General features: G+C 61.8%; 43 protein-coding genes (1 of these 43 only partly in view). 3 read left to right on the top strand and 40 right to left on the bottom strand.

The window, feature by feature from the left end; genetic code table 11:
• Positions 1 to 169: 169 nt before the first annotated feature.
• Positions 170 to 763 (top strand): HNH endonuclease, encoded by a 594-nt coding sequence (locus BLR80_RS12710; RefSeq protein ID WP_143012114.1) that lies wholly within the window; start codon positions 170 to 172, stop codon positions 761 to 763.
• A gap of 209 nt (positions 764 to 972) precedes the next feature.
• On the opposite strand, the gene BLR80_RS08190 is transcribed toward BLR80_RS12710, so the two are convergent.
• The 11 genes from BLR80_RS08190 to BLR80_RS08140 form a co-directional block, all read right to left on the bottom strand.
• A complete protein-coding gene (locus BLR80_RS08190) occupies positions 973 to 1,821 on the bottom strand; it encodes a hypothetical protein (RefSeq protein ID WP_092078479.1) in 849 nt (282 codons plus the stop codon).
• Between the two features lie 188 nt (positions 1,822 to 2,009).
• On the bottom strand, positions 2,010 to 2,891 hold the full coding sequence (locus tag BLR80_RS08185) for a GNAT family N-acetyltransferase (RefSeq protein WP_092078476.1): 882 nt from the start codon (positions 2,889 to 2,891) through the stop codon (positions 2,010 to 2,012).
• A complete protein-coding gene (nifV, locus tag BLR80_RS08180; protein ID WP_092078472.1) occupies positions 2,888 to 4,036 on the bottom strand; it encodes a homocitrate synthase in 1,149 nt (382 codons plus the stop codon). Before nifV ends, BLR80_RS08185 begins: the two co-directional genes overlap by 4 nt.
• 303 nt (positions 4,037 to 4,339) lie before the next feature.
• Positions 4,340 to 5,017, bottom strand: a complete 678-nt coding sequence (locus BLR80_RS08175) for a type 1 glutamine amidotransferase (RefSeq protein ID WP_092078469.1) — start codon at positions 5,015 to 5,017, stop codon at positions 4,340 to 4,342.
• 26 nt (positions 5,018 to 5,043) lie between these two features.
• The gene (locus BLR80_RS08170; protein WP_092078466.1) at positions 5,044 to 5,910 is read right to left on the bottom strand and encodes a radical SAM protein; all 867 of its coding nucleotides are present in this window, start codon (positions 5,908 to 5,910) and stop codon (positions 5,044 to 5,046) included.
• Positions 5,911 to 6,030: 120 nt separating this feature from the next.
• A complete protein-coding gene (gene fdxB / locus BLR80_RS08165) occupies positions 6,031 to 6,300 on the bottom strand; it encodes a ferredoxin III, nif-specific (RefSeq protein WP_092078465.1) in 270 nt (89 codons plus the stop codon).
• A gap of 93 nt (positions 6,301 to 6,393) precedes the next feature.
• Positions 6,394 to 6,774 (bottom strand): nitrogen fixation protein NifX, encoded by a 381-nt coding sequence (nifX, locus tag BLR80_RS08160; protein ID WP_092078505.1) that lies wholly within the window; start codon positions 6,772 to 6,774, stop codon positions 6,394 to 6,396.
• 163 nt (positions 6,775 to 6,937) lie between these two features.
• On the bottom strand, positions 6,938 to 8,401 hold the full coding sequence (gene nifK, locus BLR80_RS08155; protein ID WP_092078463.1) for a nitrogenase molybdenum-iron protein subunit beta: 1,464 nt from the start codon (positions 8,399 to 8,401) through the stop codon (positions 6,938 to 6,940).
• 77 nt (positions 8,402 to 8,478) lie between these two features.
• Positions 8,479 to 9,918: a nitrogenase molybdenum-iron protein alpha chain gene (gene nifD, locus BLR80_RS08150; RefSeq protein ID WP_092078461.1), complete on the bottom strand. Its 1,440-nt coding sequence runs from the start codon at positions 9,916 to 9,918 to the stop codon at positions 8,479 to 8,481.
• Positions 9,919 to 9,933: 15 nt separating this feature from the next.
• Positions 9,934 to 10,797, bottom strand: a complete 864-nt coding sequence (gene nifH / locus BLR80_RS08145) for a nitrogenase iron protein (RefSeq protein ID WP_092078502.1) — start codon at positions 10,795 to 10,797, stop codon at positions 9,934 to 9,936.
• Positions 10,798 to 11,324: 527 nt separating this feature from the next.
• The gene (locus BLR80_RS08140; RefSeq protein ID WP_092078458.1) at positions 11,325 to 11,837 is read right to left on the bottom strand and encodes a BCAM0308 family protein; all 513 of its coding nucleotides are present in this window, start codon (positions 11,835 to 11,837) and stop codon (positions 11,325 to 11,327) included.
• 211 nt (positions 11,838 to 12,048) lie between these two features.
• Here BLR80_RS08140 and BLR80_RS08135 point away from each other — a divergent pair, with 211 nt between their 5' ends.
• Positions 12,049 to 13,839 (top strand): choice-of-anchor I family protein, encoded by a 1,791-nt coding sequence (locus tag BLR80_RS08135; RefSeq protein ID WP_092078455.1) that lies wholly within the window; start codon positions 12,049 to 12,051, stop codon positions 13,837 to 13,839.
• An 87-nt stretch (positions 13,840 to 13,926) separates the two neighbouring features.
• On the opposite strand, the gene BLR80_RS08130 is transcribed toward BLR80_RS08135, so the two are convergent.
• The 13 genes from BLR80_RS08130 to BLR80_RS08070 all read right to left on the bottom strand — a co-directional run bounded on the left by BLR80_RS08130 (position 13,927) and on the right by BLR80_RS08070 (position 24,666).
• Positions 13,927 to 14,415: a GNAT family N-acetyltransferase gene (locus BLR80_RS08130; protein ID WP_092078451.1), complete on the bottom strand. Its 489-nt coding sequence runs from the start codon at positions 14,413 to 14,415 to the stop codon at positions 13,927 to 13,929.
• Positions 14,416 to 14,501: 86 nt separating this feature from the next.
• Positions 14,502 to 14,873, bottom strand: a complete 372-nt coding sequence (locus tag BLR80_RS08125) for an MliC family protein (protein ID WP_092078448.1) — start codon at positions 14,871 to 14,873, stop codon at positions 14,502 to 14,504.
• On the bottom strand, positions 14,870 to 15,337 hold the full coding sequence (locus BLR80_RS08120; protein WP_092078445.1) for a bacteriohemerythrin: 468 nt from the start codon (positions 15,335 to 15,337) through the stop codon (positions 14,870 to 14,872). Before BLR80_RS08120 ends, BLR80_RS08125 begins: the two co-directional genes overlap by 4 nt.
• 139 nt (positions 15,338 to 15,476) lie before the next feature.
• Positions 15,477 to 16,985, bottom strand: coding sequence for a helicase HerA-like domain-containing protein (locus tag BLR80_RS08115; RefSeq protein WP_092078442.1), 1,509 nt, complete (start codon positions 16,983 to 16,985; stop codon positions 15,477 to 15,479).
• A gap of 178 nt (positions 16,986 to 17,163) precedes the next feature.
• Entirely contained in the window at positions 17,164 to 17,523 is a 360-nt protein-coding gene (locus tag BLR80_RS08110; protein WP_245691421.1) for a hypothetical protein, read from the bottom strand.
• Positions 17,520 to 17,765, bottom strand: coding sequence for a hypothetical protein (locus BLR80_RS08105; protein WP_092078438.1), 246 nt, complete (start codon positions 17,763 to 17,765; stop codon positions 17,520 to 17,522). The genes BLR80_RS08110 and BLR80_RS08105 overlap by 4 nt, the downstream gene beginning before the upstream one ends.
• A 20-nt stretch (positions 17,766 to 17,785) precedes the next feature.
• Positions 17,786 to 18,694, bottom strand: a complete 909-nt coding sequence (gene draG / locus BLR80_RS08100; RefSeq protein ID WP_092078435.1) for an ADP-ribosyl-[dinitrogen reductase] hydrolase — start codon at positions 18,692 to 18,694, stop codon at positions 17,786 to 17,788.
• 137 nt (positions 18,695 to 18,831) lie between these two features.
• Entirely contained in the window at positions 18,832 to 19,560 is a 729-nt protein-coding gene (locus tag BLR80_RS08095; protein ID WP_143012113.1) for a TorF family putative porin, read from the bottom strand.
• Positions 19,561 to 19,699: 139 nt separating this feature from the next.
• Complete coding sequence (amt, locus tag BLR80_RS08090) at positions 19,700 to 21,013, bottom strand: ammonium transporter (RefSeq protein ID WP_092078430.1); 1,314 nt, start codon at positions 21,011 to 21,013, stop codon at positions 19,700 to 19,702.
• A 35-nt stretch (positions 21,014 to 21,048) separates the two neighbouring features.
• On the bottom strand, positions 21,049 to 21,387 hold the full coding sequence (locus BLR80_RS08085) for a P-II family nitrogen regulator (RefSeq protein WP_092078427.1): 339 nt from the start codon (positions 21,385 to 21,387) through the stop codon (positions 21,049 to 21,051).
• A gap of 287 nt (positions 21,388 to 21,674) precedes the next feature.
• Positions 21,675 to 23,255 carry an ATP-binding protein gene (locus BLR80_RS08080; protein ID WP_092078424.1) on the bottom strand — a complete coding sequence of 527 codons (1,581 nt, stop codon included), beginning with the start codon at positions 23,253 to 23,255 and terminating at the stop codon, positions 21,675 to 21,677.
• 51 nt (positions 23,256 to 23,306) lie between these two features.
• A complete protein-coding gene (locus tag BLR80_RS08075; protein WP_245691419.1) occupies positions 23,307 to 24,098 on the bottom strand; it encodes an NAD(+)--dinitrogen-reductase ADP-D-ribosyltransferase in 792 nt (263 codons plus the stop codon).
• 4 nt (positions 24,099 to 24,102) lie between these two features.
• A complete protein-coding gene (locus BLR80_RS08070; RefSeq protein ID WP_092078421.1) occupies positions 24,103 to 24,666 on the bottom strand; it encodes an ANTAR domain-containing response regulator in 564 nt (187 codons plus the stop codon).
• Positions 24,667 to 24,895: 229 nt separating this feature from the next.
• Between BLR80_RS08070 and BLR80_RS08065 the strand changes: the two genes are divergently transcribed.
• Positions 24,896 to 25,642, top strand: a complete 747-nt coding sequence (locus BLR80_RS08065) for a cytochrome c biogenesis CcdA family protein (protein WP_092078418.1) — start codon at positions 24,896 to 24,898, stop codon at positions 25,640 to 25,642.
• 88 nt (positions 25,643 to 25,730) lie between these two features.
• On the opposite strand, the gene BLR80_RS08060 is transcribed toward BLR80_RS08065, so the two are convergent.
• From BLR80_RS08060 to nusA, 16 genes are all read right to left on the bottom strand, one after another.
• Positions 25,731 to 26,930, bottom strand: coding sequence for an FprA family A-type flavoprotein (locus BLR80_RS08060; protein ID WP_092078415.1), 1,200 nt, complete (start codon positions 26,928 to 26,930; stop codon positions 25,731 to 25,733).
• Between the two features lie 4 nt (positions 26,931 to 26,934).
• The gene (locus BLR80_RS08055) at positions 26,935 to 27,993 is read right to left on the bottom strand and encodes a hypothetical protein (RefSeq protein ID WP_092078412.1); all 1,059 of its coding nucleotides are present in this window, start codon (positions 27,991 to 27,993) and stop codon (positions 26,935 to 26,937) included.
• Positions 27,990 to 29,744: a c-type cytochrome gene (locus BLR80_RS08050; RefSeq protein WP_092078409.1), complete on the bottom strand. Its 1,755-nt coding sequence runs from the start codon at positions 29,742 to 29,744 to the stop codon at positions 27,990 to 27,992. Before BLR80_RS08050 ends, BLR80_RS08055 begins: the two co-directional genes overlap by 4 nt.
• Before the next feature lie 117 nt (positions 29,745 to 29,861).
• Positions 29,862 to 30,245: a hypothetical protein gene (locus BLR80_RS08045; protein ID WP_092078406.1), complete on the bottom strand. Its 384-nt coding sequence runs from the start codon at positions 30,243 to 30,245 to the stop codon at positions 29,862 to 29,864.
• Positions 30,246 to 30,309: 64 nt separating this feature from the next.
• The gene (locus BLR80_RS08040) at positions 30,310 to 30,927 is read right to left on the bottom strand and encodes an L-threonylcarbamoyladenylate synthase (protein WP_092078403.1); all 618 of its coding nucleotides are present in this window, start codon (positions 30,925 to 30,927) and stop codon (positions 30,310 to 30,312) included.
• Positions 30,924 to 31,196, bottom strand: a complete 273-nt coding sequence (locus tag BLR80_RS08035; protein WP_092078401.1) for a YbeD family protein — start codon at positions 31,194 to 31,196, stop codon at positions 30,924 to 30,926. Before BLR80_RS08035 ends, BLR80_RS08040 begins: the two co-directional genes overlap by 4 nt.
• Before the next feature lie 28 nt (positions 31,197 to 31,224).
• Positions 31,225 to 31,692, bottom strand: a complete 468-nt coding sequence (gene dut / locus BLR80_RS08030; protein WP_092078398.1) for a dUTP diphosphatase — start codon at positions 31,690 to 31,692, stop codon at positions 31,225 to 31,227.
• 102 nt (positions 31,693 to 31,794) lie between these two features.
• Positions 31,795 to 33,072 carry a M16 family metallopeptidase gene (locus BLR80_RS08025; protein WP_092078395.1) on the bottom strand — a complete coding sequence of 426 codons (1,278 nt, stop codon included), beginning with the start codon at positions 33,070 to 33,072 and terminating at the stop codon, positions 31,795 to 31,797.
• Positions 33,073 to 33,246: 174 nt separating this feature from the next.
• Entirely contained in the window at positions 33,247 to 35,352 is a 2,106-nt protein-coding gene (pnp, locus tag BLR80_RS08020; RefSeq protein ID WP_092078392.1) for a polyribonucleotide nucleotidyltransferase, read from the bottom strand.
• A 191-nt stretch (positions 35,353 to 35,543) separates the two neighbouring features.
• Entirely contained in the window at positions 35,544 to 35,810 is a 267-nt protein-coding gene (rpsO, locus tag BLR80_RS08015) for a 30S ribosomal protein S15 (RefSeq protein ID WP_092078390.1), read from the bottom strand.
• A 246-nt stretch (positions 35,811 to 36,056) separates the two neighbouring features.
• On the bottom strand, positions 36,057 to 36,977 hold the full coding sequence (gene truB / locus BLR80_RS08010; protein ID WP_092078387.1) for a tRNA pseudouridine(55) synthase TruB: 921 nt from the start codon (positions 36,975 to 36,977) through the stop codon (positions 36,057 to 36,059).
• On the bottom strand, positions 36,974 to 37,942 hold the full coding sequence (locus tag BLR80_RS08005) for a DHH family phosphoesterase (RefSeq protein ID WP_092078384.1): 969 nt from the start codon (positions 37,940 to 37,942) through the stop codon (positions 36,974 to 36,976). The genes truB and BLR80_RS08005 overlap by 4 nt, the downstream gene beginning before the upstream one ends.
• Positions 37,926 to 38,285, bottom strand: a complete 360-nt coding sequence (rbfA, locus tag BLR80_RS08000; RefSeq protein ID WP_092078381.1) for a 30S ribosome-binding factor RbfA — start codon at positions 38,283 to 38,285, stop codon at positions 37,926 to 37,928. The genes BLR80_RS08005 and rbfA overlap by 17 nt, the downstream gene beginning before the upstream one ends.
• Complete coding sequence (infB, locus tag BLR80_RS07995; RefSeq protein ID WP_092078379.1) at positions 38,282 to 41,083, bottom strand: translation initiation factor IF-2; 2,802 nt, start codon at positions 41,081 to 41,083, stop codon at positions 38,282 to 38,284. Before infB ends, rbfA begins: the two co-directional genes overlap by 4 nt.
• Complete coding sequence (locus tag BLR80_RS07990) at positions 41,083 to 41,694, bottom strand: YlxR family protein (RefSeq protein ID WP_092078376.1); 612 nt, start codon at positions 41,692 to 41,694, stop codon at positions 41,083 to 41,085. The genes infB and BLR80_RS07990 overlap by 1 nt, the downstream gene beginning before the upstream one ends.
• Before the next feature lie 6 nt (positions 41,695 to 41,700).
• On the bottom strand, positions 41,701 to 42,110 hold the final stretch of the coding sequence (nusA, locus tag BLR80_RS07985) for a transcription termination factor NusA (protein WP_092078373.1). Its footprint extends 766 nt past the window's final position; 410 of the gene's 1,176 nt are visible here — the last part of the coding sequence; the start codon falls outside the window, past its right edge; the stop codon is at positions 41,701 to 41,703.

The raw sequence follows: 42,110 nt of genomic DNA, 5'->3' as shown, positions 1-42,110 counted from the left end.
CGTTTGCTTGCTTGAGAGAACTCAACGCCGACAACCTCCCAGGGAGGGGCAATTCCGAGCGCAACGGCAAAAAGTGCTTCAGGATTCATAGTGAAAAGCAAAACCTCCGGGCAGTGGTGAGAGTAACGCTCTCATACCATTACCCACACGGAATAGCGAGGAGCCGAAAATGAGTATTGATCGAACAGAAACAATTAAAATGGCGTGTGCCATGTTAGATCAAGGAAAAACCGTATCGGCTGCGGATATGATTCGACAGAATTATCCCTTTACTCCTATCAAGAAAAATGGGCGGAAATACACGCCGCGTCAAATGACGAGGGTGTTTCTGCGTGATGGCTTTATTGATCGATATCGTGGAACCAGGCTAGTCCATCCGCCAGCGCTCAGATTATTATCGCATTACTTGCCAGAGTGCTTCCCATATCATAAGAATGGAAAGATGAATGAAGCGCACATAGCCTATTGGGAGCTATTTCCAACTATCGACCATCTTGTGCCAGTAGCACGTGGTGGAATAGATTCTGAGGAAAACTGGGTGTGCTGTTCGATGCTTACCAATAGCATCAAATCCAATTGGTTGCTGGAAGAGTTGCAGTGGGATCTGAAGAGTCCAGGGAACCCGAACGTTTGGGACGGAATGCTTTCGTGGTTTCTACGGCACGTTGACGAACACAAGGAGTTACTTGCTATTGGCTATATCAAAACGTGGTTCCATGCTGGAATGGAAATTTCGCTTAATCGGGCAGCCAGGGGTTTTTAACCTCCAGCCCCCACACCACCCGGTATGCGGGTCGCTACCAGGCGGTTCGTTGAAGTCATCATAAAGTGATCAGACCACGGTTTTGATTTTGCGTCGCCACTGGTTATCATGAGTGAATAAACAAACAACGGGCGGCAGGTTTTCCTGCCGCCCGTTGTTTGTTGGCACCCTCAGCCGGTTTACGGCTGATCCGTTTTTTCTGCCCGGCGTTATTTCTGCTGACCGCCAAACATTTTCAATATCGCCTGCATTTCCTCGGCGCTGGGCATGTCGTCGTCACCCGCGTCATCCGCGTCGTTATCCATCGCCTGCGCGGCGGCGGCCGGTGCCATCAGTTGCACCGTCGGCTGCTGACCGCTGACCAACATCTGCACCACCATGCGGGCGTTGTCGCGCATCAGGGCGTCGCCTTCGGTCGTGCGGGTCACCGGAATGCCGGCCGGCACGCGAAATTTGTCTTCCGGCACGCTGCCGGTATCAATACGGGTGGCTTCGATGCGGGTGTTCATGCCCATCATGCTGACCACCGTTTTCAGCGTTACGTCGCTGTCGGCGATGCTGTAGTTTTCGGTGCCCATCACCCGCACAACATCGCAGGGATAGCCCAGCAGGGTGGCGGCCTTGCGCTGCACCTCGCCGCCCAGGCTGTTGAGGGTACTGCGGCCGAATTTTTCGGCGTTGGCCAGGGCTTTTTTCTGCTCGGCGGCGGAAAGGCGGCCGAATTCCTCGATCATGTAGACCTCGGGGTTAACGCTCTGGCTGGCGGTGCGCGCCTTCAGATCGACGCTGTACACCCATTCCGGCGTTTTGATTTCAAGGGTTTCCTGCTCCGGCTGATTCATGCCGAACATGCGGGTGGCGCTTTTCTTGTACTGGCTGGTATACCTGCCCTGATCCTTGATGTAGAGCGTCTGGCTGCCGGTTTCGCTGCCGCTGATGCTGTAGTGGATGGTGGCCTGTTTGAACGGCAGCTTCCGTTCCCAGGGATGGGGGCCGGCCAGCAACACGGCGGGCAGGACAAGAGAAAGAATCAGACACAAAACGGCGATGCGGCGCATGACAAGTCTCCTTTGAAGCGATGAAATCGGCCAGAACAACCCGGCGCCGCTGCCGGCCCCACAGGGGCGCTCAGCCGGCGGCAGGCGAGTGCGCAAGCTAACCCAGTTCGGCCAGTCTTTCAAGGATTTTAATGCGTTGAGACTTTATTCCGCGCGGCGGCGGATGCTGCTGCCCGCCCCTTGCGACCTCAGCCACAGCTGCCCAGACTGGCCAGGGCAATCAATCCGGCCGCCGGCAGACCGGCAACGTTCTGGCCCATCAGGATGTTGACGCCCTGTGTCAGCTGGCCACAGCGGGCCAGTTCGGCGCACAGCGGCGGCGCCGGCTGCACCAGATCGGCCAGCAGCAGGGCCGAGGCGGGCAGCCGCTGGCGGGCAGCTGTCAGCAGCGGTTCCAGCTGCTGCGGCGCGCTGGTGGGCGCGCCACTGTTGAGCCAGGGACCAAGCAGCCAGACGCCGGCGGCCACCGGCTGCAGCAAAGCCAGTTGCGCGGGAGCCGGCGGATCGGCCGGCTGCTGCACCAACAGCCCCGTTGGCGCCAGCGCCGCCAGCAATTTCTGGCGGTCTTCCCCCCAGACCTGGCGATCGGCGGCCAGCAACGGCGTCAGCGACTGGCTGTCATTCGCCGCCAGCGCGGGCAGCGCGTCGGTCGACTGCTGCGCCAACCCCCGGCCCTGCCAGCGCAACATGCCCGCCACGGGCTCGAACCCCAAGCGCTGATAAAGGGGCTGGCCCTGGTGCGAGGCGGTCAGCCACAGGCGCCGGATGCCGGCCTGCCGTGCCAGCCGCACCGCCTGACGGAACAGTCGGCCGCCGCAGCCCTGGCCGCGCCAGGCGGGGGCAACCAGCAGATTGCCGATCCAGCCGCTGTGTTCATGCAGCAGCAGCGTCACCAGTCCGACCGGCTGGTCGCCACGTCGCAGTACCAGCGCCCGCCCGCCCGCCAGGCGGCAGTACAGCGCCGGTTCGCCGGTCGGCACCTGCCAGCCTTCCTGCTTGGCCAACTGACAGAACCAGGCCCAGTCACCCGCCGTCGGCCAGTCAATCCGCTCAACCCCGTGCCGCTTCATGAGGCCAGCAACTGCAGCAACTCGGCATCTTCCAGACTGCGTTTACGCTGCTGCGCCAGCCGCCGCACCTGCTGCAGCAGCCGGCCGATTTCCGCCGCCGGCAGCTCAATGCCCAGCTGCGCCAGACGGGCGGCCAGGCCATGACCGCCGGAATGCTTGCCCAGCACCAGATGGCGCACCAGGCCGACCTCGGCCGGGTCGAAACCTTCATAATTCTGCGGCGCCTTGAGCACGCCATCGGCATGCAGGCCCGATTCGTGGGCGAACACCCGCTCGCCCACCACCGCTTTCCATTCCGGCACCGGCCGGCAGCTGGCCTGACCGACAAAGCGCGACAGTTCGACAAAGCGGCGCGTATCGATGGCCGGTTGCGCCAGGCCGCAGTGTTTCAGCGCCATGACCACCTCTTCCAGCGCCGCGTTGCCGGCCCGCTCGCCCAGACCATTGACCGTGGTGCTGACAAAACAGGCGCCGGCCCGCACGCCGGCGATGGCGTTGGCCGTGGCCATGCCCAGGTCGTTATGGGTGTGCACCTCCAGCGGCAGGTCAACCTGCTGGTGCAGACAGCGCACCCGCTCATACAGCTGGAACGGATCGAGAATCCCCAGGGTATCGCAGAAACGGAAGCGGTCGGCGCCCAGGCTGCGGGCCAGCATCATCAGCTCGCAGAGAAACTCGGGATCGGCCCGGCTGGAATCCTCGCCGCCAATGGACACGTACAGGCCGTGCTGCTTGGCGAAGCCCAGCGCCCGTTTGAGCTGCTCGCGCACCCAGGCGCGGCTTTTGCCCAGTTTTTGCTGGATGTGGATATCCGACACCGACAGCGACAGGTCCACCGCCTGCAGACCACAGGCCAGCGAGGCCTGAATGTCGCTGATAACGGCGCGGTTCCAGCTGAGCAGGCGCGCCCGCAGGCCCAGATCGACCAGGGCGCGGATATCGCGCTGTTCCTCCGGCCCCATGGCCGGAATGCCGCATTCGATCTCCGGCACGCCGATTTCGTCCAGCAGGCGGGCAATGTGTTTTTTTTCGGCGAGCGAAAACACCACGCCGGCGGTCTGCTCGCCATCGCGCAGGGTGGTATCGCTGATGACAAGGGGCGGCGCCGGCGGATGCTCTGCTGCGGCAGGTGCGGGAATGTTCATCGGATGGCCCTCCAAACGAAAAAACCCGCGCCGAAACAGGATTCGGGCGGGCGTCGTTGCCAGGATGCGGCGCGGGGGCAAAGCCGCCACGCGCTTTAGATGATCCGCGGCGCTGCGGATCGCTTGTCAATCAAGGACTGGAGCAGAAAAAGGCTAAAGCAGAAAACGTGCCAGTACCGGAGCAGATACCACCGGGCCGCCAGATCAGGGCTGCAACGCTGGCAGCAAGCCCGCGCCGCCACCCCCGTGCCAGCGCGCTAGAGCCAGAGCGGGGCGCCGCGCCCCGAGGCGGTTGCCTGTTTTTCAGGCAGCCTGTTCGACCCGCTGCTGGCCAAAGCCGCGCAGCAACGGAGCAAAGCACAGGCCGTGGCGGGCCGACTGGCGGGCAAAATCGCGCGCCAGCGATGCTGCCGCCAGCGGGTCGGCGGCCAGCTGGTGGCACCACAGGCGGACAATGGCCGGTGTCACCTCGGGATGAAACTGCAGCGCCCAGCTGTTGCCGTAGCGGAAAGCCTGCACCGGACAGGTGGCGCTGCTGGCCAGCCAGCTGGCCCCGGTCGGCAGATCGAAGCTGTCATGGTGCCAGCAAAAGGCGTTGAACTCGGCCGGCAGCAGGGAAAACAGGGCATCCTGCGCCGCCGCCGGGCGACAGGACAACGGCTGCAGGCCGCATTCGCCATAGCGCTGCCGCACCACCGGCGCGCCCAGCACCTGGGCCAGCAACTGACCACCAAGACAGATGCCCAACAGCGGCAGGCCCTGCCGCAGGCCGGCGGCCAGCAGCTGCCGCACCGCTTTGAGATGGGGAAAGGCGCCATCGTCCATACAGCTCATGGCGCCACCCAGCACCACGCAGCCCCGCAGTGCCGCCAGCGGTGGCAGGGGCTCACCGGCATGGGCCTGCACCACAACGGCCGTCGGCAAGGCGCTGAGCAGCCGGCCGGCCGGCACCCGCGGATCATTCTGCACCACCAGCAGCATCAGCCCCCTCCCCTTACGCGCCGGCTTCAGGCCGAACGGCGCGCCGCCAGCAGATTGAGATCCAGATCCTGGCCGATCAGGCCGGCGGCATCGGCGCGGCACTGCTTGCAATGGCGCGCCTGCGACAGAATCAGCTCGGCCTGATTGCGGATCAGCGCCATTTCTCCCTCCGAGGGCGGCTGACACCCGGCAAACCGGCCCAGCGGAATCAGCGGCAGAATGTTCATCATGGCCACGCCCAGTTTGCGGCCGCGCACCGCCAAATCAAGGGTTTCATGATCGTTGATGCCCGGCATGTAGACATGGTTGATCTTCACCAGCAGACCGGCCTGCACCGCCATTTCGATGCCGACCAGCTGGCGGTCGATCAGATAGCCGGCGGCGGCCGGGCCGGCCAGTTTCTTGCCGCGATAGAAAATCCAGTCATACACCTGGGCGCCGACCGCGGCCGTCAGGGCATTCATGGTCACCGTCAGGCTGTGCAGTCCCAGCGCCTGCAGACGCGGCAGGGCTTCCGGCAACAACAGGCCATTGGTTGACAGGCACAGGGTCATTGCCGGATAGGCGGCCCGCACCAGTTCAAGGGTGACAAAGGTGTTGTCGTTGGCCAGCGGATCGCCGGGGCCGGCAATGCCGACCACCTTGAGCTTGTCACCAATGGTCGGGTGCGCCCGCAGCAGCCGGACGCGCTCCAGGGCCTCGACGGGCTTGAGTATCCGGCTGGTGACACCGGGCCGGCTTTCGTTGACGCAGTCGAAGCGGCGTTCACAGAAGCCGCACTTGATGTTGCAGCCGGGCGCCACCGGCAGATGAATGCGGGCGGCCGAGCGGTGGTCGCCGCCAAAACAGGGATGTTCGGAGCGGATTTTCATTTTCGGGCAGGCGTCGCTCATGCTGAAGTCTCCTTCTGAACTGCTGGGGACGCGGCAGGGGGCCGCGCGCTCACATCCTGCACGCCGTTGTGCCCGGAAAAGGCTGCCGCCGAAACGCCGGCGGCAGCGCGACCGTGCCGCTCAGACCTCCAGCGGCGCGAAACTGAAACAGCCCTTGGGGCAGGTGGTGCCACAGGCGCCACAGCCGACACAGTTGTCGGGATTGACCAGACTCATCACCATGCGTTCGGTATCGGTTTCCTCGTCGTAGAAATCCTCCGGCCCCAGTACCCCACGGGCACAGGCCTTGAAGCAGCGGCCGCAGCCAATGCATTTTTCCGGGTCGATGGCGATGGCGAAGGCCGGTATCCAGTCGGCGCCACCACGGGTTTTTCCTGTCAGACAGGCCATGGGCAATCTCCTTGAAAGCGCCTGAAGCCAGCCTCATCACATCTGCCGGGCCAGGCGGTTGCGGTGGTGAAATGAGCGGTTGAGAAACGGCCGTCACACCACGGCCGGCCGCTCGGCCTTGAGCATGGCCTTGCGCAGCCAGGGCGGCGGATTGTCCCGCAGAACCTGTTGCAGTTTCTCAACAATGCTTTCGATCTTTTCGTTATCCTTCGATTTTATCGGATGGATACGCTTGGCAACCAGCCGCGCCGCCGCCGGCCCGCCAATCTGCGCCACATAGACCAGGGCGCAGTCCTGCAGGGCGGCACAGCGCGACTCGATGCGGTCGGCCTCGTCGGCCGGGGTCTGCTGCAGCTGAATCAGACCACTGAACGCCGCCGTGGCGGTGGAAATGTCCCAGACACAAAATCGTTCCGCCTGGCCGAAATGTTCATCGACACACTGATTATCGCTACTGGCGAATGCGACCTTCATAAACAGTCCTTTCATCGTGGGGTTGCCGACCAGCATCAAGCGTCTTGCGCGCGGCATGGCGAATCTCCCGTGACATGCAGGCGGCCCGTTCCATCAAGAACCAGGGCGACTTGATCGTTCAGGCCCACCTGCATGCCCCGTGAGAAGGGCAAACGACCGACGCTCAACGCATCATCTCGAACCACTGGTCCTCGCAGGTCTCGTCCTGAATGTCGAGGAAACGGTTGGCCAGCTGGGTCAGCAGGTTGAGGGTGCCGGTGTAGCCGATCAGCGGCAGACGGTGCAGATTGATGCGGTCGATGATCGGGAAGCCGACGCGGAACAGCGGGATGCTGTGATCGCGCGCCAGATACTTGCCGTGGGTATCACCGATGATGCCATCGACCGGATCGGTGGCCAGCAGGCTGTGCAGATGCCACAGATCGCGGTTGATATAGACAGTGCAGCCCCGGCCGAATTCGCTGGTTTCCAGCAGGGCCTTCATCTCCTTCTCGAACTTGCGCGTGGTGCGCGAACAGAGCACATGCCAGGGCCGCGCGCCCAGTTCGAGCAGAAAACCCACCAGACCGAGCAAATAGTCGGGATCGCCATAAAGGGCGAACTTGCGCCCGTGCAGATACTGATGGCCATCGGTCAGGGCATCCACCGCCCGACCGCGTTCGGCCTTGAGCTCTTCCGGCACCGGCTTGCCGGTCAGTTCGCTGAGCTTGAGCAGAAAGGCATCGGTATTGCGGATGCCGATGGGCATGGCCAGGCTCTCAACCGTTCCCTGGGCCGCCTCGCCGAGCCATTTGAGGGTATTGACCGTCGAATACTTCTGCAGCGCCAGGGTGGCCTTGCCATTGAGCACCTCGGCGGCCTCCTCCAGCGGCGTGCCGCCGGGATAGGGCCGGTAGGTGCCATCGTTGACCGAATCGAAGGCGTCGGAGATGTCGGCCAGCAGGGTGAAAGGCACGTCAAAGGCCTTGAGCATCCGCTTGTACTCGCGGTAGTTGGCGGTATTGGCATCGAAGCCGGGGATCAGGTTGATCCGGCCGTTGTCGCCGCCCTGCGACTGGTGGCCGGCACTCAGGGTTTCCAGGATGCTCTTGAGCATGGCATCGTAACCGTTGATATGGCTGCCGTTGAAACTGGGCGTGTTGGCATAGGGCAACGGAAAATCTGCCGGAATATGGCCCTGCAGGCGGGCGTTCTTGATGAAGGCGGTCAGATCGTCGCCGATAACCTCGGGCATGCAGGTGGTAAACACCGCCATCATCTTGGGCTTGTAGAGGCTGTAGGCGTTCTCCAGCCCCTCGAACAGGTTGTTCTGGCCACCAAACACGGCGCCATCCTCGGTCATGGCGTCGGCCACCGTCGGCGCCGGCTCACGGAAATGGCGGTTGAAGGTGCTGCGAAAATAGGAGGCACAGCCCTGCGAACCGTGAACGAACGGCAGGGTATCCTTGAAGCCGTGCGCCACCATCTCGGCGCCCAGCGGCTGACAGGCGTGGGCCGGATTGACCACCAGCGCCTGGCGGGCGAAGTTCTTTTCGCGGTATTCCTCGGTAAATATCCATTTGCGCACCCGCTCGATCTCGGCCGGCGGTGTGCGTTCAATCCTGCGGACAGCAGACTCTGCGCTCATGATGTCAGTCTCCATTACGGATCAATGATTGATGGGAGTCGCCCAGCCCTGGGCACTACCGGCGGTTCAACAGCCGGTCAAAACGGGCTTTTGATCAGTTTCCAGGTTGGGCTGTTGATGGCCATATCGATATCGCGGGCGAAGATGCGGAAGCCTTCGTAGCCGTGATAGGGGCCGGAGTAGTCCCAGCTGTGCATCTGGCGAAAGGGGATGCCGGCCTTCTGAAAGACATATTTCTCCTTGATGCCGCTGCCAACCAGATCGGGCTTGAGCTCTTCAACGTAGCGCTCGAACTCGAACTCCGACACGTCATCGTAGATCAGCGTGCCCTTGGCCATTTCCGGCGCGGTGCGATCGTAGTCGTCCTGATGGGCGAATTCGTAGCCGGTGCCGGTGATCTGGATGCCGAGATCCTCATAGGCGCCGACGGTGTGGCGTGGCCGCAATCCGCCGACAAACAGCATGGCGGTCTTGCCTTCCAGTCGTGGACGGTACTCGTCGATCACCGCCTGGGCCATGGGCGTGTATTTGGCGATGACCGCCTCGGCCTTGGCCTGGATATCGGCATCGAACAGCGCGGCGATCTTGCGCAGGCTTTCGGCGATCTTGGTCGGGCCGAAGAAGTTGTATTCCACCCAGGGAATGCCCCATTTTTCTTCCATCACCTTGCACATGTAGTTCATCGAGCGGTAGCAATGGATCAGATTGAGCTTGACCTGGTGGGTGGCGGCGATTTCCTCGATGGCACCATCGCCGGTCCAGGTGGCGCGCACGTTCAGGCCCATTTCCTCCAGAATCGGCTTGGCCGCCCAGACATCGCCGCCGATGTTGTAGTCGCCTATCAGGGCCACGTCGTAGGGCGTCGCCGGCGCGTCGAAGCTGCGTTTTCCGATGACGAAATCGCGGATGCTGTCGTTGGAGATATGGTGGCCGAGGGACTGACTTACGCCGCGAAAGCCTTCACAGTTGCAGGGCACCACGATCTTGCCGAGTTCCTGCTCCATTTTTTTGGTCACGGCATTGATATCGTCACCGATCAGGCCCACCGGACATTCCGACAGCACCGACAGGCCGTGGTTGAGGGGAAACAGGGCGTCGGCCTCGCGCAACAGCTGTTCCAGTTTCTTGTCACCGCCGTAGACAATGTCCTTTTCCTGAAAATCCGAGGTGAAATCCATGGCGAAGGAGGTCACGCCGGGCACGCCCTGCACCAGGTTGCGGCGCGTGCCCCAGGAATAATAGCCACAGCCGACCGGCCCGTGGGAGACATGCACCATGTCGCGGATGGGGCCCCACACCACCCCCTTGGCACCGGCGTAGGCGCAGCCGCGCGCGCTCATCACACCGGGAACGGTCTTGCGGTTTGATTTGACGGCGCAGACACTGGCCTCCGGCTCATTGGCGCCCACATGGGGCTGACGTTTCTTGCGGGCTTTTTCCGGCATTTCGGCGAGGGTCTGCGCAATCAGCTTTTCGGTGCGCTCGGTGGTGATGCCGGGAATGATTTTCTCAGACATAGACTTCCTCCCTGCTCAGGCGTTTTCGGCTTTGCCAACGTTCTCCTCGTCATCCACTTCCATGATGCCGAATTCCATCAGCAGATCCTCCAGTTCCTCCATCTCCAGCGGCGTCGGCACCACAAACAGCTTGTTTTCGGCAATCTTGCGCGCCAGTTCGCGATATTCGGTCGCCTGCTTGTGCTCCGGCGAATATTCGATCACGGTCATGCGGCGCAGCTCGGCGCGCTGCACCTGGTTGTCACGCGGCACAAAGTGGATCATCTGGGTGCCCAGACGCCTGGCCAGGGCCTCGATCAGGTCGGCCTCGCGGTCGGTGTTGCGGCTGTTGCAGATCAGCCCCCCAAGACGCACACTGCCGGACGAGGCGTATTTGACAATGCCCTTGCAGATGTTGTTGGCGGCGTACATGGCCATCATCTCGCCGGAGACGACGATGTAGATCTCCTGCGCCTTGTTCTCGCGGATCGGCATGGCGAAGCCACCGCAGACAACGTCACCGAGGACGTCGTAGAACACGAAATCGAGATCTTCGGTATAGGCGCCCTCCTCTTCCAGAAAGTTGATGGCGGTGATAACACCGCGGCCGGCACAGCCGACCCCCGGCTCCGGCCCGCCCGACTCGACGCACTTGACGTCGCCGTAACCGACCTTCAGCACATCCTCCAGTTCCAGATCCTCCACCGTGCCCAGTTCGCGCACCTTGTCCATCACCGTGGCCTGGGCCTTGGCGTGCAGGATCAGGCGGGTCGAATCGGCCTTGGGATCGCACCCGATGATCATGACCTTCTTGCCCAGGCTGGCCAGACCCGCCACGGTATTCTGGGTGGTGGTGGACTTGCCGATGCCGCCCTTGCCGTAGATGGCGATCTGCCGCATTTTTTTCTCTGCCATGGTCGTGCTCCTTTCGCTGCTTGCGTTCTAGGTATGAATGCCGTTTTGATCTGCTGCCGCGTTCGCCGTTAAACGCACGAAGCCCTTTCCACCTGCTGGCAGAAAGGGCTTCGTTACCCTGACCGGCGCCGCCATGGCCCCGATGTGATTGCTTTACCTCGCGTAACAAAAAAAAGGCGCCTGCGAAAACCTTCTTCGCAGGCGCCTTTGCCTGTCATGAGCCGTGATGATCTGCTCTGTTGTAAAACCGGCCCGGTCGGCACAACCCTGTGCCCGGTCGGTCTGTTCTGTCGATTCTGCGTCCTGCTGCCGGGTGCGCCGCTCTGGCGCGAAATCCGTGCGAGCTTACCGCCTGACCAGAAGCACGAGACGTGCCAAACCGCAAGAAGACCCCGCTACCACCAGCCGGCGCCTGTTTGGGCAGCAGTCCGGCGCCACATTGCCCTGGCCACTGCCCGCTCCAGCGGCATCACGGCACAGGCTTTGCCCACAAAAGCGGCAAACGCGGCTCTTCAGCGCTGCCAGCTGACCCGACAGATGCGATTATCTTCACCACGCTGCACCAGCAGTTCCCCCTGGTGGGCGCTGTGCAAAGCCCGGCCGAGATGCTCGGCCAGTTTTTCCTCGGTGGTTTCCACCACCAGCGTCTCCCCCCGTTTTTCCAGACAGAGCATCCGCTCCAGCGGATTCTTGGCGCGCGCCCGGGCCTCTTCGTTCTTGAGCAGACGGCAGATCTCCTCCTCGTGCTGCCACAGGTAATCGCCCTGCAGCACCACCACGCCCTCGTAGTAGCCATCACGCATCTTCAGACAGGCCGGGCACAGTACCAGCGGGGCATTGTCCTGCTGCTGCGCCTGGGCAAAGGCTTCCTCGTCCAGATACCAACGCTTGTTGCGGTACTGGGCATGACAGCCACTGCAAAACGCGCCCTCGGCATACGTCTGCTGATTGGCGTAGGGATCATTGCTGGTCTGAACCCGCCCCCGCTTGTCATTGATACCGAACTTACCAACATCCCGATTCATACTGCAGCCTCCTTCCCGCAGGCTCATCCTGCGCCGGCAAGTATAGCACTCCGTGGCCATCTGCCCAGCACAGGGGGGATGGTGACCGGCCAAATGTCGGTTTACGAAAAAACAATCTGGCCACAACGCAGATGTAACAGATTGCCTGTCAAGTAACCCGATCCGAAACCAGGGAAGCTCTCGATCCCACATTTCAAGGAGGACATGTTCTATGCGAAGAATTCCGGGTTGGCTCGCGCTGTTACTCTGTCTGCTGCTGGCAGGCTGCGGCAGTGATGGCGACAATGGCAGGGATGGTGCTGACGGAACGAACGGGGTCGACGGTAGCGATGGCGCGGATGGTGCTGCCCAGGTTGTCAGCCTGAGGCCTGTGGCCGCTACGGCCTCTCAGGGATTTGACCAGAGCGCGGCGGAAATCGTGACCTTTGATGCTGTCAATCGCCGTGTGCTGGTTGTCAACGCCGATTCGGGCCAGGTGGATGTCTTCAATGCAGCCAGCCTGAGCGACCTGAATGATGCCGATCCCGCCACCCGTATCGATCTGGCCGCCATGCTGGTCAGCGCCGGCAAGGCTACCGAGGCCGGGCTGGTGGGCGCTGCCAACAGCATCGCTCTGCAGGGGGAGCTGACGGCTATTGCCGTCGAGGCCATGCCCAAGACCAATCCTGGCTGGGTAGTTTTTATCCATCCCACCACTCTGGCCTACATCAACGCCGTCCAGGTCGGCGCTCTTCCCGACATGGTCACCTTCACACCCGACGGTAGCCGGGTTGTGGTCGCCAACGAAGGTGAGCCGGACGAAGGCTATGTCAACGACCCGGCAGGCAGCGTCAGCATCATCCGGCTGGCCGATTACAGCGTAACCGAAGTCGACTTCAGCGACTTCAATGCCGGCGCCCCCCGCCATGCGGAACTACCGGTCGACAAAATGGTACTGGATGGTTACAACGCCACTGTTGCGCAGAGCCTGGAACCGGAATACGTCAGTGTCAGCGCCGACAGCGCCACTGCCTACGTTACCCTGCAGGAAAACAACGCCATCGCCGTGATCGACCTTGCCGCCGGCACGGTAAAAAAAATCCTCGGCCTCGGTTTCAAGGACCACTCCATTCCCGGCAACGAACTGGACATCAGCCAGAAAGACGGCGTCAACATCAGAAACTGGCCGGTCATGGGCATCTACATGCCGGACGCTATCACGTCCTACCACCACAACGGTCGAACGTTTCTGGTAACAGCCAACGAGGGCGATTCCCGCGAGGACTGGCTCAACGGGTTGTCCCGGGACGCCTGCGAAGGGGCCGGCTACTTCTATGCGGCCGATGACGGGATCTGTGTCGATGAATTCTCCGCCAAGGACTATTACGATAGCGACAACGTCATGCTGGTGAACAGCGAAGGCAACCCGCTGTTCCCCACCAACGGGGGATTCGGCGGTGACGATGCCCTGAGGCGGTTGAAGTTTTCCTACCACACCACGGTGGCGATGAACGGCGGAACCGAATTCGAGAAACTCTACGCCTATGGCGCTCGTTCCTTCTCCATCTGGGAGGCGGAAACCGGCCTGCAGGTCTTTGATTCAGGCAACGATTTTGAACGGATTACTGCCCTGATTTACGGCGCGGATTTCAACAACGACAATGCCGCCAACGCGGGCGATGACCGCAGTGACAACAAAGGCCCGGAAGCCGAAGCCGTAACCCTGGGCGTGATCAACGGCCACACCTATGCCTTCATCGCCCTGGAGCGCATGGGCGGCATCATGGTCTACGATGTTTCCAACCCCTACGCTCCAGCTTACGTTCAGTACATCAATCAACGCGATGTCACAGTAGACGATGTCGAAACCGATCTGGACCAGGTCGGCGATCTGGGCCCGGAAGGGCTGCATTTCGTAAGTGCCACCGACAGCCCCGGCGGCAAGCCCCTGCTGCTGGTCGGCAACGAGGTCAGCGGTACCACCGCCGTCTATGAAATCGACCTGACCCTGCTTGAGCAATAAGCTGGCAACCTCTGCAGACAGCACAACGCCCGCGGTGTCAGACCGCGGGCGTTGTGTTTTTCAAACCCTGGAGATCTCAGCTGAAAATCAGACCGCCGGCCTCCCCTCTTCGCAGGAAACAAACTGCTGGCGCACGACCTGCCCCCAATAGGCATCCCGATAGCTGTCTTCCTGATAGGCGCCGCCGGTGAAATCATCGATCACCCGGCGCCAGAAGGCCGTGGCATGTTCAGCACCAGAGATCTGCTTGACTTCCCAGGCGCCCGCATGGCGGCGGAAAAGGGCCTGGGCAAAGTTCTTGCCCAGATCCTGTCTGCGGCAGCTGGGAACCACATAAAATTCACAGACCTCGAAGCTGGCCAATGCCGCCTTGATCCTGACGGCGGCTAAACCGACCGGCGCCGCCGCCTGATACAGCAGATAACCCAGCACGTCACCGCCTATCGGGGTATCCAGCGCGAACAGGCCCTTTGCATCTGGCTTTTTGCCGGTGATGGCTGAAAATTCGCCTTCGTAGCTCTGGCACAGGTTCAGATAAACCGCGAGATTGCCTGCATCAACGCGAACGATCTCCATCTGTGAGCACATCCTTTCTCTCGCCCGCAAGAAATGCCTGACGGTTCCACGGGACAACGCCTGCCATCCACAAGGCGGCTATTCAATCAGCGCCCGCCGTCCAGCCGGCAATGCTCCAGCGGCTCGTCCGGCCCCTGGGCGGTCAGGCGCGACAGCCAGGCCTCGTTGCCCTTGCTCCACCATTCCAGCCCTTCGCCCTGATAGCGCGCGCCACTGGCGCTGATGGCCTGGCGCAGACTGTAGCTGTGATCCTGCCAACTCAGCAGCAAAGCGTCGTTGGTGGGGCAGATGACGATTCGCGCGCCGCTGTCGCAGTGGTAAACGCTGAGGTGATCGGCCAGCTGCAAACGCGGCCTGGCCGCAGGCGCAACCGCCTCCTTGGCGCAACCGTGGCACAGCAGCACTGCGGCCAACAGCAGAACCGCAACTGCGGCGGGCGAAAAACAGCGGTCGTTCATCGCCGGGCTCCGGGCCAGATACGCCCCAGCCAGGAGGTGCGGCGCCAGTTCTTTTCAATCCCTTTTGCCAGCAGAAACGGGCCGTAGGCCTTGTCTTCCACCATGATGTGGCTGGTGATCCATTTGCGCAGGAAGAACAGCAACTCCGGCGTGATCAGGCGTTCGCCGGCCTGCACCCGTTTGTTGATGTCGATCACCTGGTCACGCAGCTGCTGGTGACGCTCACGGTGCGTCTCGTAGTCGGGATAGTCAAAGATGCGGAACAGGCTTTCCTCCACGGCGAAGTGGACGATGGTGTACTGCATCAGCTCCTGCAAAATCTCGGTGGCGGCCTGCTGCCGATCGGCGCCCTGGGTCATGGCGTCGTACAGACGGTTGATCAGTTCCACCAGCTGCTTGTGCTGCTCGTCAATTTCCTGAATGCCGATACAGATCTGATCGGTCCACGGAATAAACGTTCCCACGAAAACTCCTTTGCTTGTTGAATGAAACAAACGGCGAAAATACGCTTTCCGTCTTGTTCACAAAATCACGCCATTACAAAGCAATGAATAATTTTGGTCGCCCATCCATGGGCACTACCGGCTGTCTTTTAACCGCCTGCTAACGGCGGCCACCGCCAAAAATGCCTCCCAGCAGGCCGCGCACAATCTGGCGCCCCAGCTGGCTGCCAATGGTGCGGGCCGTCTGCTTGGCCAGGGTTTCAGCCACCCCCTGGCGCCGGCCATTGCCCCATAGCAGCTCGCCCAGCATACCGCGATCCTGCTCGCCGGCGCCGCCCGGCGATGACGGCCGCGGGGATACCGGCGGCGACCCGACAGCCGATCGGGCTTCCAGGTTGCGACTGAGGATCTCGTAGGCCGATTCGCGGTTGATGGTCTGGTCGTACTTGCCGGCCAACGGGCTGCGACCCTGGACAGCGGCGCGTTCGGCGGCGGTCAGGGCGCCCAGCCGGCAGCGTGGCGGGCAGATCAGGGTGCGCTGCACCGGCTGGGGCACGCCGCCATCCTGCAGGCAGGAAACCAGCGCCTCGCCCACGGCCAGCTGGCCGATCAGACCGGCGACATCGACGCCCGGATTGGCGACAAAGGTCTGCGCCGCCGTGCGCACGGCCTTCTGGTCACGCGGGGTGTAGGCGCGCAGGGCATGCTGAATACGGTTGCCGAGTTGGCCGAGAATTTCGGCCGGTAGATCGTCAGGATACTGGGAGCAGAAATAGATGCCAACCCCCTTGGAGCGAATCAGCCGTACCACCTGCTCGATGCGCTGCCTGAGCAGGGGCGTGGCGTCAGCAAACAGCAGATGGGCCTCATCAAAAAAGAACACCAGCCGGGGCAGTTCCTGATCGCCCACTTCCGGCAGGTTTTCAAACAGCTCCGACAACAGCCACAGCAAAAAACTGCCATACAGACGCGGCTGCAGAATCAGCTTGTCTGCCGCCAGAATGCTGATGCAGCCACGGCCGGTCAGATCGGTACGTAGCAGATCGGTCAGTTCCAGCGCCGGTTCGGCAAAAAAGGCCGCGCCGCCCTCGCCTTCCAGCCGCAGCAGGGCCCGCTGAATGGCGCCTATGGACTGAGGGCTGACCAGCCCATATTGCACGGAGATTTCCTTACGGCGCTCGGCCAGCTGGTGCAACAGGGCGCGCAGGTCGGCCAGGTCGAGCAGCAGCAGACCCTCGTCGTCGGCCAGCCTGAAGCCGATATCCAGCACGCCCTGCTGGCTGTCGCTGAGCTCAAGAACACGACCGAGCAGCAGCGGGCCCAGCTCGCTCAGGGTGGTGCGCAACGGATGGCCAGCCTGCCCGGCCAGATCCCACAGCAGTACCGGATTGCCCTCGGGCTGGTAGTGGCCCAGACCGGTACGAACGGCCCGCTGACGCAGGCGCTCGCTGTCTTCGCCGGCCAGAGCCAGACCAGCGACATCGCCCTTGACATCGGCCATGAACACCGGCACGCCCAACCGCGAGAAACCCTCGGCCAGCACCAGCAGGGAGACGGTCTTGCCCGTGCCGGTGGCGCCGGCAATCAGGCCGTGGCGGTTGGCGTAACGGCCGAGCAGCTGAACAGGCTGGTCGGCCTGACCGAGAAGGATCTGCGCTTGTGGGGACATCGCACGACTCCTGACAGCGTTTCATAAAGGCTGGCAGCGCAAAAACACACCAATGGCGGCGTTGCGGCAAGCGTCTGACGGCTTTGATGTCCGTCAGTGCCTCATGGCGCGCCAATGGGGCGCCAATGGGGCGCCCTGCATGGGACTCTGTTGATGACAGGCCGCTTGGAAAGCTCATTCAATCGCTAGACCATACCTGCCGCCGCTGCGTTTGACAATATCCCAGCGCTGCCGCCTTGCCAGTTCCTGCCGAAGCCAGCAGCGGCGCGACACTTTCAACCAGAAAACAAAACACCTCCTCGCGACTGTGGATGAACGTCGGCAGGCTGTTGACCAACTCCTCCAGATGCTGCAACACGCGGCCATCCCGGCTGCCCAGCTGACTCATCACCTGCTCGAACAGGGGAATCACCTCGTACAGATCGAAGCGGTCAAAGGGCGCGGGATCGGGCAAACCGCTGAATTTGGGCAGATCGCGGGTCTGCTTTTTGCGCGGATAGCGGTACTGCAGGTCGGAGGGATTGATCCGCACCCTCATGGCGTCTCTCCCGCCGCGCCACAGCCGCCGCAATGGTGGCCGGTGGCACGGCACAGGCGGGCCGGTTGATTGCCGTTGCAGGCGCGAAACGCGGTCAGACTGGCCGGATCAATCCGCCACTGGCCGTCGGGCTGCTGGCGGCCGCGCAGCAGACCATGTTTCAGATGCAGTAAAAGAGCCACGGGCGTGGTCCCCAGCTGGCGGGCGGCCTGGTCAATCGGGATAAAAGCGCTCTCGGTCATGGTTTTCTCCTTGTTCCGGGTTATGGCCCCTGGTCGTGGGACAACAACGGCGCCGGCGCCAGAGCCAGCAGCGCGCGGCCGGCCTGGCGCACCTGGGCGCTAATGCGGTCATCAAGCTGGCGCTGCCAGCGGCGCGGGATGGCGTCCAGGCCATAGAAGGCGCCGGCAAGCATGCCGGCGATGGCACCGCTGGTGTCGGCGTCCCCCCCCTGGTTGACCACGCCGACCAGGCAATCCTCGAAGTTGTCGGTGGTGAACAGAAAATGGAACACCGTCTGTAGTGTTTCCACCACATAGCCACTGGCGCGGCCACTGTAGGGATCGAAGCGAAAGGTTGGATGCAGGGCAACCAGCTCACGCGTCAGGGCATGCAGACAGAAACGGTCGGCGCCAGCCAAGGCGGCCTGCAGCATGCGCCCGACACAGACACAGGCGGCATCGGACAGTGGATGGTTGTGGGTCAGGTGAGCCTGTTCCAGGCTGCAGCGCCGCAGCAGCGCCGCATCACCGAACGTCAGCAAGGCCACCGGCGCCATGCGCATGACCGCGCCATTGCCGGCGTCCCAGTCATTGGGCGGCACGGTCAGGCCGCCGCCAAGCATGTAGCTGCGTAGCCCCTTGCGCACCGTGGCACCGATATCGATCGGTTTGGAACGCATCCAGGCCACCAAGGCATCGGCAATGGCCGGCAGACTCCAGCCGCCGCAGGCCAGCACCGCCCGCGCCAGGACAAGCGACATCTCGGTGTCGTCCGTTACCTGGCCGGGCCGCAGCCCCAGCCAGCCGCCTCCGCGAATCTGGCGCAGCACGCCGTAGCGACTGCGGATTTCCGCCGGTGTCATGAATTCGCTGGTGGCGCCAAGGGCGTCACCGATGGCCAGGCCGAGAAAGGCCGCTTCGGCACGGGCCGGACTGTCGTCTGCAGGCATCGGCTGCTGGCTCCTTCCCTGGCCGGGGGCCGGCAAATTCCCGTTAAAAAAGCGGGGCCGCCAATCTGCTCGCGATTGACGGCCCCATTGCCGCAGGTGCCGGTTCCGTCAGGAACCGGTGGTAACACGGGTGTGCATCAGAAACTCAGGGCGATGGAGACGCCGCTGAGGAATTCCGAATCAATGGCGTCGCGGGCCTCGTCACTCAGACCTTCGGAGAACAGACAGCTCAGACCAAGGCTCAGATTCTCGGTCAGGGCATAATCCAGCCCGGCACTAAGTTCGTAGTTATGGAAATCGCTGTAATCGCCTACAGAATAATCACTCTCCTGGTTATAACCCACCAGCGCGCCCAGGCTCAGGGTCAGCGGTTCGGCCAGGCTGATCTCATGGCCCACCGCCAGGGTGTAGTAAAGGCCGTCCCCTTCGGCTTCATCCCAGTCGTAATAGACCGTCAATGCCGGGCTCAGCAGGGTATTGAGGGTCAGACCGAGATAGGCCTCGTGGGTGTCGTCCATTCCATCGAGGTTGTAGAAGCAGTTGCCAACGCTCAGAGACACCAGCTCACCAAGGTCGGTGCTGTAATCCACGATGATATCGGTTTCAGTGGCCTCACCGGACTTGAAGCCTTCGCCGGCATCGCTGGCCAGCTGCAGATTGGTCCACCAGCTGAAGGTAAAGTTACCGGCCGAAACATCGGCACCGCCCTGGGCCACCGGCTTGCTGCCGCTCAGGTCGAAACCGCGCCACAGATACATGTTGTAGATACCGGCATAGGCGCCACCGGCGACTTCGAGGGCCAGGGCCGGACTGGCCAGGCCGCACAGCAGGGTGGCCGCAGCCAGCAGGGTTGACATCTTGCGCATGGGCGTTCTCCTTTTCTTCATGGTTCGCGGGTCTTGTGACCCGGGTTTGGGGAGCTGGCCCCGCTTCCGGCGGGACCAGCCGTGGCAGTATGACCTTTTTCTGGCCTGGTGTTTCTGGCGAGCGATTGCGAAAGGACGATCAGCGGTTGGTGGTATGGACCGGCTGAAAGTCGGGATAGGCTTCCATACCGATTTCTGCCAGGTCAAGTCCACGAAATTCGTCTTCCTCGTGGCAGCGGATGCCGATGGTGTATTTCAGCACCAGCCAGACGATGGCGCTGGTGACCACCACAAAGGCGCCGATGGCGAGGACGCCGACCAACTGGGTGATGAAACGGGTTTCGGCATTGGTGAAAGCAACGGCCAGGGTACCCCAGATACCGCACACCAGATGGACCGACAGGGCGCCAACGACGTCGTCAATGCGGAGTTTGTCAAAGAACGGGATGGCCAGGACCACCAGGACACCGCCGACGGCACCCACCAGAATGGCCGCGCCGGGGCTGGGCGCCGCCGGGCCGGCGGTGATGCTGACCAGGCCGGCCAGGGCGCCGTTAAGAGCCATGGTGACATCGGTTTTCTTGTAGATCAGCTGCACCATGATCATGGCGGCGATCATGCCGCCGCAGGCGGCCAGGTTGGTGTTGATGTAGACATTGCCCTGCTCGATGGCCGAGCTGGCCACACCCAGCGCCAGGGCGCTGCCACCGTTGAAGCCGAACCAGCCCATCCACAGAATGAAGCTGCCGAGGGTGGCCAGGGGGATATTGGAGCCGGGAATCGGGTTGACCCGGCCATCGCGGCTGTATTTGCCCTTACGCGCACCGAGGATGATGGCACCGGTCAGGGCCGCCCAGCCACCGCAGGAATGGACCAGCGTCGAACCGGCGTAATCGGAGAAACCCATCTCGGCCAGCCAGCCACCGCCCCACACCCAGGAACCCTGAATCGGATAGATAATGCCGGTGAGCACCACACAGAACAGCAGAAACGACCAGAGTTTAATGCGTTCGGCGACACAGCCGGAAACCACCGAACAGGCGGCACCGCAGAACACCATCTGGAAGAACCAGTCGGAACCGGCCGAGTATCCGGCGGAAAAATCACCGGCCAGCGCGGCGCTGTCATCGGCGCTCCACAGACCGAAGCTGCCCATGAACCCACCATCAACGCCGGCATACATCAGATTGTAGCCGACCAGATAGAACAGGATGCCGGCGACGCCGAACAGGGCAATGTTCTTCAGACAGATGGTGGCAACGTTTTTTGACCGCACCAGACCGGCTTCCAGCATGGCGAAGCCAGCGGCCATCCACATGACCAGCACGCCGCTGATCAGAAAGGAAAAGGTGTTGAGAATGTAAGTCAGTTCCGAAACAGCCTCGTCGGCCAGGGCCAGAGACGGCAGCAGCGCCAGCAGCGCGGCGGCCTGAAGGATACGAACGGTTTTCATACTGATACCTCCTGAACGTCGGTGATGGAAACGGATTAGAGTGCGTCGCTACCGGTTTCGCCGGTACGGATGCGCACCGCCTGGTCAATGGTCGATACAAAGATCTTGCCGTCGCCGATGCGCCCGGTGCAGGCCGCCTGCTTGATGGCTTCCACCAGCGCCGCAACCTGGTCATCAGCGACCACCAGATCGATCCTGACCTTGGGAATAAAGTCGATCTGGTATTCGGCGCCGCGATAGAGTTCACTGTGGCCCTTCTGGCGACCAAAACCTCGCACCTCGCTGACGGTCATGCCGGCGATGCCGAACTCGCTGATCACCGCCTTGACGTCATCCAGCTTAAACGGCTTGATGATACATTCAATCTTTTTCATGCCCTGGTTCTCCTTTCCTGTGGTGACAAAAAAAGGCGCTTCGAGCCGCTTCCTTGAGAAAGAAACGATTCGAAGCGCCTTTGCTCCGGCCTGCCCATCCGCAACGCCGTTGTTGCCCGCAGGTCTGTTCCTGTTGTGCTCTTGCCGTTCTTCTTAAGCAGTGTCCGTGCCAAACCGGAAAATCACCGCTTCGCCCGGCCGTGACCGCCCGGCCCCAAGCTGAACGGCTGGGCGGGCCCCGTTTTTGCCTATCTTTTAGTCAACCCGCTCAGCAGGCTGGCCAAGCTTCACGCACAGGGGGGCATGTCCTCTTCTGCCGCCGGCAACCACAGATGAAACTGGCTGCCGCGACCAACTCGCGACCGCAGCCACAGCCGGCCACCATGGTCGCGGGCAATCTGTCGGCACAGGTACAGCCCCAGGCCGGTACCCTCGCCTTCCTTTTTGGTGGTGAAGAAGGGGTCGAAGATCCGTTCAAGCTGCGTGTGCGCGATACCAGCGCCGCTGTCGCACACCACCAGCTCGACCCCGCCCCGCCGGCTGCGCAGATGAACCCCGAGGCGGCCGCCATCTGGCATGGCCTGAACGGCATTGACCACCAGGTTCATCAGCAACTGCTTGAGCGGATTGACATCGCCCCAGACCGGCGCGATGACGCCATAGTGGCGCTGCAGGGCAATGCGGCCACGCTGCAGCCGGTAATCCAGCAGACTGAGCACCTGATCGCACAACGGTGCCAGAGCCAGCCGCTGGCGCTGTCCCTGACCGGCGCGAGCGAAGCCGAGCAGACCGCCGGTCAGATGCTGCAAGCGTTCCACCTCGCTGCGGATGCGGGCGAGGTATTCGCGCTGGGCCGGCAGGGGATCGTCGCGCTCCAGCACCTCGGCACAGTAGCCCAATACGGTGAGGGGGTTGTTGATTTCGTGCGCAATACCGGCCGCCAGCCGTCCGACCTCGGCCAGCTTCTCCGACTGGATCATCTGATCGAGCAGGCCCTTGAATTCCGTGATGTCCTCGACAATCACCACCAGACCCAGCAACTGGTCGCCATCGAGCAGGGGCGCCAACTTGCGCTTCTGTACCCGCCGTTCGCCGCGCAGGTTGTAATGCACCAGCTGCAGTTTCTCCGCCTGGCGGGTCTGCAGCACCTGCTGCAGCCGGCAATCAAAACCTTCCTGAATCAGCACCGGAAACAGCTCCAGCAGCGGCTGGTGCAGGACCTCGGCGGCGCTGCAACCACTCAGGGCTTCCATCCGCCGATTCCACGAGGTTACCCGCAGGTCGGTGTCGAGGGTGTAAATCCCCAGATTGACACTCTGAATGATACGATCATTGAACTCACAGAGCTTCTGGTAGCGCCGCGCCAGCTGGCGTTCGCGTTCGAGCAGGCGGATATTTTCAATGGCCACGGCGGCCTGGGTCGCCACCGTCATCAGCGGCTCGATGTCCTCCGGCGCAAAGGCGGCCGGACGGGTGCTTTCGACATTGAACACGCCGACAAGACGATCGTGCGCCAGCATCGGCACCGTCAGGGCACAGCAGGCGCCGGGAATGCCCGGATAATAGGCGGCGCAATGGCGCACATCGGTCACCAGCATGGGCCGGCCGCTACGCGCCACCTGCCCCATGATGCCCTGCTCCAGCCGCAGCGGACCGAGCACCGCACAATCGCTGTAACCGTAACTGGCCGCCACCTCCAGCGCCTGGCCATCGGCCCGTAACAGGCGGATGACCGCATTGTCAAAATGAAACACCTCGCGGCTGATCCGCAGAATGCGGTCGAGCAGCTCCTTCAGGCCGGTCAGCGACGCCAGCTCCTCGCTGATGGCATGGTAGGCGTGCAGCAGTTGTTCCTGGCGTGAATTCACCGACGGTTCATCTCCCGATAAAGAAGCATAAAAACTGGCAGACAGCGGCTCTCAAGCACCGCGCGACAGCTCGACCGCATACAAGCCACCGATCACCAGCACCTCATCCTCGCCACGCAGCAACGCCGAGGGAAACAGCTCGGCCTGAAAAAAGATCTTGCAACAGGGCACCTGCGCGACCAGAACACGGCTGCCGAATTCCCAGGCCCGTTCGTAACTGCTGGTGAAGGAATTGAGGTTGTTCAGCTGCAGCACCAGCCGGTGCGGCCCGGCCTGTTCCACCAGCGGGTGTTCGGCCAGATCGTTGACCCCACGGTAGAGCACACGGTGACGGCTCGGATCGCGGCACGGCAGTTCCTGCTGCACAAACTCATACAACAGATCAAGCTGATCGAAGATGGCACTGGTTCGGGCCGCACCCCGCACCCGATCGCACAGATAGGCCTGATAGGCCGGGCAGTTGAAGTCTGTGATCCGCTGGCGATGAAAGGTCGGTGGCAGCCCGAAACGGCTTTCGACCCAACCCTTGAGAACCGCCCCCTCCTGGCTGTTGGCGTCAAACATCCAGCCACGCAGAAACCGCAGATAGCTGTTCTTCAGGCTCTTTTGGCTGGCCCGACTGCCCTGCGCCTGCCACTGGTGCAACTGAAAACGCACATCCATGTAATCGTGCAGCTGGCGCACCCGCGCGCCGGGTTCGGCCAGCTGCGCCAAACGGTCAAACAGCAGCGGATTGGCCTGACGCACCCCCTGCAGCCGCACAGCTGGAGCCGCCTCATTGAACGCCAGCGAGGCGATTTCCCAGGGCGGCTGATCGCAGCGATTAAGGCTGTGCAGCCACACGGGTCTAGTCCGCCATCAGCAGGACCGCCTCGGCAATCTCCCGCAGGGTCTTGCGCTTGCTCATGGCCAGCTTCTGCAGCTTGCGGTAGGCCTCGGCCTCACTGAGGCCCTGCAGCATCAACAGCCCCTTGGCCTTTTCCACCTGTTTGCGGGTTTCGAGGGTATCTTCGAGCTTGCGCACCCGCTCGCGCAGATCGGACAGGGCCATGAACTGATGCACGGCCAGATCGACGGCAGCGCACAGCTGTTCGGCACTGAACGGCTTGACCACGTAACTTAGAACACCGCTGCGGCAGGCGGTTTCGATGGTCTGGCGATCGGCATTGCCGGTCAGCAGCACCAACGGCGCCGGTGCGCTGCTGCTAATTTTTTCGGCAGCGGTCAGACCGTCCATGACCGGCATGGTTACATCCATCACCACCAGCAGGGGCTGGTGCTGCACGGCCAGTTCGACAGCCTGCTGGCCATTTTCCGCTTCGAGAAAATGCTCGAAACCATACAATTGAAGAATTTCAGACACCTTGCGCCGAATCAGCACTTCATCGTCCACGATCAGGGCATAACGCATAAACAGGCCTCCTGGGCTGGCAAGCATCCGGCAGCCGCCCCGGCAGGAGCAGCGCCATCGTCTGTTCCTGCACAAGCAGTGCCGAAACACCTAACGGCAGAGGATTCTTCAGCAGGGCGCCTGGAGACTGGTCAGAGCAGCGCTGTTGTGCTAGGGTCTGTGCGCCGTTAGTCCCTGCATCAAACGGCCTTTCGGCCCTGTCCTTCAACCCTCTGCACAAAGGAGTCCCATGCTGACCGACTCGGGCGATGTCACCTTCTGGATCGCATTCAGTGCCGGCTTGCTGTCGTTTTTTTCCCCCTGCGTTCTGCCCCTGATTCCTTCCTTCATCACCTATATCACCGGCATCTCGTTTGGTGAACTCAAGCAGGATCATCCCACGGCACAGATGCGCTGGCGGGTGGCCAGCCATTGCCTCGCCTTTGTCGCCGGCTTTTCCACGGTATTTGTGCTGCTCGGCGCCTTGGCCGGCCTGGTGTCGGCATCCATGCAGCACCTGGTGGAGGAAGGCCTGCTGTGGATTCAACGCGGCGGTGGCCTGCTGGTGTTTCTGTTCGGCATCCACATGACCGGCCTGTTCCACTTCGGTGTCCTGCTGGGGGACAAACGGGTGACGGTACGGAACAAGCCCAGTAGCTATTTCGGCAGTTTTCTGGTCGGGCTGGCCTTCGCCGCCGGCTGGACACCCTGCATCGGGCCGATTCTCGGCGCCATCCTGGCCATGGCAGCCGGCACCAGCAACGATACCCGTCAGGCCATTGCCCTGCTGGCGGTCTACTCGGCCGGCCTGGGCATTCCTTTTTTGCTCGCGGGTTTACTGTTCCACAGTTTCCTGAATTTCTTCAACCGGTTCCGCAAGCATATCCGCCTGCTGGAAATCACCACCGGCGCCCTGATGATGGCTGTCGGCGTCCTGCTGTTTTTCAACCTGTTCGGCGATCTGTCGGCCTGGCTCTACAGCGTGCTGCCCCTGTAACGACGGTACGCAACCGATTAGTAAAAAAGCCGCGCCGGTTCACCGGCGCGGCTTTTTTGCGTGCAGACGGCAATCGCTCGCAGCCCGGTCAGAGCGCCGCCAGCAGGGCATCGACCTGCGCCAGGCAGGCAGCGATATCGCTTTCGGTGGGGCTGAACTGCCAGCGCACGCCCGGCGCAGCCAGCTTGTAGCGCTGGCCCAACAGGCGCTCCTCGATCAGCTTGACCGCTTCGCCGCTCCAGCCATAGGCCCCATAAACCAGTGCTAGACGATTTTTCGGCGTCACCGTCGACAGATGCACCAGCGCCTTCCATACCGGCGGGCCGGCATCGCGATTGATGGTGGCGGCACCGATCACCAGGGCATCGGCACATTCAAGTTCGTCCTGAAAGCGGGCTTCGTCCAGTTCCACCGCCTTAAAACGCACCACCGTGCAGCCCTGCGCCTCAAGGCGCTGGGTCACGCGGTCGCCCATGGCACGGGTGGTGCCGTGCGGCGAGTGTTCCAGCAACAGAATCCGCCGGCCCTCGGCGCAGGCCAGCGTTGACCAGCGATCATAATCGGTCAGGGCTTCCGTCACCCGCCGCCGTCGCACCGGTCCGTGTGACGGGCAGATGGTACGGATATCGAGGGACAGAGCCTTTTTCAGGGCATCCTGCACCTGACTTTTAAACGGCCGCACAATAGTATCGAAATACATCTGAAAATCGGCCTGGAAATTACTGACCTCGTCATCGAACAGGCGGCCGGCCGCCGGGCAGAAATGGGCCCCGAAGGCATCGCCGGAAATCAGCACCTGTTCCGTCGGCAGATAGCTGAAAATGGTGTCAGGCCAATGCAGAAAGGGCGCCAGAACAAACTGCAGTTGGGCGCCCTCGCCCAGTTCCAGCACCTGCCCCTCCTTGACAGCCTCGCCGGCAAACTCGCGGTTGAGCTGCTGCCCCAGAAAGCGCAGGGCCGCCTGCGAACCGTAGACCTTCAGGCGGGGATTGAGCTGCAGCAGCCGGCCGATGGAGCCGGCATGGTCGTGTTCGGTATGCTGCGTCACCAGCAGATCGATATCGGCAATGGCGCAGACACTGGTCAGCCGGGCGTGAAACTGGTCGAAGAAATGCTCTTCGACCGTGTCGAACAGAATGTTTTTGCCCCCCAGCTGCAGCAGATAGGCATTGTAGGTCGTGCCGCTGCGGGTGGGGTAGAGTTCATCGAAGATCCGCAGCTGGGGATCATAAGCCCCCACCCAATGCAGACGCGGCGTCACCGCGATGGCGGTCATTTCAGTTTCCATCAGATCACTCCCGACAGGCTAGGGCCGCCCGCACCATCCAGGCAACCAGCGCGACCCCGATGACCAGGGTCACCACGAACAGAAGCAGCGGCGTCAGATCCTGCGGACTCTGCTCCACCAGTTCGACAAAGGTTTTCGCCAGATAGCCTTCACGCACAAAGGCCCGCAGAAAACTCATCAGATACAGCAGCAGCACCGCGCCGGCAGCTACCAGGCCAAAACGTTCGCGCAGGCTGAGGTACAGCAGCAGGGCCACCAGCACCAGCGCCAGCACGAAGGTCAGGCTGGCCAGGCTGTTGCGTCCCAGGAACAACAACAGAACATCGGCCGGCAGCGCAAGCAGAAACCAGCTGCCGACAACGATCTGCAGACCGAGGATCACCAGAAACAGCCGCAGCGCCCAGCGCCGCGCCAGCTCGGCCACTGCGGGATCTTGCCGCCGCCACAGCCCCACCAGCAGGGCCGCCAGCAGGGCGCCAACCCCGCTGGCACCGATCAGCATATGCAGGTAACGCGGCCACAGGGTCGGTTCGGCCAGATTGAGAAACCAGCCGCCATCGGCGGCAAAATAGGCCCGCCAGTGCTCGGGCTTGAGCATCAGGGTCATGTTGTTGCTGAAGACAAAGGCCACCGCCAGCACCAGCAGACCGACTGCGGCCAGAAGCAGGGCCGCCTTGCGCCCCAGGCGCCAGAAATTGAAATCGTAGACATAGGCGACATAGTACAGGGTCAGCAGCAGCGGAATGACACTGAGCCAGACAACCCCCATGACAATTGAGCTGGCGTAGACGAAATTGCCGTAGAGTACCTGAATGAACAGCAGCGGCGGAACCCCGAAATTGATGGTAAAGGCTATCAGCAACGGCAGCAACTGGGCCAGCCGGTAGGACAGGCGTTGGGCCGCCGGCTCTGCCGAGCGGTAGTGGCCCCACAGCGCCAGCAGCACGCTGGCCAGCAGCGCATTCATGAACAGCAGATGCAGCGGAAAGGTCAGCAGCAGCAAGGCTTCGAGCATGGCCCGCGAAACCGGCAGCAAATCCGGCGAAGGAACCAGGGGATTCATTGCACACCTCCGTGGGCCTGGCCGGCCAGAAAGAGCACCAGGGCATCAAGTTCCGCCTCGCTGCCAGCGAAATCCTCCATGCTGCTGTTGATCTGGCTGAGATGCAACAGGCCATGGCGAATCGCTTCGGCATCGCGCGTGACCGCCCAGTCGAGGGTCAGCTGGGCGTCATGACACAGAACACAGTGTTCCTCCAGCACCTGCAGGCCGCTGAAAGCGGCGGCTGCCACCGCCGTGCGGTGCGGATCAAGCAGGTATTCGGCCAAAGCCTGGCGCTCGGCCTCGGTGCCGGCAAAATCCTTCATGCTGCTGTCAATCTGACTGAGGGTAGCCAGTCCCTGATCAACCTCGGCCAGACTTTTTCCCTGGGCCCAGTTAAACACCAGCTCAGCCTCGTGACACATATCACAGCTATTGGCAGCGAACAGGGTCTCGCCCGGGTGCGCCTCACCCTGTGAGGTGCGCTGGACCGGCTTGCCGTGCAGTTCACCGACCAGAAAGGCCGCCAGCGCCTGGCGTTCCAGTTCATTGCCGATAAACGGCGGCATGAAGGGCCGTTTTTCATGCATGGTGGTCAGATAATTCACCATGCCGGGAAAGGAGGCTGAGGCGGTACGCGTCCGCAGGTCGTTGTTGATGCCACCGAGGGTATGACAGGCATAACACTGGAAACGGAACAACTCGGCACCAGCGGCCATGAGATTATCCTCGCGCACCTCGCGTTCGCGACTGTAACGGCACTGGGCCAGAAAACCGCTGTCAAGGCGTTCAGCATCGCTGACGGCGATACCATTGGAATAGCGCCATTGATAGATGACAAAGGGCCGGCGGTCGGCCTCGCGAATCCACTCGAAGGCCCCCATCACCAGCAGACTGCTCAAGGCCACCAGCAACGCCACGGTCAGGTTGTGCCAGGCCGGCCGCCAAAGGGTGAACAGGGTCACCAGGGCCGCCAGACTCAGCACGGCAAAGGCGCCGATGATCACCGAGCGCTGAATGGTCGGTGAAATGGCCAGCACCTGCTGGGCCGAGCCCGGCAGCACCTGCAGATACCAGAAGCCGGCCAGGCCCGCCACCAGCAGCGATAGCAGGCACCAGCGCGAGGTGTAACGGGTCATTTTCTGACGGAAACCGGCCGCGCTGATCAGGGCGGTGGAAAAGAACGCAAACACACCGGCCAGCAGAGTGGCCATGGCGCAGCGAAACAGCAGGGATGGCCAGAAACTGGGGTTGAAAAACGCCGACCAGAAATTGCGGTTTTCCAACCAGTCACCGGGCGTCAGCATGAAGCCGATGATCCCGTTGATCAGGAACAGGCTCATCCAGGCGGCAAGAAAATAGATCCAACCCACCAGCAGATGGCGCTGCTCGTCCATACGGTCGAAACAGTAGTAATAGATCAGCAGGGCAACGATCTCGACCAGAAACCAGACCCATTCCGCCGCCCAGCCGAAGACGAAAGTGTGAATCAGGTCAGACGTGGCATCGGGCTGAATCAGACCGATGGTGAACCAGATGCCAACACCGGTGACGCCGCCGTAAACCATTGAGGCCAACATGAAAAACTTGGCGTGTTTCTTGATGAATTCAAGCAGCTGGGCATCATTTTCCCGCCGTGCCTTACGCTCGGTCAACACCAGATAAAGACCGCCACCGACCGCAAAATGGGACACAAACACATGAGTGATGGCAATAATGGCCATCAGCAGACCACCACCGACGCCCGGCAGATACCAGACTGGATAATTCATGCACGCACCTGTTCAGCAAAAGGATGAACCGCGCCAACAGCCAGCGCAACCTGGCAGCGACTGACTGTTTTTATAACCATATTAGTAAGAAATCGCAAGGCCGATCAGCGCAACGGATCAACAGCCACAGCCGCAATTGTGGCACAGCTGCTCACCCCCTTCGGGCGCGATGCTTTCAGGAGAAAAAGCCACCCGCCGCAGCGCCCGGCGGATATCGTCAAGCAGATCGGTGGCCGGGCTGGGGCCCAGGGCCTGGCTCAGACAAAGGCTGGCAAAACCCTGCTGGGGACTGCGGATGCGGATGCTGTTGAGCAGATCACCATAGCCCCGCACCCGCAGGGTCACATTGGGTTCGTGGCAGTAATCGAAACAGACATCACAACCGGCCAGCTCGCGGTTGAGATCGGCAAAAAAGACAGCCAGTCGGGCCTCGTCCGGCAGCGGGTAACGCCATTCACCGCAAAAATCGCGGTCGTAGAACACCAGGGTAATCTGTTTCATGGGCTGTTCTCCTCGGCGGGCCGGCCGCTGTCAGATCTTTGAAAAACGTTTTGCCGGCAAGCGGTTACAGTAGCTGATGAATCCAGTCGGTCGCGCCGCAACCCTGCCGCAGAATCTCGATCTGATCCTGCCGCAGACTGATGACCGTCGACGGCTCGCCATGCAGCAGGCCCCCATCTATCACCAGATCCAGTTGCTTGCCCCAGTCGTCATGAATCAGGCTGGGGTCCTGGTAGGTGGCCTCTCCCGTCAGATTGGCGCTGGTGGTCACCAGTGGCTCGCCGAGGCGGCGGACAATTTCGAGCGCGATGTTATTGGCCGGAATGCGTACACCAACGGTGCGCTGACGCGTCACCAGCAGTTCGGGCACCTCGCGCGTGGCATCGAGCACAAAGGTGTAGGCCCCGGGCAAATGACGCTTCATGATCTTGAAGGCCTGATTGCTGACACGGGCGTAACGGGCCACCTCGGCAAGATCGCTGCAGATAAAGGAAAACGGCTTGCGCGGATCGCGCTGTTTGATCTGGTAAATCCGCTGAATACTCTTGCGATTGAAGATCGCGCAGCCGATGCCGTAGATGGTATCGGTCGGATAGGCGATAACGCCGCCGTTTCTCAGGCAGTCCACCGCCTGATCAATCAGGCGGGCCTGCGGATTGTCCGGATTGATGTGCAGGATCATAACAGATATTTCAACCCCTCAACGGCACGTAGGTGCTGATAGATACGCTGACGCTGTTGTTCATTGTGCAGATAAACGACGATTGAGACACACAGATAGCTGCCCTGCCGACTGTGCCGCAGGCGCAGGGCATCGCGCGAGACACAGGTCACGCGGTTGACCGCCGCATGAACCCGGTCGGCAAAGGCGGCCTCGGCCGTGGCGGGGCCAAAGGCCTTGAACAGATAGTCGCAGGGGAACTCCTGCAGACTGACGGATTCGGTGGTCATGGAAACATCCTTCCGGGAAAACAGGGCGTCAGTCACAGCGGCCAACCGTCTGACAATGACCCGTATGGCCAAAGCCACCGGCCTGACGCTGCGATGTCGGCAGCTGCGTACAGAGTTGCCAGTCGGCCCGGACCACCGGGGCCACGACCAGTTGGGCAATGCGATCACCGGAAACGATGGTTACCGGCGCATCGCCGTGATTGATGAGCAGCACCTTGATTTCTCCGCGATAATCGGCATCGATGGTACCCGGACTGTTGACCAGGGTTACTCCGTCGCGCAACGCCCAGCCACTGCGTGGCCGCACCTGGGCTTCGTAGCCCGGCGGCAGGGCAATGGCGATACCCGTCGGTACCAGTTGTCGCTCGCCAGGAAGCAACTGCAACGGCGTGTCGAGCACGGCGGCCAGATCCATGCCGGCAGCCAGATCGGTCATATAACGGGGAGGATGTGCCTGGGGATGCAGCAATTGCAACGCGATGGGAATTTCAGACATGGCGGCGTTCCGGCAACAAGGGGGAGGACGGGGCGACAACGAAAACCACGCGGCCCGACGCAAACCCTACTGGCGCGACCCTGGACCCCGTTTCCGTATACGTCAGCCGACTTGGCGGCACTGACTCAAAAGGGGGATATCTTGCACTCTTTGCCAGACGGCGTCAACCTCTCCCCCCAGACAGAGCACGGCCTGGGCCGGGTCGAACAGAAAACGGGCCAGCGCCTGCAACTGGTCAATGGTCACGGCACGCAGGCATTCGGCCACCTCGAAGGGCGCAATAAAACGGCCGTGGTAAAACTCACTCGCGGTCAGCCGTTCCATGCGGCTGTGACAGCTGTCCTGGGCCATACGCAAGCGGCCGATCAGCTGATCACTGGCCACCTGCAACTCGTCCGGCGCAATGCCCTGGCGACACAGCTGATCGATCTCCTCGGCAACCCCGGCCAGGGCCGTTGCCCCGTGCTGTGGTGCCGTCTCACCGTGAATCACCAGGGCGCCGGCATCGGCGTAACAGTTCAGGTAACTGTAGACATTGTAAGCCCAACCCTCACGTTCGCGCAGGCGCTGAAACAGACGCGAACTCATACCGGCGCCCAGCACGGCATTGAGCAGCATGTTGGCAAAACGTTGCGGATGACGTTGCGGCAGGGCCGGAAAGGCCAGACAGAAGCTGGTCGAACTGTTAGCACCAGGCGCCAGCTGACAGCTGGCCTGCAGGGCCGGTGGTTGCGTCTGGGGCAAGGTGGCGGCGGCCGGCAAGGCTGCCAGACCGTCGCGCAGCAGGGCGACAACGCGTTCATGGCAGATCGGTCCCGCCAGACTGACCACCTGACAGCCGGCGCGGTAGTGCGGCAGAAAATCGCGCACCTGGTGAAAACCCAGACGGCTGACGGAAGCAGCATTGCCCATCACCGGCTGCCCCAGAGCATGGCCCTGCCAGCAGTTCTGGGCGCACAAATCGTGGAGATACTCCGTCGTATCGGCCTGCAGCTGACGCAGCTCCTGCAGCACCACGGACTGTTCGCTGGCGAACTGCTCGACCGTGAAGTGCCCCTCCAGCAGCAGATCAAGCAGCAGGTCGAGGGCCGCAACGAGCTTTTCCGGCAGAAAACGCAGATGCAGGCAACTGTATTCGCGGCCGGTATAGCCATTGAGCGGACCGCCGAGGGCATCCACCTGCTTGGCCAGTTGCAGCGCACTGCGGCGGGCATTGCCCTTGAACAGCAGATGCTCCGTCAGATGACACAGGCCCATCTGCTCAGGCGCTTCATGGCGCGACCCCCGAGCAATCAGCAAGCCGATACTGACCGAGTGAGCCTGGGGAATCTGTTGGGTTACAATACGGATACCGTTGGACAGAACGGTCTTTTCCACCATGGCGGCCTCCCCGGCATGGGCAGCGCGACACCCGCCGGCGGAACAGACCGACGACCGACGCCAGATACAAAAAGTCCCTGAACATCTTAGCAGAAGATGTCAGGGACTCCAGAGGTGAGCGCAAAAGCACCGCTTCAGCCGCAGCGGCGCTTTTGCGCGACAACCGTTCCTTGTTTAATTGTTATCGGCCAGGGATTTGCCCAAGGCCTCCTTGCGCGACAGTTTAATCTTGCCCTGGCGATCGACGCCGATGCACTTGACCAGCACGCGATCCCCTTCGTTGAGCACATCGGTCACGTTGCGCACCCGTTCCTCGGCCAGCTCGCTGACATGCACCAGGCCATCGGTGCCGGCAAAAATCTCAACAAAAGCACCGAAATCCATCACCTTACGGACGGTGCCTTCGTAATACTTGCCCACCTCGGCTTCCTGGGTCAGCTCGCGAATCATACGGGCTGCTTCCAGCGCCGCAGACTCGTCGGATGAGGCGATGTTGATGCGGCCATCGTCCTCGATATCAATCGCGCAGCCGGTAGCCTCGATAATCGCCCGGACGGTCTTGCCGCCGGAACCGATGACGGTACGAACCTGGTCAGGCTTGACATAGACCGTGGTAATGCGCGGCGCATAGGGCGACAGGTAGCCGCGCGGTTGGGCCAGCGCCTGCTCCATGCAGCCGAGAATATGAATGCGGCCGGCACGCGCCTGGGCCAGAGCCTGCTCCATGATGTCGCGCGTCACACCACCAATCTTGATATCCATCTGCAGGGCGGCCACACCATCACGGGTACCGGTGACCTTGAAATCCATGTCACCGAGATGGTCCTCATCGCCCAGAATATCCGACAACACCGCCACGGCGTCGCCCTCCTTGATCAGACCCATGGCGATACCGGCCACCGGCTGCTTGATCGGAATCCCCGCATCCATCAGCGCCAGCGAAGCGCCGCAAACCGATGCCATGGAGGAGGAGCCATTGGACTCCAGAATGTCCGACACCACGCGAATTGTATAAGGAAATTCATCAAATGACGGCAGCACCTTGGACACCGAGCGCTCAGCCAGCATGCCGTGGCCAATTTCACGCCGGCCAGGGAACAGCCGCATGCTGGTTTCACCAACACAGAACGGCGGAAAATTGTAGTGCAGCATGAACTTTTTGAATTCCATGCCCTGAATGTTGTCCATGCGCTGCTCGTCGGTGGCGGTTCCCAAAGTGGCAGTTACCAGCGCCTGGGTTTCGCCACGGGTAAACAGGGCGCTGCCATGAGCACGCGGCAGCAGACCGACTTCGCAGTCGATCGGCCGAACGGTTGTCATGTCACGACCATCGATGCGCACACCGTCTTGCAGAATCATCTGGCGCACCACCCGCTTCTCGATCTTACCGATGAAAGCGCTAATCTCATCTCCCCGCTCGGGAAATTCCTCGGCCAGCTGCTGCAATACCTGCTCGCGGTTATCCTTCAGCGCGGCATAACGCTCCGTCTTGGTGCGAATGGCCACCGCCGCCCGCACACCGGCCTCGGCCCGCGCGGTGACACGCTCCTCCAGCGCCGCATCGCTCTGGGGCAGGCTGAACGGGCGCTTGGTCACACCGACCAGCTGCTGCAGTTGCAGCTGCAGATCGATCAGCGGCTGCAGGGCCTGATGGCCAAAGAACACGGCTTCGAGCATCTCCTGCTCGCTGATCAGGTCGGCCTCGCCTTCCACCATCATGATCGCGTCACGCGAACCGGCGACCACGATCTCGACATCGCTGACCTTGCGCTGCTCCAGCGTCGGGTTGGCAACGAAAGCGCCTTCAACCCGGCCGACACGAACCGCCGCGATAGGACCGCTGAAGGGAATATCGGATACGCTGACCGCAGCTGAGGCCGCGACAATCGCCAACGTATCGGGATCGTTGACGCAGTCGGCTGAAACCACCGTCGGCATGATCTGGGTTTCGAACATGTAACCCTTGGGAAACAGGGGTCGCATGGGGCGGTCAATAAGACGGCAGATCAGGGTTTCACGCTCGCTTGAACCGCGCTCGCGGCGGAAGAACGAGCCGGGAATCTTGCCGCTGGCATAGAATTTTTCCTGATAGTTGACCGTCAGAGGGAAGAAATCCTGCCCCGGCCGCTGTGTGTAGGCGGAAACAGCGGTGCAGAGAATCTTGGTTTCGCCATAGGTCACCAGGGTGGCGCCATGGGCCTGGCGCGCCATTTTACCCGTTTCGATGGTCAGCGGTTGACCGTTGAAGGAAACCTCTACCCTGTGGTGGGAATCGAACATGCAAATACTCCTGTCTGGTTTTGCCCTTGGGCATAACGGGAGATCAATACTCCCAAAAAATAAAGGGCTCCAGGAGGTTGGCCTGAGTCAGCCGCCGACCCCTAGCGGTCGGCGGCTGACTCCGGACATCCTCCCTCAGCCCACGAACGAATGCGGCAGTTCCGCTGCAAGCGGAACTGCCGCGGCACAACTTAACGGCGGATACCGAGACGAGCGATCAGACCGCGATAACGCTCGACATCCTTTTTCTTGAGGTAATCCAGCAACCGGCGACGCTGACCAACAATCTTCAGCAAGCCACGGCGGGAATGATGATCCTTGGTATGGGTACGGAAGTGGTCAGTCAGGGTATTAATCCGTTCCGTGAGCAGAGCGATCTGCACCTCGGGCGAACCGGTATCGCCTGATTTTGACTGAAATTCCTTGATGATGTCCTGTTTTTTTTCTGTGGCCAGCACTTGTGGCATCTCCTTTCGAACGTAAAAATCCGGCTTCGCCGGGCACTTCAGTGAAAATATCGCTCATTCCTATCACAGAACAAGCGACGCTGTAAAGATCATTCAGTCAACGGCCAACATGGCGACGCAAACCTCTGGCGGCAAGATGGCCGCACCTGCCAGGCTGTCTCCGTCATCATGGGCAAGAGCCCCCTTGAAAGCCGGCAGCCCGCCCCAATCGAGCAGCAACCGCCCGTTGGCACCCTGTCAGAGGCCATCAGGAAACACCTTGAGCAGCCGCAAAGAGGGCTCAACGGGTGTCCCGTCCAACTCAGCTGGCAGGTCGGGTTCGACCAGCGCCAGCAGCTTCGTCCCCGCCGGATCAGTCAGCAGCCAAGGGCCGGCATCTGCCGGCAGCGCATCCTGCGGCTGCAGATCGGCCAGCGCCGGAGCAACGCCATTGGTCAGACGAAGCTGGGCCGCAGGGACCAAGCTGAACCGGGGCAGGTGAGCCAAGGCCTGCAGGGCCGTCAGCAAAGGCAACCGCGCCGGATCGAGACGGTCGAGGGTCACCGCATCACCGACGGAAAAAGCACCGCTGGCGGTGCGCCGCAAAGCACTCATGCAGGCACCACAGCCAAGTTGCTCACCAAAATCATGACACAGTGTGCGAATGTAGGTTCCCTTGGAACAACGCACCCGGATATCGACGCGGTCACCGACCAGCGCCAGCACCTCAAATGATTCGATCCGCACCTGACGCGGCGGCCGCTCCACCTCCTCGCCCCGGCGCGCCAAACGATAGAGTGGCACCCCGTCACGTTTCAGGGCCGAATACATGGGCGGCACCTGGGAGATTGCCCCCACCAAGGTCGCGGCCAGAGCCTGCAACCGCTCCAGCGTCAGATCCGCCGGCACTGGGCGCTGCTGCAGCAAAACACCGCTGCTGTCCTGGGTATCGGTGGTGGCCCCGAGTTGCAGACTGGCCTCGTAGGTTTTGTCCTGCGCCATCAGGTATTCGATCAGCCGGGTGGCCGGCCCGAGGGCCAACACCATCAGGCCACTGGCCATCGGATCGAGGGTCCCGGCATGACCGATCCGCCGGATCCGGCATTGGCGCCGGACCGCCTGCACCAGGGTGTGGGAACTGGGACCTGCCGGTTTGTCGAGCAGCAGAAAGCCGTTCATGCGTCCGGTTGCGCCAGCAGCGGCTCCAGACGGGAAAAGACAAACTCCTGCACCTGTGGCAGCGTCCCGGTCAGTTCAGCCCCTGCGGCATTGTGATGGCCGCCGCCACCCAGTTCACGCGACAGGCTACCAACATCAATCAGCCCTTTTGAGCGCATACTGAGTTTGTAACACTGCTCCGCTGTCTGGCGGAAAAACAGGGCCACCTCGACACCACGGATTGAGCGCGGGTAATTGACAAAACTGTCGGCATCCTCCGGTCGAGCCTGAGCCTCGGCAAACATGTCGGTCGTGGCACTGATGGCAGCGATCCGGCCACAACGCGACAGCCGCAACGTGGCCAGGGCCAGAGCCAGCAGACGCAGGCGCTGGGCCTCCTGGCTTTCATAAAGACCACCAGCTACCCGCCAGGGATCGACCCCGACCGCCACCAGTTCACCGGCAACGGTATAGGCTTCGGGATTGGCACTGCTGTAACGGAACGAGCCGGTATCCGACAGGATGGCCGTGTAGAGACATTCCGCCACCGGCTGCGACAGCGAATGGTTCAGGCTGCGCAGCAGACGGTAGATCAGCACCGCCGTAGCGCTGGCCTGGGTATCGACCCAGTAATGATCGCCAAAATCCTCCGAGCAGGGGTGATGGTCGATATTGACCAGCACCTGACAACAGGCACGCATGTCATGCCGAACCCGGCGCAGCTCGCCGGCATCGAGTACGAATCCCAGATCGAACCGCTGCTGCGCTGGCAGCTGGCACACCAGGCCATCACTACCGGCCAGAAAGGCCAGTTTGTCCGGCACACCATCGCAGTTGAAGGCAACGGCCTGCTTACCCATCTCCCGCAACGCCAGGGTCAGGGCCAGCGTCGAACCAATCGCATCACCATCCGGTCCCTCATGCGCGGCAATCAGCACGGTCTGGCTGGCGCGAATTGCTGCAGCAATTTCATTCAGTGGGTTCATGACGATGAATCTCTTTGAGTAATTCCTCGATACGACTGCCATAGGCTATGGAATTGTCGTAGCGAAACTCCAGTTCCGGCACCCGCCGCAGCCGCAACACCCGCCCCAGTTCACGCCGCAAAAAGGGCACGGCACTGCGCAGGCCGTCGCCACAGGCATCACGCGCCGCGGCATCGTCCGACATGACGGTGTAATAAACCCGTGCCAGTTGCAAATCATTGGTCGGTTCAACACCGGTAATGGTGACAAACGCGACGCGCGGATCACGCACCTCTTTGAGCAACAGGCGCGAAATTTCCTGCTGAATCAGATCGCCAACCCGTTGGGCCCGCTGGCTGCTCACGATGTTTTATCCCCCAGCTGCGTTTTGGTTTCCTCGATCTCGAAGGCCTCGATAATATCGCCCACCTTGATGTCGTTGTAACGCTCCAGACCAATACCGCATTCATAGCCGGTGTTGACTTCGCGCACATCGTCCTTGAAACGCTTGAGCGAATTAAGGGTACCCTCCCACACCACGATGTTGTCGCGCACCAGCCGCACCCGGGCATGGCGGGTGACCTTGCCATCGAGCACCATGCAACCCGCCACGGTACCGACCTTGGATACGTTGAAGGTTTCCCGCACCTCGACCCGGCCGAGATGCTTTTCACGCAGCGTCGGCGCCAGCAGACCTTCCATGGCATCCTTGATATCAGCCACGGCGTCGTAGATGATGCTGTAGAGACGGATATCGACGCCCTCCTTCTCCGCCAGCGTCGCTGCCTTGGATTCGGGCCGGACGTTGAAACCGGTGATAATCGCATCGGAAGCCGAAGCCAGCGACACGTCGCTCTCGGTGATACCGCCGACCGCCGTATGAACGATGGTCAAACGGCATCTGTCCGTTGACAGCTTGACCAGCGCGTCCTTGACTGCCTCGACCGAACCCTGCACATCAGCCTTAACGATAACCTTGAGTTCCTCGACATTGCCTTCCTTGATACGGGCATAAAGCTGGTCGAGGGACAGGCGGCTGCTCTTGGCCAATTCGGCTTCGCGGGCCTTCTGCTGGCGGTGCTGGGCCACTTCCTTGGCCAGTTTTTCGTTCTCCAGTGCATGCAGATTGTCGCCCGCCTCGGGTACACCCTGCAAACCGGTCACCTCGACCGGAATGGACGGGCCGGCTTCCTTGACCTGCTCACCCCGGTCATTGATCATGGTGCGGACACGGCCATAGTGCAGGCCGGCAACGATGGCGTCACCAATGTGCAAGGTACCATCCTGTACCAGCACGGTAGCCACGGCACCACGGCCCTTGTCGAGGCGCGCCTCGACGATGGTGCCGCGACAACGACGGCCCGGATCGGCGCGCAGTTCCAGCACCTCGGCCTGCAGCAGAATCATTTCCAGCAGCTGCTCGAGATTGATCCTTTTTTTGGCCGACACCTCGACGAAAATGGTATCGCCACCCCACTCCTCCGGCACCATCTGAAATTCAGTCAGTTCCTGCTTGATCCGGTCGGGGTTGGCACCCGGCTTGTCGATCTTGTTGATAGCCACGATCATCGGCACGCCGGCCGCCTTGGCGTGGCTGATGGCTTCCTTGGTCTGCGGCATGACACCATCATCGGCCGCCACCACCAGAATGACGATATCCGTGACCTGGGCACCACGCGAACGCATGGCGGTAAAGGCCTCGTGACCGGGGGTATCGAGAAACGAAATGGTCCGATCCTTGATCCTCACATCGTAGGCACCGATATGCTGGGTAATGCCACCGGCTTCCCCCTCGGCAATATTGGCGCTGCGAATGGCGTCGAGCAGGCTGGTCTTGCCATGGTCAACGTGACCCATGATGGTCACCACCGGCGGGCGCTCGACCTGGTTGGCGCTGGCCTGTTCGGTCTCGCCACCGATCTGGTCATCGCCCAACACGCTGACCTCGTCAAAAGCCACGTTCTCGACCTCGTAGCTGAAATCCGCTGCCAGGATCGCCGCAGTTTCAAAATCGAGGGGGTGGTTGATGGTCACCATGGTGCCCTGGCGCATCAGCTCACGGATCAGGTCGTTGGCCTTAACACCCATGCGCTTGGCCAGTTCGCCAACCGTAATGACATCGCTGATGCGGATCTTGCGCTTGATGGCCTTGGGGACGGTAATTTCCGTCTGGCGCGACAGTTTCTGGCTTTTCTTGCCCCGCCGCAGTTTGCCACCATGATCCGGCTCGAACACCTCCATGCGGTCGCGACGACGACGGGCGGCATCCTGCGGCGCCGCCGAACCATACTCGCTGCCTTTGCCTTTTTTCTTCTTGTTGCGACCGCGCTGGTCGCGGCCGCGATCCTCAAGGGGCGCTTCCATTGCGGCGGGCTGGGCCGGACCGGGCCGAGGTGCCGCAGCGGGGCGGGCTGGACGGGAGCCGGGACCGGCACTGCGACCGGCCGCAGGGGCCGCGCCACCAGCCGGGCGAGCCTGGCCACTGGCGGGACGGGCCGGACCTGAGGCAGGGCGGGCCGGACGCCCACCTTCGCCCCGCAGCGCCGCCTGAGGCAGCTCAACCCGACCGAGGATGCGCGCGCCACTTTTGCTCGGTGCCGGCGTATTTTTATCTGCCGGGGTAACGATGGTAGCCATCGACCGTGTCGGGGTGCGCCGCGGTGCAGCCTCGCTCGTGGCCGGCCGACGCTCGTCGGCCTTACGGGCCGGAGCCTCGGCTGGCGCAGTTGCCGGTGCCGGTTTCTGCACAGCGGCCGGCGGCGCTGGCGCCGCAGCGGGAACAGGCGCAACCTCTTCGGCCGCAGCTGCCGGAACCTGAGCGACGGTCGGCGGGGAAGACACCTCTGCCGCAGCTTCATCGGCAAGAGGCGGCCGGGGCGCCGGGGGCGCGGTGACAACCTCAACCGGCACAGGCTCCTCGGACATTTCGACCGCCTTGCGGCGACGCCGGATCAGGCCGGAACCAATCCGCTCTTCCTCGAAGGCCACCTGCGACTTATCCTCGGAGGAGGCTTCCTGGGGCTGCAGAGCCTTGACGGCATCTTCGTCGACAACACTCATATGACTCTTCGTTTCCACACCCATCTGCTGCAGGCGTTCCATCAGTTCTTTATTTTCCAGGCCCATGCGTTGCGCCAACTCGTATACACGTATTTTTGCCATCAGACTTCCCCCATTACTTCCCTGTAGCGTCCTAACTCGAATTGCAGCGTCTGTGCAAGTGAACTTTTCTTTATCACCAGCGTGCTGCGCAGCGCCGTACCCAGCGCCTCGGCCAGCTGCTGCCGGTCGAACAGCGTCTGGTACGGCAGCCCCAGCTGATCCAGTCGCTGTCGTAACCGCGCCGCCAGCGGAGCCGACATGTCCGTCGCCACCAGCACCAGAGCAATCTCATGCGGTCGCTGCAGGGACTGACTGACGGCCTGCTGACCGCCACAGAGCAAACCGGCCTTACGCGCCATGCCCAGCAAATTCAGAATCCGCTGGCGGCAGGCTTGCTGCAACTGCGCCAACAACTGGGCCTCATCGGGCTGACGACAGGGCTGACGCAGCGCCCGGCTGAAGGCATTGCGCCGCAGCGCCTGGCGCAGACAGTCGGGCTTCAGACAGACATAGGCGCCCCGGCCAGGCAGGCGATGGCCATAATCGACCAGCAACGCACCATCCGGCGCACAAACAAACCGGATCAGCTGCCCCTGCGGCAGGCTCTGGCGACACGCGATACAGCTTCGCCGGGGACCGCGCCCGGCCGGGTCTTCATGGGGACGTGACATTCAACCTCAGGCGTTGTGCGGTTCCGTATCCTCCGGCCCGGCCAGCTCGTCCTGCGGCGCGGAATCAGTCTCCGCCGCAGTGGCATCCTCGCTGACCACCTCATCCACTTCTTCCTCGGTGGCGCGCAGGGCCTCCTGCTCAATCTCGGCGGCACGGGACTCACTCTTGATATCGATCTTCCAGCCGATCAACCGTGCGGCCAACCGCACGTTCTGGCCTTTCTTGCCAATAGCCAGGGACAACTGATCATCGGGCACAATAATCTCCATGGCCTGATTCTCATTGTCGACATAAACCCGTGAGACATCCGCCGGCGCCAGGGCGGCGCAGGCAAAACGGGCCATATCCGGTGTCCAGGGAATGATATCGATCTTCTCGCCCCGCAGCTCGGACACCACATTCTGCACCCGCGCGC

It is taken from the genome of Desulfuromonas thiophila (assembly GCF_900101955.1).
Classification (GTDB): Bacteria; Desulfobacterota; Desulfuromonadia; order Desulfuromonadales; family Desulfuromonadaceae; genus Pseudodesulfuromonas; species Pseudodesulfuromonas thiophila.
This window is presented reverse-complemented; position numbering and strand designations above follow the sequence as displayed.

Excerpts from the sequence above, each read along its gene's own strand:
- BLR80_RS12710 (WP_143012114.1), top strand. The coding sequence starts at position 170 with ATGAGTATTGATCGAACAGAAACAATTAAAATGGCGTGTGCCATGTTA.
- BLR80_RS08190 (WP_092078479.1), bottom strand. The coding sequence starts at position 1,821 with ATGCGCCGCATCGCCGTTTTGTGTCTGATTCTTTCTCTTGTCCTGCCC.
- BLR80_RS08185 (WP_092078476.1), bottom strand. The coding sequence starts at position 2,891 with ATGAAGCGGCACGGGGTTGAGCGGATTGACTGGCCGACGGCGGGTGAC.
- nifV (WP_092078472.1), bottom strand. The coding sequence starts at position 4,036 with ATGAACATTCCCGCACCTGCCGCAGCAGAGCATCCGCCGGCGCCGCCC.
- BLR80_RS08175 (WP_092078469.1), bottom strand. The coding sequence starts at position 5,017 with ATGCTGCTGGTGGTGCAGAATGATCCGCGGGTGCCGGCCGGCCGGCTG.
- BLR80_RS08170 (WP_092078466.1), bottom strand. The coding sequence starts at position 5,910 with ATGAGCGACGCCTGCCCGAAAATGAAAATCCGCTCCGAACATCCCTGT.
- fdxB (WP_092078465.1), bottom strand. The coding sequence starts at position 6,300 with ATGGCCTGTCTGACAGGAAAAACCCGTGGTGGCGCCGACTGGATACCG.
- nifX (WP_092078505.1), bottom strand. The coding sequence starts at position 6,774 with ATGAAGGTCGCATTCGCCAGTAGCGATAATCAGTGTGTCGATGAACAT.
- nifK (WP_092078463.1), bottom strand. The coding sequence starts at position 8,401 with ATGAGCGCAGAGTCTGCTGTCCGCAGGATTGAACGCACACCGCCGGCC.
- nifD (WP_092078461.1), bottom strand. The coding sequence starts at position 9,918 with ATGTCTGAGAAAATCATTCCCGGCATCACCACCGAGCGCACCGAAAAG.
- nifH (WP_092078502.1), bottom strand. The coding sequence starts at position 10,797 with ATGCGGCAGATCGCCATCTACGGCAAGGGCGGCATCGGCAAGTCCACC.
- BLR80_RS08140 (WP_092078458.1), bottom strand. The coding sequence starts at position 11,837 with ATGAATCGGGATGTTGGTAAGTTCGGTATCAATGACAAGCGGGGGCGG.
- BLR80_RS08135 (WP_092078455.1), top strand. The coding sequence starts at position 12,049 with ATGCGAAGAATTCCGGGTTGGCTCGCGCTGTTACTCTGTCTGCTGCTG.
- BLR80_RS08130 (WP_092078451.1), bottom strand. The coding sequence starts at position 14,415 with ATGGAGATCGTTCGCGTTGATGCAGGCAATCTCGCGGTTTATCTGAAC.
- BLR80_RS08125 (WP_092078448.1), bottom strand. The coding sequence starts at position 14,873 with ATGAACGACCGCTGTTTTTCGCCCGCCGCAGTTGCGGTTCTGCTGTTG.
- BLR80_RS08115 (WP_092078442.1), bottom strand. The coding sequence starts at position 16,985 with ATGTCCCCACAAGCGCAGATCCTTCTCGGTCAGGCCGACCAGCCTGTT.
- BLR80_RS08110 (WP_245691421.1), bottom strand. The coding sequence starts at position 17,523 with ATGAGGGTGCGGATCAATCCCTCCGACCTGCAGTACCGCTATCCGCGC.
- BLR80_RS08105 (WP_092078438.1), bottom strand. The coding sequence starts at position 17,765 with ATGACCGAGAGCGCTTTTATCCCGATTGACCAGGCCGCCCGCCAGCTG.
- draG (WP_092078435.1), bottom strand. The coding sequence starts at position 18,694 with ATGCCTGCAGACGACAGTCCGGCCCGTGCCGAAGCGGCCTTTCTCGGC.
- BLR80_RS08095 (WP_143012113.1), bottom strand. The coding sequence starts at position 19,560 with ATGCGCAAGATGTCAACCCTGCTGGCTGCGGCCACCCTGCTGTGCGGC.
- amt (WP_092078430.1), bottom strand. The coding sequence starts at position 21,013 with ATGAAAACCGTTCGTATCCTTCAGGCCGCCGCGCTGCTGGCGCTGCTG.
- BLR80_RS08085 (WP_092078427.1), bottom strand. The coding sequence starts at position 21,387 with ATGAAAAAGATTGAATGTATCATCAAGCCGTTTAAGCTGGATGACGTC.
- BLR80_RS08070 (WP_092078421.1), bottom strand. The coding sequence starts at position 24,666 with ATGCGTTATGCCCTGATCGTGGACGATGAAGTGCTGATTCGGCGCAAG.
- BLR80_RS08065 (WP_092078418.1), top strand. The coding sequence starts at position 24,896 with ATGCTGACCGACTCGGGCGATGTCACCTTCTGGATCGCATTCAGTGCC.
- BLR80_RS08060 (WP_092078415.1), bottom strand. The coding sequence starts at position 26,930 with ATGGAAACTGAAATGACCGCCATCGCGGTGACGCCGCGTCTGCATTGG.
- BLR80_RS08055 (WP_092078412.1), bottom strand. The coding sequence starts at position 27,993 with ATGAATCCCCTGGTTCCTTCGCCGGATTTGCTGCCGGTTTCGCGGGCC.
- BLR80_RS08050 (WP_092078409.1), bottom strand. The coding sequence starts at position 29,744 with ATGAATTATCCAGTCTGGTATCTGCCGGGCGTCGGTGGTGGTCTGCTG.
- BLR80_RS08045 (WP_092078406.1), bottom strand. The coding sequence starts at position 30,245 with ATGAAACAGATTACCCTGGTGTTCTACGACCGCGATTTTTGCGGTGAA.
- BLR80_RS08040 (WP_092078403.1), bottom strand. The coding sequence starts at position 30,927 with ATGATCCTGCACATCAATCCGGACAATCCGCAGGCCCGCCTGATTGAT.
- BLR80_RS08035 (WP_092078401.1), bottom strand. The coding sequence starts at position 31,196 with ATGACCACCGAATCCGTCAGTCTGCAGGAGTTCCCCTGCGACTATCTG.
- dut (WP_092078398.1), bottom strand. The coding sequence starts at position 31,692 with ATGTCTGAAATTCCCATCGCGTTGCAATTGCTGCATCCCCAGGCACAT.
- BLR80_RS08025 (WP_092078395.1), bottom strand. The coding sequence starts at position 33,072 with ATGGTGGAAAAGACCGTTCTGTCCAACGGTATCCGTATTGTAACCCAA.
- pnp (WP_092078392.1), bottom strand. The coding sequence starts at position 35,352 with ATGTTCGATTCCCACCACAGGGTAGAGGTTTCCTTCAACGGTCAACCG.
- truB (WP_092078387.1), bottom strand. The coding sequence starts at position 36,977 with ATGAACGGCTTTCTGCTGCTCGACAAACCGGCAGGTCCCAGTTCCCAC.
- BLR80_RS08005 (WP_092078384.1), bottom strand. The coding sequence starts at position 37,942 with ATGAACCCACTGAATGAAATTGCTGCAGCAATTCGCGCCAGCCAGACC.
- infB (WP_092078379.1), bottom strand. The coding sequence starts at position 41,083 with ATGGCAAAAATACGTGTATACGAGTTGGCGCAACGCATGGGCCTGGAA.
- BLR80_RS07990 (WP_092078376.1), bottom strand. The coding sequence starts at position 41,694 with ATGTCACGTCCCCATGAAGACCCGGCCGGGCGCGGTCCCCGGCGAAGC.